Here is a 57,671-nt window from a genome sequence, read left to right on the forward strand (position 1 = left end):
TGTCTTCACAGCGATGTTTGGTGTTTGCGAACACAATCGCTCGCTCTGGCCACTCTTCTTCGATGAGTGTTTGTAGCAAACTCATCTTGTCCATGTTAGATGGGTAGAATAACTCTTCTTTTATGAGGTGGCCGGTTTTCTGGTTAGGTTCGACTTCAACACGCACAGGATTGATCATGTGTTCAAACGCTAATTCTTGCACACGGTAAGATAGAGTGGCAGAAAATAGCATATTTAGACGCGCCGATGGCTTAGGCATACGGCGTAATAAAAAACGGATGTCTTTAATAAAACCGAGGTCAAACATACGGTCAGCTTCATCAAGAACCACTGCTTGGATTGCACTTAAGTCAAAAACTTTGTGCTTGTAGAAATCGATGATACGACCACAGGTACCAATTAGAATATCAACACCTTCTTCTAGTAATTTTTGCTGTTGTTCATAAGCTTCACCACCATAGGCGAGAGCAGCTTTTATCGAGGTTGCATCTGATAATGGAGCTGCATCGTTATAAATTTGAATTGCAAGTTCACGTGTTGGTGCAATGATAATTGCGCGTGGGCAGTTTTTCTTACGGTTAGCAGATGTCTCCGTGGTTAATATGTGATGAAAAGTGGCAGTCAGGAAAGCTAGTGTTTTACCCGTACCCGTTTGAGCCTGCCCTGTAACGTCTTGGCCGGTGAGCAGGACCGGCAATGCCAAAGCTTGAATAGGGGTACAATATTTAAACCCTTTCTTATCCAAACCCTTAATTACATCGGTGTGAAGACCGAAATCGGCAAATTTCTGCTCTGTGAGATGTGTCATTTTCATTCGTATAGAATATCAGCTTAGGCTTGCAATACGATAGTGAATACATTCAAATAGTACGATGATTTATTGGTTATACCCAAACAACTTGAAAATTCAGGTTTCAGCGAGCTTTACTTCTGTCATGATGTAAGGTCTCATTTTATAGTTGTAGAGGCTTTAATGACATAGAGCAAGGTGTCAGCAAACTCGCCTTATGAAAGGGTATTGTTCTGCCAATTTTGTTGTTAAATCCTCGTGAAATAGTCTGATTATGCCTATCTGCATTTGCATTGGCCTGAACACACTTAAGACCTATGAAATCTAGTATATTTAAATTGTTTTAGTATAGTGTATGACTAGTAACAGGATACAATCATTGGAGTGGAAAATGAGCAACAAAATTTTACAATTGACTGACGACAGTTTCGAAGTAGATGTTATCAAGTCAGCAGTCCCTGTGTTGGTAGATTTCTGGGCAGAATGGTGTGGTCCTTGTAAAATGATTGCACCAATACTCGAAGAAATTGCTTTTGAATATGAAGAAAAAGTTACTATTGGTAAGCTGAATATCGATCAGAACTCGGGTACTCCACCTAAATTCGGTATTCGAGGTATTCCAACTTTGTTATTATTTAAAGACGGTAGCCTAGTCGCAACTAAGGTTGGTGTACTGTCTAAAACTCAACTGAAAGAGTTCCTAGATGTCAATTTATAATGTAATCTGGAAGCCATGTGCTACTTGAAAGACGACTTAATTTCGCCTATTAGCTAGACAGCTCCCTCATCAGGTGCTAGTTTATTGCACGTAAAGCGATCATATGTTCATTTCTCGATCACACTCTGTGATCTCTTAAACTCAAATTAAATCAGATCTCAACTTTGACTGACAAGACACCTACCACTATGAATTTAACTGAACTGAAGAATCAGACCGTATCAGAGCTGGTCGCCTTAGGCGAAAGTTTGGGCATTGAAAATCTTGCCCGCCTCCGTAAACAAGATGTTATCTTTGCAATTCTTAAGCAACACGCGAAAGGTGGCGAAGACATCTTTGGCAACGGTGTGCTAGAAATTCTTCAGGATGGTTTTGGCTTTCTGCGCAGCGCAGACAGTTCCTATCTTGCTGGCCCAGATGATATATATGTATCACCAAGTCAAGTTCGTCGATTCAATCTACGCACTGGCGACACGATTTCAGGTAAAATTCGTCCACCCAAAGACGGTGAACGTTACTTTGCTCTGCTAAAAGTAAACGAAGTTAACTATGACAAGCCTGATAATGCCCGTAACAAAATCCTGTTTGAAAACCTAACACCATTGCACGCTAATGAGCGTATGGTGATGGAACGTGGTAACGGTTCAACTGAAGATATTACATCTCGTATTCTAGATTTAGCATCACCAATTGGTAAAGGACAACGAGGTCTGATTGTTGCACCACCAAAAGCGGGTAAAACCTTGCTATTACAAAATATCGCTCAAAGTATTGCTCATAACCACTCAGAATGTGTCCTGATGGTTCTGCTGATTGACGAACGTCCAGAGGAAGTAACTGAAATGCAGCGTTTGGTCAACGGTGAAGTTATTGCTTCAACTTTTGATGAGCCAGCAAGCCGTCACGTTCAAGTCTCTGAAATGGTGATAGAGAAGGCCAAACGTTTGGTTGAACACAAGAAAGACGTAGTCATCCTTCTGGATTCTATTACGCGTCTGGCTCGTGCTTATAACACGGTAGTACCAAGCTCTGGTAAAGTTCTGACGGGTGGTGTGGATGCCAATGCCTTGCATCGCCCTAAACGTTTCTTTGGTGCAGCACGTAATGTGGAAGAAGGAGGTAGCCTGACAATTATTGCAACAGCACTAGTTGATACTGGTTCTAAGATGGATGAAGTTATCTACGAAGAATTTAAAGGTACTGGTAACATGGAACTCCATCTATCTCGAAAGATTGCAGATAAACGTGTATTCCCTGCTATTGACTTTACTCGTTCAGGTACCCGTCGTGAAGAACTATTGACTCGTTCAGATGAACTGCAGAAGATGTGGATACTACGGAAGATTGTTCATCCAATGGGTGAAATTGAAGGCATGGAATTCCTTATCGATAAGTTAGCAATGAGCAAGACTAACGAAGAGTTCTTTGAAGCCATGCGTCGTCAGAGATCGTAAGAAAACGTTACACTTTTAATAAAAACACCGCTATGCGGTGTTTTTATATCGGAAGATACATTGGTTAACACTATTATTAGTTGGTAATATTTAGGTCTATTTTTAGGAGACAACTGGCTAGGAACAGTTAATATGTGCTGTACAAAATTCGTTCAATAATGCATATGGAAGCTAAATGAACATAAATACAGGGATACCGTGCTGATGTGATTTATTTACAACTTGTAATATCTAGTTGAAACGGAAAGATCTTGTTTAATTAGCCTAAAAGCATTTTCTACCAAATGCCGATACTTATATAAAGATTGATTTATACCACTTTTATCTATATATCACCCATGCTTTTACTTATAAATCAGGGTATTTCCACTTTAATAAGCTCTACTTTAATAAGCTCTATATATCCTATGAATAACGTGCTGTCAAAACCTTTGTAATCAACTATCTTATTGACTGCAGTAAAAGATCCATTCGGCATTTGAAATGTACAGGTGCTATATCTCAAGTTCCCATCAAAAATTCTAAAAAACATAGTTAACCTCAGATCTGCATAAGTGCTTGTGTAGTCAATAGTTTATTTCAAGCAATCAGATCGTAACTTGGGCATTTAGTACATTTCTTATGTGCATCTCAGGTCAATTAACTTATTATACACGGATAATGTGAGTTTGCAGGGAGTTAAAAAGAAGGGAAAATTGGTATACAACTCATCTTATAATGGCTAGGAGCAATAGGGAGTTCTTATGTTAAAATTATGTAATTTGGATAAGTCTGTGAGTAACTAGTGCTAAGATACGGCTGTTCTGCCTGTAATTGTGCGATCAGTGTGCATAACTTCGGACTTATTCACTGAGAAAGGGATATTTTCGCTAGCGATCCTTGTTATAGAAGTATAAAATTAATTTCATTTTCATTATTATAGCGTGTGGGGTCGGACGTGTCATCTTCGCTTTGGTCGAGGTGCCTTCAGCGCCTTAAAGAGGATCTCTCTGCAACAGAATTTAGTATGTGGGTTCGACCGCTTCAGGCGGAGTTACATGATAATACCCTTACTCTATTTGCACCAAATCGTTTTGTTCTTTATTGGGTAAGAGATAAATATCTCAATAGTATCAATGTGTTGCTTAACGAATTTTGTGGCATTAATATGCCAATTTTGCGCTTTGAAGTGGGTAGTAAACCTGTTGTGCGCATAACATCCCAGAGTCAATCAGATGTTAAAACAGATCCAGTCGTAAAACCGAATTTCAATCGTACTTGGGAACCTGCACCATCACCAGTACAGTCTGACATTAATCACAGATCAAATGTTAACCCTAAGCATAAGTTTACTAATTTCGTTGAGGGAAAATCTAATCAATTGGCTTTAGCTGCAGCACGTCAGGTTGCAGACAACCCAGGCGCAGCATATAATCCGCTTTTTCTATACGGTGGTACAGGCTTAGGTAAAACGCACTTATTGCACGCTATCGGTAATGCTATCACAATCCGTAAATCTGATGCATGTGTCGTCTATATGCATTCCGAGCGTTTTGTACAAGATATGGTTAAAGCACTACAAAACAATCAAATTGAAGAATTTAAGCGCTACTATCGAAGTGTCGACGCGTTACTTATTGATGACATTCAGTTTTTTGCTAATAAAGAGAGATCTCAGGAGGAATTCTTTCACACATTTAACGCACTGCTTGAAGGCAACCAACAAATTATTTTGACGTCGGATCGCTACCCAAAAGAAATTCATGGGGTAGAGGATCGTCTGAAATCTAGATTTGGCTGGGGACTGACGGTAGCGATTGAACCACCTGAACTTGAAACGCGAGTTGCTATATTAATGAAGAAGGCGGAAGCGCACAATATTCGTTTGCCGGATGAAGTGGCATTTTTTATCGCAAAACGCTTACGATCAAATGTCCGTGAATTGGAAGGTGCGCTGAACCGAGTGATCGCGAATGCGAACTTTACTGGACGTGCTATTACTATTGATTTTGTACGCGACGCATTGCGTGATTTGCTTGCGTTGCAGGAGAAACTTGTCACTATCGACAATATTCAGAAGACGGTAGCGGAGTATTACAAAATTAAAATGTCAGATCTTTTGTCGAAGCGACGGAGTCGATCGGTTGCGCGTCCTCGTCAGGTGGCAATGGCATTGTCAAAAGAATTAACAAACCATAGCTTGCCGGAAATTGGTGATGCGTTTGGGGGGCGCGACCATACAACTGTGCTCCATGCGTGCCGCAAAATTGCACAGTTACGTGAAGAAAGTCACGATATTAAAGAAGATTATTCAAATCTAATCCGAACATTGTCGTCATAGAATGAAATTTTCTCTTACTCGAGAGCAATTACTGAAACCTTTGCAACAGGTATCAGGGGCGTTGGGAAAACGCCTCCTTTTGCCTATCCTAGGGAATATTCTTCTTAAGCTTAAGAAGGGTCAATTATCGATTACTTCTACGGATCTTGAAGTTGAAGTGACTGTGTCTCTGCCATTTCAGGGGGATGCTAAAGAGGGGGCGGTTACTGTCCCTTCTCGTAAGTTTCTCGATATTTGTCGTGGTTTACCTGATGGTGCACTGATTCACTTCGCAGTTGAAGGTGAGCGAGCAGTTATTCGCTCTGGTCGTAGCCATTTCACGCTGTCAACGTTACCTGCGTCAGATTTTCCAAATATTGAAGATTGGGCAAGTGCTGTGGAATTCACCTTGCCACAAAGTGTGTTGCGCCATTTAATCGAGAGTACTGCATTCTCAATGGCTAATAAGGACGTACGATACTTCCTTAACGGCATGTTACTTGAAATTGACGGATCAAAGCTCCGCTTTGTTGCGACAGACGGTCACCGTATGGCTGTCAGTATGACTGTTCTAGAGAAAACTCAGAATGTTCAGCAAGTAATTGTACCTCGTAAAGGTATAACAGAGTTAATTCGTTTATTGGATCAGCATGAATCACCTGTAATCATTCAAATTGGTAGCACGAATATTCGCGCACAGGTTAATCAATTTGTATTCACCTCTAAGTTGGTGGACGGGCGATTCCCTGATTATCGTCGTGTGTTACCTCAATCATCCAATAAAATTATGGAAGCAAATTGCCTTGAATTACGTCAATCCTTTTCTCGTGTTGCGATACTCTCAAACGAAAAGTTTCGGGGTGTCCGTTTAAATCTGAGTAACGACCAACTACGTATTTCTACGCATAATCCCGAGCAGGAATCAGCAGAGGAGTTTGTCAATGTTAATTATCAAGGTGAAGATCTAGAAATTGGCTTTAATGTCAGCTATGTACTGGACGTTCTAAATACACTTAAGTGCGATCAGGTGCGTTTTTCTATGACTGATGGTACCGCCAGTACTTTAGTTGAAAGTTGTAACAATACAAATACTATGTATGTAGTAATGCCTATCCGTCTATAACAGGACACTATCCAGATTTTCCGTATATGATTTATGTAATATTGAAGCCTATGACCTTACCTTAGTCATGAGCTTCATCTCGTAGCACACTTCTCGTACACGTGATCTGATATCAACAAAATAGATTGGTTATTCACGGTCGTATTTCGATGGGTTATCTAGTGTTGCTATTGGATTCACAAAAAAACAATGATGGTTCTAACGACGTTAAAAGGCGTCAATAAAAAGATCAAAATCTAATTTAACTGGCTAAAACATTACCGATTTAACTTATTATCCCTAAGGGAGTTAAACTGGTGACTGGTAGATTTAAGTTTCGTCTGACTTTATCGACTGGGGATATGTTCCATGTGGAACCTCAGTTTATCTAGGTTGTTTTTAAATAAGAAGACTAATAAAACAACGAAATACATTGATACAAATCACCAGAAGCTGTAGGAAATTAACTCATTGTGATAAAAAGTTAGTATCTCTAACCGACGTAGTTCCCCAAATATCTAAACTAATCATAATTTCTACGATCAGATCATCATGGAGTTAAAAAGGAGATGATGATGGAAAAGGGAAAGATCAGCAACTGGAAACAATATAATCAAGCATTATTACACCGAGGTTCAGTCACTTTTTAGATAGACGCTGCCTAAAGGTATACAGCAAAGGCGAATGAAAGACCCGTAAACACGATAAAGTGAAGCACCGGCAAATGTGAAAGCAATGAACAAGGTTCTAAGACTAGGTATGCCTGTTCGATAGCAGACAAATTAAAACTGTAACAAATTTTGGGATCAGTGCGTTATAGGCCTGATTTAATCAACAACACCTAGTCACGCGGTTGGGGGAGAAGCACGGATTATACCGAGTTACTAGAGAAGAATTATTTAACCTCAGATCTGCATAAGCGTTTGCTTATCAAACTGAGTCATCTTGATACTCGGCTTTTTTGGTTGAAATAAATACGCGATGAGTCCCGCCAGAAAGTTGACTATAAAGCTGAGACAACTACAGTGCCTAGAATGCTTGATTTAGGATATGTTTTTTAGTTGGTTAAGAACAGTTTTGTTAATAAATCGTTTCCGGACCATCAGACGGTCCCAAAGTTTCATCACTTTAGGTTTCATATTTTTTATACCCGTTATCAGTGTCACTCCCTTGTCTGCAAGTTCTCGATCTAATGGACTAGAGATATAACCTTTATCTCCGTATAAACACCAAAAAGCTCATCAGTCATTTCCGATATAGGCTTTCTATCATCCACATTATCCGTCATTACTTTAACTGAGATAATGCCACCTTGGTCGTTGATAATAAGGTGTAATTTGAAGCCGTAGAATCACCCCGTAATTCCTTTTCTTCGCTTTGAGGTACCTTTAAAAACCTAATGTCTGAAAATGCGGAGGTTGTGATAAACTTGTATCTTGGACGAATCAACGAAGGCAATCCCTATCAGCCTTACCTGATGGTGAATGAGGTAAGAGTAAAGCGAAACTAGAACACCTTGCATAAATCTGAGCATCCTCGTATAACTAACTCATTCAGGAAATTCATTGGTGAGGTAACGACAAACAAAGTGGATGTAATAAGTTTTGAAGTCTCGATATCCCGATTGATGGAAAGCTATCACTATCGTCATCACTTCGCTAACTGAGAAGCGAGAAATCTTGTTTCTTTATTTAATATCGGAAGAAATTAGGTATTTTTTCCATGCAGGAAGGAAAGTCTGGCAGAAGTCATCAACATCGACGAAAATAGCGTCTAAGTTATTCATACTTGAGTCCTTCTGCAGTCAATAGTTTATTTTAAACGATCAGATCACGACTTTAGCCGTTAGTTTATTTCTTATGCGAAGCTCAGGTTATTTACGGGATCAACAGCTTGTTTATACTGTCAAAGGGCTAGACAAAGTAGATTTATTTTTTCGTATTACTAATACAGCAGTAAAAGATGTACTCTATCGTGGACATCTAAAACAGATGATCTGTGCGTTACGTTTAGCACAAGGTTAACGAATATACTACGTATAGTAGGTAAGAAATGTATTTACTTGATTGATTTTTTTGTCTGAACGGGAGAGTCCATGCCGGCTGTTTTTAGTGTCGCAGTTAAAAGCTACAGGTATACAGATATTAGTTAGTGCTATTAGGACGGATTAAATCTCTGAAATGTGCGATCAAAATAGTAAGATGTTTCATGTTAGACACGGTAAAATAACTGCTTAATAAATTAAGCGAGAGCAACTCAATGTCCAATGATTATAATTCATCGAGTATCAAGGTACTCAAGGGTCTGGATGCAGTACGTAAGCGCCCTGGAATGTATATAGGTAATACCGATGACGGTACTGGTCTACATCACATGGTATTTGAAGTGGTAGATAATTCTATCGATGAAGCTTTAGCGGGGCACTGTACTGAAATTACTGTTACCATCTATACAGACGACTCGGTGTCAGTCAAAGATGATGGGCGTGGTATCCCTGTCGATCTTCATGAAGAAGAGGGAGTGTCTGCTGCTGAAGTTATCATGACGGTACTTCATGCTGGCGGAAAATTTGATGACAACTCGTATAAAGTATCAGGTGGACTACATGGTGTAGGTGTTTCCGTGGTTAATGCCTTGTCAGAAAAATTGGAGCTAACTATTTGGCGTCATGGTTATGTTCATCAGCAAATTTACAATCTTGGTGTGCCTGTCTCACCACTGGCTGTTGTGGGTGAGTCTGATGAAACGGGGACTCGCATCCGTTTTTGGCCAAGTGATCAAACGTTTACTGAAATTTTATTCCATTTCGAAATCCTAGCTAAACGTCTCCGTGAATTATCGTTCCTTAACTCAGGGGTTGCCATCAAATTGGTGGATGAACGTGAGGTAAATAAACAAGAATACTTTATGTATGACGGAGGTATTCGTGCTTTCATCAAGCATTTAAATCGCAATAAAACACCTATTCATCTTATGGTTTTTCACTTCGAATATCAACGGTTAGATGGTGTGGTCGTTGAAGTGGCAATGCAGTGGAATGATGGTTTCCAAGAAAACATATATTGTTTTACCAACAATATTCCTCAGCGGGATGGAGGTACTCACTTGGCGGGTTTTCGTGCGGCACTGACGCGGACCTTGAACACTTATATGGAAAAAGAAGGCTATACAAAAAAAGCTAATGCATCGACCTTGGGTGATGATACACGTGAAGGTCTAACGGCTGTGGTGTCAGTGAAGGTGCCAGACCCAAAATTCTCAAGCCAAACTAAAGATAAGCTAGTTTCTTCAGAAGTGAAGTCGGCGGTAGAGTCGGCAATGAATGAAAAACTTGGCGAGTTTCTGATAGAAAACCCTCAGGAATCTAAAATAATTTGTACCAAAATCATTGATGCTGCGCGTGCTCGTGAAGCTGCACGTAAGGCTCGAGAAATGACCCGTCGTAAAGGTGCGCTGGATCTAGGTGGCTTGCCGGGAAAATTGGCTGACTGTCAGGAAAAAGATCCTGCACTTTCAGAACTCTACATTGTAGAAGGGGATTCTGCCGGCGGTTCAGCCAAGCAGGGACGTAACCGGAAAAATCAAGCAATTCTACCACTGAAAGGTAAGATACTTAACGTTGAGAAAGCTCGTTTTGACAAGATGTTGTCTTCACAGGAAGTGGCGACGCTTATCACTGCTATGGGTTGTGGTATTGGCAGGGATGAATACAATCCAGACAAACTGCGTTACCACAACATCATCATCATGACCGATGCCGATGTCGATGGTTCACACATTCGTACATTGCTACTTACTTTCTTCTATCGTCAGATGCCAGAGTTAATCGAGCGTGGTTATATTTATATTGCCCAGCCACCATTGTATAAAGTTAAAAAAGGCAAGCAAGAGCAATACATTAAAGATGATGAATCGATGGAGCAATACCAGGTTGCTCTAGCATTGGAAAATGCATCGCTATTTGTAAACCAAGAAGCGCCAGCGTTGAGTGGTGTGGCTCTTGAAGAACTTATTAAACAATATAACAGTGTGATGAAACTTATTGCTCGTATGGGACGTCGTTATCCTTTAGCATTACTTAATGAACTTGTATACCAACCACGCTTGTCTATTGACAGAACTCGCGATAAAGCTAAGGTTCAAGGTTGGATTGATAGAATTGTTAAGGTTTTGAATGAAAATTCAACGGGTGCTAGCCAATACAGTTCGGATATAAGATTACACGAAGAACATGCTACTTATCAGCCTGAGTTGGTGGTTCGTACTCATGGTATGGATCAAAAACACTTGATCAGCCATGATCTGTTAAATTCGAAGGAATATGCGCGTATTGCTGATCTGGCTGAGGTATTAGATGATTTACTGGATGACACTGCATATATTCAACGTGGCGAGCGTAAACAACCTGTGAAGAGCTTTGCTGATGCACTAACGTGGATTATGAAGGAATCAAACCGTGGTTTATCTCGCCAGCGTTATAAAGGTCTGGGAGAAATGAACCCAAATCAATTGTGGGAAACTACTATGGATCCAGAGTCACGCCGTATGTTACGTGTTACCATTAATGATGCCGTTGCTGCCGATGAGTTGTTTGCTACATTAATGGGTGACCAAGTTGAACCCCGTCGAGCATTTATTGAAAATAATGCATTGAAAGTAGCAAATCTCGATGTGTAATCGTCACTGTTCCTAGCTTATTTTGCTTAAAAATCCTAAAAACATGAGTAATTAAGCAAAAAATTACCTAAAAATATCCGGGCTGTTTTTTTTCAATAAAAAATGTAAATTCGATAGTAAATACCTAATTTAATAATAGAAGGTTCGGAGAACCAATAATCCATATTATGGGTTATTGGCCTGCTTTTATCAACAACGCTGTATAGATAGCATGACAGGGGTAATGGCGTAACACTATACAAGCATCTTCCCCATAATGGTAAACCCTATAAAATCAAGATAAAAATCGTCGATAAGGTAAAGATGCAGAACCGTGTTGACATTGAAGATTACTAACGAGAAGATATCGTCTGGTCATTTTAGAAATTACACTGGCATTAGGCTTGTGTACAAATATTTTCTGCTTTTCGTGGTGGATAAAATCAATAAACTTTTCTGTATCAAAAAGATGCCAAATAAGCAGGAAGGTACAGTGGTAGAGAGGTTTATTGATATTGTAAATTTAACCTTCCATGACTGAGAAACCCTTACAGCAGACAACGCTACAGAGTTCGCCAATCATGAAGCGGTTACACAAATCCTGATTTCTATTTTACCAGACTTTATTAATCAAGTGATCGGGAGCCAAATGAACAGATAAATGGTCTGATAAGGAGATTTTTACCCAAGGTAACTGACTTCAATGATATTAGTAATAAGGGACTTACCAAGATAAAATACATCCCTCAATACACGTGGAAGAGCAAGTCTTCTGTCTTACTCTACTAACGATATTTTTAGAGTATTTAATGGCAGATTAAGACATAACACCTGCGCATTTCAGATAACGGGGGTGTAATCAATGAGTGTAGAATCCGAGATTTTAATCCATTTTTTACAGCTAAATTATATATTTTTTCCTACATAAAGATAAAGATTCGTATTATAAGTAATTATGGTATTTATCATACTGATAATGACCATTGAGCATCAAATACACCTACAAAACACCCTGCAAATAAGCCAAACAAATAAACCAAAATAGCAATAACCATACCAAATGGTTTAAAAAAGCCGAGAGCTAAACACAACAATATAAAGATGAAATATGCAGAGTCGATTGACAAGCCACGCTATGGCGCCAATCTGCCCATAAACCATAGATAACCCAGTAACGTATACACCATACCAGACATATCACTGAACCTTGACCCATCAAACATATATTGCCAAAAACCAAAAAATAAAAAAGTATAAATAAAAAACCGTACTAATTTAGCACTACTATAGTGTTTCTCAAGTCAACCCCCAAATACCCACCACCACGATCAGTGTAACCGATCCCGTATTTTGACGCAGAGCATCGATAAACCCTATTCGTGGATAATAGAAGTTGGCCGTATGGTTCTCAACCCTATCCCACGATGCAGATAAATATTTTTTGGCAGTCGGATTCTTCAAGAATCTTTGTAATTCCATTTTAACCTACACTTGATCACAATCCTCGAAGAGCCCTAAAATAAAGCCTCCTTCATCTTCAGGCGTCATTTTTATTTCAATATCATGAGATGACATGTAATCGATAAACGCCTGATCAGCACGAGAATTAGAAATCAAGATCAGCTAAATCATAGCTCTCCTCGGTTATCTTTTACTGTTTTTAGTTATACTATTCTTAACTTAAAGGTACAGCATAGTTGACTACGTCATATCACCGATGAGCATAGTCCTTTTATGCTCATGGCGTTATTAACTTCTAACCTAGTTGGAATTCCAGTTACTTTGGATCTATTGTCAATAGACATAATTGGCATTACGAACAGCCAATACTATTGGTACTAGATACCACTGGTAGTTGTTGTCGATGCCATGCCACAAAGCCTACATCCACATTATGGACAGATTGAAACCCTTGGTTAATAAGATATTGTACAACGCCTTTACTGCTAACACCGTGATAACACATCACCAATATTGGCTGTTTATAATCCACCTCTCGTTTAAACTGGACAATGGAGTCATATGTAAGGTGAAAAGCACCAAGTGGATGAGAAAGCTGAAAAGATTTAGGATCTCTAATATCAACAATTACAGCCTGAAGATCCCTAGATTGAAGCATGTTCCAAGCATTTAAAACTGATATATACGCAAATTGTCCCATTAGTTATTCCATTTTTGCTAACAATTCTTATCGTTATTTTATAGAAGGTAACCACCAGAGATGGCCATCAAAGCAACATTGTATCCGCCTCTTCACACAACCCTATCATAGAGAGAGATAGCATCTGTATAATTTATAATCACCTGTGGAAAAATCTGTGGATTGCGTTGATAAGCCAGAATATTTCATTTGGATCCACAACATATAGTTGTTGAACATTATAAACAAGTGGATAACTGATCTAACATTAACCTTAGATCTGCATAAGCGCTTGCTTATCAAGCATAGTCATCTTGATACTTGGCTTCTTTGGTTGAAATGAAGACGCGATGAGCCCCTCCAGCAAGTTAACCATAAAACTGACACAACTACGGTGCCAAGAATGCTCGTTTGAGATATGTTTTTTAGTTGGTTAAAAACGGTTTCAATAATAAATAGTTGTCGGCACATCAGGCGATCCAAAAATTTCATCACTTTGAGTTTAATATTCTTTTTTATACCAGTTATAAGCATCACTCCCTTGTTTGCTAATTATCCCTTCAATAGACCAGAGATATAACCTTTATTTCCGTATAAACACCTAAAAAGCTTGTTAGCCATTTCCGACACAGGCTTTCTATCATCCACATTATCTGTCGTTACTTTGTCTGAGATAATGCCACTTTGGTTGTTGATAATAAGGTGTAATTTGAAGCCGTAGAACCACCCTATCATCCCTTTTCCTCGCTTTGAGGTACCTTTAGAAAACTGATGTCTAAGAATGCGTAGGTTATGACAAACCTGTAGCTTGGACGAATCAACGAAAGCAATCCCTGTCGGCCTTGCCTGATGGAGTGTGAGGTAAGAGAAAAGTGGAACCAAAACACTTTGCATGCGTTTGAACATTCGCCTGTAGCTGACTAATTCAGAAAATTCGTTGGTGAGGTAGCGGCAAACAAAGTAGATGTAATAGGTGTTGAAGTCTCTATACCTCGATTGATGGAAAGCTATCACTATCGTCATTACTTCGCTAAATAAGAGACGAGAAGGCTTATTTCTTTATTTGATACTAGAAGAAATAAGGTATTTTTCCATGAGGGAAGAAAAGTCTGGCAGAAGTAGTCGACATCGACGAAGACAGAATCTAGGTTTTTCATACTCAAGTCCTTATGCCGTCAATAGTTTTTCTTTAACTATCAGATCGAGACTTGAGCATTTAGTTCATTTCTTATGCACATTTCAGGTTAAGATTAGTTATCTTAAGGGATTAATAGGCACAAGACAATTGGCATTCGCCCATTTTTACAATCTTCGGGAGTAGTAATCAAAGTACACGCCCATAGCGTCTCTCAGTTTATACATGGCATTTTTTTCTAACTGACGAATACGTTCTGCGGATACTTGATAATAATCGGCTAGCTCTTGCAAAGTTCTTTTATTATCATCCAACCACCGTGAACGAACAATATGCTGGCTACGTTCATCCAACCCAGACATGGCTTGTTCCAGTCGCTGGTTCGCATAATTTTCCCAGTCTTCCAACTCTATATTTATCGCAACATCTGAACTTTTATCTTCCAAATAATAGACTGGAGCCACAGAGCCTTCGCGTTCGTCTTCATCCGTACCCACATCAAATCCTGCATCTTGTGCTGCTAAACGAGATTCCATCTCTCGTACTTCCTCGGGGTCAACACCTAAATGCTCTGCAACCATGTTAACTTCTTCTGAATTGAACCAACCAAGGCGTTTTTTCGCTTTGCGTAAATTAAAAAACAATTTACGTTGCGCTTTAGTGGTCGCTACTTTCACAATACGCCAGTTACGCAACACGTATTCATGGATTTCTGCTTTGATCCAGTGCACTGCAAAAGAGACCAAACGAACACCCACTTCAGGATTAAAGCGTTTTACCGCTTTCATTAGTCCAATATTACCTTCTTGAACTAAATCAGATACAGGTAAACCGTAGCCAGAATAACCACGAGCAATATGAACAACAAATCGGAGATGAGACAAGATCAAACGCCTTGCTGCATCCAACTCCCCCTTATAGTGCAGACGTTCTGCAAGAATTCGTTCCTCCTCAACAGTCAACATTGGATGGCTGTTTACCTGTTGCAGATAACTATCCATGCTATCTTTAAAGATCGGGGCTATTACATATATCTCTGCTGTCATTTTTACCTCTTTTGGACTATTACAAACATATGTGAACCAATTTCAACTCTCGCCATACTCTGCTTATGTTTAAGAGACTGCAACTTTCTGTCACCTACATCTGAGTTACTCAGAAGACAATAAGTTTAATTATGTTGACATTGTGACCCCAAAATTTCACACAGGTTCAATCTCTCGTAAATGCTTACCTGCTACCAAACGTGCCGCAAGAAAGCCAATTAGACCTGCAACCATTAATAAAATTAGGGTCTCATCAACCCTAAGACCTAAGAGACGAAAACCACTATTGTATAAAATAGCTAAGTTTTCTACTGCAGTGTTTAAAATCAGCCCATTAATTAACGTCACAAACCAAGCCACAACGGCACCTGCTAACGCGAACCACACACCTGTGTATAAATATGGACGTAGAATATAGCTGTCTGTTGCTCCCACCAACTTTAATACCTGTATTTCTGCTTTATGGTTAAACAGGTGTAAACGCAGGGTATTACCTATGATGAGAAACACTGCCATAAGGATTAAACCAGAAAAAACCAACGTAAGCATCATCATCAGCCATTCAATCGCCGATAAGCGTTGCAGCCATTCACTGTCTAACCGTACTTCTTCTACCTCAGATTCCGCACGCAGCTTAGCCGCAAGTGCAGTGGCTGATACCATATCCTCATTGACAAGCATCACCACAATCACCGAGGGTAACGGGTTATCGTCAAGCAAACTGATGGCCTCATCAAATCCTTGGCTTTGATGAAACTGAACAAGTCCTTGTTCAGGCGAAATAAAGCTAGTACTTTTCACATTTTCCCACAACTCAACTACTTCAAGGAGTGACTGTGCCTGTGCCCCAGAAACATCCTGATTTAAATATGCAGTCAATTGGTTTGGGATTTGCCACGATTCAGTAACGGCCATGACGTTTTTTACCAGCATGAATAGGGTAGCAGGTAAAGCAAGTGAAAATGCAAGTGCTAACATTGTTAACATATTACCCAGTGGATGCACCATTAAATCATGTAGTGCCTGAGTACCTTGTTGTTTATGCAGTGTTAAAAACTTAACCACGACGACCCACCTCAGAAAAATGACCACGATTTAAATCAAAATGACGCATATCATAGTTATTTAACAACGACGTATCATGTGTTGCCATTAACACTGTAACCCCTACTTGGTTAAACTGGCGAAATAACTTCATGATTTGCTGTGATAATTCTGCATCCAAATTTCCTGTTGGTTCATCGGCAAGAAGGACTTGAGGACGGTTAACAACTGCCCGCGCAATGCCAACACGTTGCTGTTCACCACCGGAAAGTTGAATGGGGAGACAATTGAGTTTATCTAGTAAGCCAACCTTATCAAGAGCAGCAGGTACCCGTTTTTTAATGTCAATTTTACTCGCCTGTCCTATGCACAGTGGCAACGCCACATTGTCAAACACACTTCGATCCATCAAAAGCTTATGATCTTGAAAAATCGCTCCAATGTTGCGGCGTAAGAATGGAACGTCTTTACTATTAATTTTGGCGATATCATGGCCATTAAATAAGATTTGCCCATCTGTTGGTCTCTCAATTGCACAGAGTAACTTCAACAGCGTACTTTTACCCGCACCAGAGTGGCCGGTTAGAAATGCCATATCCCCCTTCAGTAAGTGGAAATTAACTTTCTGTAATGCTTGATGACCACCTCGGTAGGCCTTGCTTACTTGATGAAATCGGATCATACTATTTAATCCTCCTGACTGAATAAAGCCTCAATAAAGTCTTCCGCGACGAATGGTTCTAAATCGTCAATCCCTTCACCCATACTAAGATAACGAAGCGGAATGTTAAATTTATCGGCCACTGCGAAGATCACACCACCTTTAGCAGTACCATCTAGCTTGGTCAAGGTGATACCTGACAACGGTACAATGTCATTGAATAAACGAGCTTGGCTCATTGCGTTTTGGCCAGTGCCAGCATCAATGATTAGCATCATTTCATGTGGTGCATTTGGGTCAATCTTTTTCATTACGCGAATAATTTTTCGAAGCTCTTCCATTAGATAAGTTTTATTCTGAAGACGACCTGCAGTATCTGCGATTACAATATCGACCTTACGCGCTTTTGCTGACTCAATAGCATCGTAGATGACAGATGCACTGTCTGCACCCGTATGTTGTGCAATAACCTGAACATTATTTCGTTTTCCCCACACCTCTAACTGTTCGACGGCGGCTGAACGGAAGGTATCACCCGCTGCTAAGATAACCGACTTTCCTTGTTGTTGGAACTGTTTCGCCAGCTTGCCGATTGTGGTAGTTTTACCCACGCCATTCACACCAACCACGAGGATCACAAATGGACCATTTTTACAGTAGGCGTCTAACGGTTTCTCAACCTTGCGTAGAATTCCCACCAATTCCTGCTTAAGTAAACCATACAACACTTCTCCGTCTTTGAGTTCATGTCGATTAGCTTTGTCCATCAAACGATTGACTATTTTGGTGGTTGTATCCATACCAACATCAGCGATTAGTAACTGCTCTACTAACTCTTCAAACAAGTCATTATCAATTTTCTTGCCACTGAACAAGCTAAAAAAGCCTAACCTAATGTTTGATCTTGTTTTTTGAAGACCACGTTTAAGACGTGTGAAAAAACTTTTACGCTTTATTTCTTTTTGCTCTTTCTGTCCTGCTTTGGTTACCTCTTTTGCCTTTAAACGTGTTTGTTTACCTCTAGGGTTTTTCTCGCCTGCGTGTATCTTAAGGCAGGTAGTTTCTTCTAAGTTCGATTGCGTTCCAATCTGTGACTGTTCTAATTCTTCATCTTTATTCCAGTCAAAATACGGCAAAGATATAAATTCATATTTCTTTTTTTCTGCCATTGGTAAATCCTCAAGAATGATTCGTATAATCCTCTCGATAACAGTGTTCAGATTAAAAACCTTGAACACTGTTTCTATAAATACAGTACGGTAACAGTGGTTCAATACATGACTTGTAGCTTAGCTACAATGGCTAAAACCCTTCTATCACTAACCTCGTAATAAATGGAAAACGCTGACGATAGTCATCGAACCGATATATACTAACATCTTATTGGCGGTCAAAAGAATTTATGGTAAAATAGACCACGGAAATATTTATGACATAAATATGAACAGAAACTCAGCGATAAAAGTAGGCAGTAAGTCTAATTTTATTCGTATAAATAGTGGAAAATGGCGTGGTAAAAAACTTCCTGTTAAAAATGTAAAAGGTTTACGTCCCACTACTAATAGAATTAAAGAAACTGTATTTAACTGGCTGGCTAAAGACTTGTATCAGGCTAAGTGCTTAGATGTATTTGCTGGCAGTGGTGCCCTTGGACTCGAGGCCTTGTCTCGGCAAGCAGGGCATGTCACCCTACTGGAACTGGATAAAGGTGCAGCTTCACAAATCCAACTTAATCTCAATACGTTGAAAATAAACAATGCAATTGTACTGAACATCGATGCCTTTTCCTATTTATCTCAATCTGGCCAACCGTTTGATGTGGTATTTATCGACCCACCGTTTAGAAATAACCTTCTAAGCAATATCATTGATCGATTGGATAAAAACTATTGGCTTAGCCCCTCTGCACTAATTTATATTGAAGCTGAAAAAGAACTCGGCGCACCCAATGTTCCACTAAAATGGAACATGATGAAAGAAAAGAAGGCCGGCCAAGTAAGTTTCAGATTGTATCAGAGAGGGTAAAAATGACAGTGTTTATCTTGCTAGATAAAGCCAAAATTAGCTTTATTTGGTTGATATTGATAACAAATATGGTTATTTCATTCCCTAGCATCACAGTAAACCTACTTTACATAATGACCGCTTTTCTGTCATACATACTCGGTCTGCAACCGAAGATTTTCCTCAGTGCCTTTGGTGACAAAATCAAAATAACTCGTTGGGAAAAATGGTCAATCTTAATATTCGGTATCTTTGCGCTACTGGACAGTCGTCGTAACCATATGATAGATAACTGAACCTATAAATTACTTTATTTCTTCTACAACTAAATACACAGTTCAAAGGAGAATAAACAGGACATCAAGATCGATATATTGATACCTTTTCTCTATATTCTATCTTAGATACACTGAACACTATTACTTTCCCAGTATTGAGGTATCCATGTACAAAATAGTTGCATCCGATCTCGATGGAACCCTACTGATGCCTGACCATAAGATCGCGACTTATACCCGTGATGTATTGCATCGCTTGCACAACAAAGGTGAGCATTTTGTATTTGCCACAGGTCGCCATCACATTGATGTCGCCAGTATACGCAAAAATATTGGTATTCCTGCTTTCAGGATTACATCGAATGGCGCACGCATCCATGATGAAGAAGACAACCTCGTATTCAGCCGTAATGTCAAACCTGAAGTAGTAGCTCAACTAATAAAAATGGTGAAAGATGATGAAACTGTAACCATTCATATTTATCGTGAAAATGATTGGTTATTAAACCGACCTGATGAGGATTTAGCAAAATACCACAAAGAATCTGGCTTTTCATTTTCAATTTTTGACACAGAAAATCCACCACTACAGAACGCAATCAAAGTCTTTTTTATTCATCATGACCACGACTATCTCACTGGTTACGAGCAAAAATTCATCGAAACCTTTGCTAACAATGTTAGTGTTGCATTTTCTACACCATTTTGTTTGGAAGTAATGGCCGAAGGTGTATCAAAAGGCGAAGCACTAAGAACCGTAGTGAAGCTGAAAGGTCTAAGCCTAAATGACTGCATCGCGTTTGGTGATGGTATGAATGATGTGGAAATGCTGATTGTAGCTAAGAAAGGACTGATTATGGCTACCGCCCACGAACGCGTAAAAGCCACCTTACCGAACCATGAAGTTATAGGAAGCCACGTCGATGAGGCAGTTGCGAACTACCTTGATCATCACATGTTATAAGTGATTTGTTATAAACCTTAAAACAGTGTTTAACCTCAATAGTAGCGATTAGATCTCGCTGCCGTTTTTTACGTAGACTCGATTTTCAGGTTCAGATTTCAGCTTCAAATTTAGGATAGGATCCAACTTAAGCATCAACTACTATTCAGTCACTATGCAGGACTCAGACACGCGCTTTTTGATCATGTATTCGATAAGTTTATTTCCGTCTAGAAAATGGATTTTTTCATAATTACAAATCCTATTAAGAAACATGATATTTGCAGTAATAGACAACTAGTTTACAAGTCATACTAAACGAACAATTCAACTTATGGAGAAACCTAATCTGCGCACAAGAAATGAACTAAATGTCAAAATCGCGATCTGATCGTTTGAAGAAAAACTATTGACTGCATAAGGACTTTGGCATGAATAACTTAGAAGTTATTTTCGGCGATGTCGACGACTTCTGCAAAACTTCCCTCCCTGCATGGGAAAAATATCTCATTTCTTCCGGTATCAAATAAAGATACAAGCCTTATCACCTCTCCGTTAGCGAAGTAATGATGATAGTGATAGCTTTCCATCAATCAGGGTATCAAAACTTCAAAACCTATTACATCCACTTTGTTTGTCGCTACCTCACCAACGAATTTTCTGAATTAATTATCTACACGCGAATGCTCAAGCTCATACAAGGTGCTATGGTTCCGCTTTACTCTTACCTCACTCACCGTCAGGCAAGGCTAACAGGGATTGCCTTAGTTGATTCATCCACGCTGCAGGTTTGTCACAACCTACGCATTCTAAGATATCAGGTTTGTAAATGTACCGAGAAGCGAGGAAAAGGAACGATAGGGTCGTTCTACGGCTTCAAATTACACCTTATTATCAATGACCAAGGTGGCATCATCTCAATCAAAGTGACGATGGCTAACGTGGATGATAAAAAGCCTGTGTCAGAAATGGTTAATGAGCTTTGGGCGTGTTTATACGGAGATAAATATTATATCTCTAGTCCATTGGAGCGGGAACTTGCAGACAATGGAGTGACACTAATAACTGGTGTGAAACGGAATAAGAAACCAAAAATGATGGAACTGTGGAACCCCCTAATGCTCCGGAAAAGATTTATTATTGAAATCGTTTTTGACCGACTAAAAAACATATCCCAAATCAAGCATTCTAGGCACCATAATTGTATCAGCTCTATGGTCAACTTGCTGGCTGGGATCATCGCGTATTCACTCAAAAAAAGAAGCCGAATATCAAGATGACTCAGATGTATAAGCAAGCTCTTATGCAGATCTTAGGTTGAGTACATGACCCGCTTTTTTAAAGTAATATTCCGCCTAACATTAAAGTTAGCTTAAAATCGTATCGACGTCACATTATTAATGTGAGCTAAGATTAAACTATTAATCAAAAATCTTTGCTTTCTTAAAGAGAGTGTACGTAATTTATCTCCCGTGACCTAGAATTAAATTTTATTATTTGGTAGGTTTATAGATGTATCTTTAAGTTAACCATCAGTTAAGCTTATTACGATATCTAAAATACGCGACCCTGTTCAGAGATAAGCAGAGAAAAAAACCGTTTAACAACATTATTAACTTGTTATAAGCTTCTGGGTTACGAGTATATTATGAAACACCTTTCATTTGTCACCATTCTCTGGGCATTTTCTTTTAGTTTGATTGGTGTTTATCTCGCTGGACAGGTAGATAGTTATTTCTCAGTAGTCAGCCGTGTAACTCTTGCCGCATTAGTCTTCCTACCCTTCCTTCGCCTGAAAGGAATCCCTAACACACTAATATTACAATTAATGGCAATCGGTGCTATCCAGTTAGGATTGATGTATTGCTTCTACTATCAATCATTCTTATACTTGTCAATACCAGAAGTATTACTGTTTACCGTATTCACACCTATTTATGTTACTCTGACTTACGATGTACTCCACCGATGTTTTTCTCCTTGGTACTTGATGACCGCGCTGATTGCTGTATTGGGGGCAGTGATGATCAAATTTTCTTCGGTAAACCAGAATTTCATGCTGGGATTTATAATCGTTCAGTGTGCAAATCTCTGTTTTGCTATTGGACAAGTTAGTTATAAAGTGGTGATGGAAAGATCAAATCTTAACATCTCTCAGCATACGACATTTGGACTTTTTTATCTCGGAGCCCTGTGTGTTGCAATCCCTGCCTTCTTAATATTGGGTAATCCAGATAAATTACCTACTAATCTCCACCAATGGTTGATCTTAACATATCTTGGTACCGTCGCTTCTGGTTTAGGTTACTTCTTATGGAATAAAGGTACCACATTGGTTAATTCTGGCGCACTGGCTATAATGAATAATGCATTAATTCCTGCTGGAATTATAGTCAATCTAGTAATTTGGAATCACAACGCAGACATAGTGACCTTGTCGATAGGTGGCGCAGTCATTTTACTATCACTGTGGTTCAATGAAACTTGGGTAAAAAGAAAAATCACTACATCAGGTACCCCCTAAATATCCCAATTACAACCTTATTAAAGCGTTGTTTCCAAAATATCTGAACTAATCACAATTCCTACGATCAGATCATCAAGGAGTTAAGCCGGATGTGCTGATGGGAAAGGCAAATGCCAAATACAAGATTAATAACTGGAAACAATATAATCAAGTATTAGTAAACCGTGATTCAGTGACTTTTTTAGGAGACGTCGCTGCTATTAAGGCATGGTCTTGTCCAAAGCATCACGGTTATAGTGGCCGTGGGTTTATATTTTCGGATGCAGCGATGAAAATGGCACTGATGGTGAAAGATATTTTTAAACTCCCACTTCGTGGATTAGTAGGCTTTCTCAATTCAATTTTTACGTTAATGAATGTCCCTCTGAAATTACCTACATACACCCACATTAGTAATGTGTTCGAAAACCGTAAAAGTTAAGTATCGTTTGCCGAGTCTTGGAGCTGTTATCTACGTCATTATTTATGCCACAGGCCTAAAAGTATACGACGAAGGTGAATGGAAAATGCGTAAACACGGTAAGTGGAAGCAGCGGATCTGGCTCAAACTTAATCTTGACATTGATGTGTCTACTGCATGAGGTTATTGCTACAGAAGTTAGCCTCGTTTCTGTGGGTGACAATGAGGTTTTATATCTATAATGGCTTAACCCATTCCGACGAAAAGTACAGCAAGTTAGTGCTGATGGAGCCTATGACACAAGAGTATGTCACCACATACTGAAGAACAAAGGAATAACGCCACGCATTCCACCTCAAAGCAACGCGGGGTACTGGGAGGATGGGCATCCTAGAAATGAAGCGGTAAAGATATTAAAAGAAGATAAATTGACGGAGTAAAAAAGGACAGGGGTTATCACAAACGCTCAGTAACAGAAACAGCAATCTTTCGCTATAAAGAGTTGCTCAATCCTAAACTTACTCTTCGTAATTAACCTGAGCTGCGCATATAAAACAAACTAAATGCCAAAGTTACGATCTGATCGTTTAAAAAAACTATTTCCTGTATAAGGACGTGTGCATGAATAACTTAGACGCTGTTTTCGTTGATGTCGACGACTTCTACCAGACTTTCCTCCCTGCATGGGAAATATCTCATTTCTTCCGGTATCAAACAAAGATACAAGCATTTTCGCCTCTCCGTTAGCAAAGTGATGACGATAGTGATAGCTTTCCATCAATCGGGATATCGAAACTTCAAAACCTATTACATCCACTTTGTTTGTCGCCACCTCACCAACGAATTTCCTGAATTAATTAGCTACACGCGAATGCTCAAGCTCATACAAGGTGCTATGGTTCCGCTTTACTCTTACCTCACTCACCGTCAGGCAAGGCCGACAGGGATTGCCTTAGTTGATTCATCCACGCTACAGGTTTGTCACAACCTACGCATTCTAAGATATCAGGTTTGTAAATGTACCGAGAAGCGAGGAAAAGGAACGATAGGGTCGTTCTACGACTTCAAATTACACCTTATTATCAATGACCAAGGTGGCATCATCTCAATCAAAGTGACGATGGCTAACGTGGATGATAAAAAGCCTGTGTCAGAAATGGTTAATGAGCTTTGGGCGTGTTTATACGGAGATAAATATTATATCTCTAGTCCATTGGAGCGGGAACTTACAGACAATGGAGTGACACTAATAACTGGTGTGAAACGGAATAAGAAACCAAAAATGATGGAACTGTGGGACCCCCCTAATGCTCCGGAAAAGATTTATTATTGAAATCGTTTTTGACCAACTAAAAAACATATCCCAAATCAAGGATTTTAGGCACCTTAATTGTATCAGCTTATGGTCAACTTGCTGGCTTGGCTCATCGCGTATTCATTTCGACCAAAGAAGCCGAGTATCAAGATGACTCGGATTTATAAACAATCTCTTATGCAGATCTGAGGTTAATTACAATGCTCAAGTTAGTGAAGCGCTGGCAAATATGAAAACAATGAACAAAGTTATAAGACTCGGTATGCCTATTCGCCATCAGACTAATTAAGACTGTAACAAATATTGAGATCAGTGCGTTATAGACCTGATTTAATCAATAATACCGGAGAGAATCTTTCTTTCTTATTTTAACATCTGAAATCCTAGCTGTTTCCAGAGAAGAAAAAACCTGATAGAACTCATCGATATCGGTGAAAACATCGGTTATCGATATCGGTGAAAACATCGGTTAATTTATTCAGACCAAAGTCCTTTCACGACTGATGGTTTAATTCAAACAATCAGATTAAATAAGAAATTAGATACTATCTACGGCAGAATGAATATTTAGCGAATTATCACCACAACTTTTTCCTATTATCTCATGATTTGGAATCACTCCAACACGATTGTGTTGGAGTGCTCGAATGCTGGAACCGTAAATAAAGATCCATTCAAAATCAGCTATTTTAGATAACTCTTTGAGAAGTTTTCTTGAAATACCTTTTCTAAACAAAAGATTAAATCTTCGATATACGTTACACTTTTTTCAAAACCAACATGGTAAATCTCGCTATAGTATACCAGTTCAAATCCGATAGAGAATACTTTCAAAAGTCATTCTATGTTCTGGCTTGTCATAAATATGACAGTACTCTTCATTAGTTCGAGTAATAGTTCCTAGAGATTATCAGTTAATATAGTTTTAGGCAGGGTATTATACGTTAGGTTATTTTTGGCGAAATGATTATAATTTTTCACTACACTGTTTAAAAAAAACTCATCAAAGATAAACACCCCATTGCCAATAATGATACTGAATATATTTACTGTTAAATTTACACCTTTGCTGCATATTTTTCTCTGTAAACATGGATTCAAGATAATTGCAAGATTACTCTTAAATAACTATATCAACACACTGAACAGACCATTATCTATGTAAGATAATACACTTTGCACAAAGTGCACCTAGTAATAAAGGCAAGTGTTCATGTTCAGGTACTCTGTTCACAACAGACGTGATTTAGATACTTAATTTTTCCCACATTTCGTCGATCTTTGTAACCATCTCTGGATCTTTTATAATCGGTGTTCCCCACCCTCTAGTCGATTCAGTCGGTAATTTATTGGTAGCATCTAATCCCATTTTGGATCCGTGATCAATAACCAGCGACATAGAATCAAGATCATCAATTGGCGTACTTTCTATCATTAAGGTATCTCGTGAGGGATCCATACGAGTTGTAATCGCCCAAATGACATCATTCCAATCACGAATATTGATGTCTTCATCAAAAATCATCACGAATTTTGTGTACATATGCGGGTCTAATATCGACCAAACACCATCCATCACACGCTTAGCTTGGCCTACCACGCTTTTTTTAATGTTAACCAATGCCATCTCTCTCGAATTTGCTTCTGGAGGTAAGTAGAAATCTATAACCTCTGGGAATTGTCTCTTCAAAATATCCGTCAGCACTTTTATATCCACTGCCTCCTTAATGCTACTGTTTCCTAAATCAACCTTGACCGAATTGACGATTTCAACGTCCCATTTACTCGTTGCATCTAGCCCCATTTTTGAGCCTAACCCCACGACAGGGGAAGCGAAATCGAGTGAGTCGATCGGAGTGTTTTCGATCACTACCGTATCACGAACCGGATCCATTCGAGTGATCATCGCCTGAATGACACTGTTCCAATCACGTGCGTTTACACCATCATCACAGACAATTATATACTTTGTGTACATGAATTGGGGCAAAAATGACCATATTCCCATCATCACGCGCTTAGCATGTCCCGGATACTGCTTTCTCATGATAACTACCGCCATGCGATATGAGCACCCTTCTGGTGGTAAATAGAAATCCACAATTTCTGGAAACTGCTTTTGTAGAATTGGAACGAAAATTTCGTTTAACGCAACGCCTAACACGGCTGGTTCATCCGGTGGACGTCCTGTATAGGTGCTGTGGTATATCGGATTTTTACGCATAGTGATATGTGTAATTGTGAACACATGATGAGGTTCAATTTCATTGTAGTAGCCAGTATGATCTCCATACGGACCCTCATCAGCATACTCATTGGGATCAATATACCCTTCCATCACAATTTCAGAACTTGCTGGGATGTCTAAGTTATTGCTAATGCTCTTGATCACTTGTGTCCGACTACCTCGCAGTAAACCCGCAAAAGCATATTCAGATAAGGCATCAGGAACAGGCATTACAGCACCCAAAATAGTAGCCGGATCGGCGCCATACGCCACGGAAACAGGGAACAGTAGACTAGGATATTTTTTTATCCATTCACGTAAATCTAACGCACCACCGCGGTGTGCAAGCCAACGCATTATGACCTTGTTTTTTCCTATTTTCTGCTGGCGGTAAATACCCAAATTTTGACGATGTTTATTCGGTGCTTTCGTGATAGTCAAACCCCAAGTCAGTAACGGAGCGACATCAGCCGACCAACACTTCATCACTGGAATCTTATCGAGATCGACTTCATTACCTTTCCACACAATATCCTGACAAGGAGCCTTACGTACCCTTTTTGCTGACATGTTAAACACGTGCCTAAATACTCGCAATTTATCAATAGCATCTTTAAAACCGTTTGGTAGTTCTGGCTCTTTGAGATAGGCCAGCAGTTTGCCTATTTCATGCAACTGAGTTACATCCTCACGCCCTAGGCCCATAGCCACGCGTTTGGGTGTACCAAATAAATTGGCCAATACTGGCATATTATAGCCAACAGGATTTTCGAATAGTAAAGCCATGCCACGCGTCCGCAAGACACGGTCGGCAATTTCCACCATTTCCTGATCTGGACTTACCAGATGAGTGATGCGTTTTAGCTCACCGACTGATTCCAAATAGGTGATAAATTCACGTAAATTAGTAAATTTCATAACTTTCTCTAGTGAAGTATGTCTGGTCGATTAAACTAAATCATCAATCGCCAAATGATTTTGGCATGAATAACTCAGATGCTGTGTTCAGCAATATTACCGATTTCTGTCAAGTTTTGCTTCCTGTTTGGGAAACACATCGGATTTCAGACACAAAAACAAGGAATAACGCCTGCCGTTAGGTGAAATGCACAGGCGTTATATTTTAACTGGCCATCAAATACTCTAAAGAATCATCGTTAAGTGAACGATATCAAAGAGTCACTTTAGCACGGATCTTAAGTATATGTTCTATCTTGGCAATTCCCTCGTTTTCGTGTTGTTAGAGCAGATTTGTTGCCTATTTTTATGGACGTTGTTTCCTAAATATCTGAACTAATCGCAATTCATACGATCAAATCATCATGGAGTTAAGCGGAGACAACGATGGGGAAAGATCAAGCACAAGATCAGCAACTGGAAACAATCTAATCAACCATTAGTAAACCGTGGCTCAGTGACTTTTTGGATATTGCTTCCATTTCGGTATGCTCTTGTATAAAGCATCCTGGTCATCGTGGCTGGGGGTTTATATTTTCGGATAGCTCAATTGAAACGGCACTAGATGATGAAAGGTATTTTTAAGCTCTCACTTCATGGATTAAAAGGCTTTTTCAATTCAGTTTTGACGTTGATGAATGTCCCGTTAAAATCCATTTCAGATACCTGCATTAGTAACGTGTTTAAAGAACGTAAAAGTTAATTAACCTCAGATCTGCATAAGCTAGTGCTTATGCAGATCTGAGGTTAATTAAAATTGGATCAGCAGCTTTAACATACTGACTTAACTATCTGTATAATTACACGGCGAAGGGATCTTGCTTCTGGATAGTAACCATTTCTGGTTTTAACATTGACTATTACTAAGCCAGTGATTACAATTTGTCCTTCTTCGCTGGTATGCCTGTTGAACATAGCTCGCATCCACCACATCAGGTCAACAAACCTGAAACTTGTAATTAAAGGTAGAAACCATGAAACGCACTTTCCAACCTTCTGTTCTAAAGCGTAAGCGCACTCACGGTTTCCGTGCACGCATGGCAACTAAGGGTGGCCGCAGGGTTATTGCCGCCCGCCGAGCAAAAGGCCGTAAGCAGCTTTCTAAGTAATGACTAATAATTTGTGAATAAGTTTGCTTTTTCTCGAGAGTTCAGACTGTTAACTCCAAAACATTTTGACTCAATTTTCCAGCAACCACATACACATCGCGCTGGCTCTCAGCACTTAACTATTCTTGTCGGTAACAACACTGTCAATAATCCACGTTTGGGGCAAACTGTACCAAAAAAACAAATCAAACTTGCCGTAGATCGAAACCGTTTTAAACGTCTCGTTCGTGAAAGTTTTCGCTTACATCAACATTCACTACCTGCGAAAGATTTTGTTGTTATTGCAAGGAAAAGTGCAAAAGATCTGAGTAACGAAGAACTAAGGGCGCTGCTCCATAAATTATGGCAACGTTTATCTCAACTACCTCAAAAAAAATAGTCATTGGCGTGTTTCACACATACCAACTCTTCATCAGCCCGTTGCTAGGACCTCATTGTCGGTTTACACCGTCGTGCTCTCAATACGCCATAGAAGCTGTCAACCGTCACGGTATGATAAAAGGATGTTGGATCACTAGCAAACGTTTATTGAAATGCCACCCTCTTAATCATGGTGGGTATGATCCTGTACCCCCACATCATCCTAATAATCGAGACAACTAACAATGGATTCTCAACGTAATATTCTGTTGATTGCCCTCATGTTTGTTTCGTTCATGTTGTATATCAACTGGAATGAAACAACCCCCCCTCAACAAGAAGATCTTAGCGTAACACAGCAAGGACAATACAGTGGTGATATACCTTCCAGTTTAGAAGGCTCCCAACTTCTAATGCAGAATTCAATATCTAGCAAGCACATTAGTATCCATACCGATGTGCTGACTTTGATCGTTGATATACAAGGCGGTGATGTTATTCGTGCCGAGTTAGAGAATTATGCCGCGGCATTAGATTCCGAAAATAAATTTGTCCTACTGAAAAAAGATCCGGATCACGAATTTATAGCCCAAAGTGGATTAATTGGTTCTAACGGTATTGACACACTGAATGGCCGAGCACAATTTGCCACTACTACAAGCAGTTTCTTCCTTGAAGATAACCAAGAAGAACTGCGTGTTCCTCTGATATTGGTAAAAGATGGCATTACTTACACAAAAGTTTTCACTCTTAAGCGTGGTAGCTATGCAGTTGATGTATCTTACATTATCGACAACAAAAGCGACAAACCTACATCTGTCCAAATGTATACACAATTAAAACAAAATCTGATGGATGACGGTGGTAGTTTAACAATGCCTACTTACCGAGGAGGTGTATACTCTGTAGATGATACTCGATACAAAAAATACAGCTTTGATGATATGCAGGATAATAATCTTAATCTGACTATGACTCATAGTGGTTGGGCAGCCATGATGCAACACTATTTTATTGCTGCTTGGATTCCACATGCATCAGGTGAAGCAAATCTGTATACTAGAACCCATAAGGGTCAAGGATTTATCGGTGTTCGCTACCCTACAACCATCGTTGTTCCCGGTACTGAGACAACTTTAAATACGACTCTTTGGGTTGGTCCAAAACTGCAAGATCAGATGACAGAAACCGCCCTTTATTTGAATCTAACAGTGGATTATGGTTGGTTGTCAGTTATTGCAACTCCACTACACTGGTTGTTATCTCAGATCCACGAAATCGTCGGTAACTGGGGGGTCGCAATCATTATCCTTACCTTCATCGTTCGTGGCGCCATGTATCCGTTGACAAAAGCACAATACACCTCTATGGCAAAAATGCGGATGCTACAGCCTAAACTGGTAGAAATGCGTGAACGTATTGGTGATGACCGTCAACGTATGAGCCAAGAAATGATGACGTTATACAAAAAAGAGAAAGTGAACCCATTGGGTGGCTGCCTCCCTCTGGTCCTGCAAATGCCTATTTTTATTGCACTTTACTGGGCATTGATGGAATCGGTAGAATTGAGGCACGCACCGTTCATACTCTGGATACGCGATTTGTCTGCACCAGACCCATATTATGTACTGCCACTGTTAATGGGTGCTTCTATGTTCATCATTCAAAAGATGAGTCCAAGCACAGTCACTGACCCTATACAGCAAAAAATCATGAATTTCATGCCGATAATGTTCACCTTGTTTTTCCTGTGGTTCCCTGCTGGTCTGGTTCTGTACTGGTTGATATCCAATATAGTGACACTTCTACAGCAAACCTTAATTTACCATTCACTCGAGAAAAAAGGCCTTCATAGCCGAAAATGACATTAATAAACAATAGAAAGGTGGTCAAAAACTGCCTTTCTTCTTTCCTGTCTTATACACAACGTAGAATAGCACTGATATAGACTAGCAACAATTTTACAGAAAGGTCTAGTTCCTATGATTCAAACAGACACTATCGTCGCACAAGCGACGCCACTAGGGCGGAGTGGAATCGGTATTATTCGAGTCTCCGGTCCGAAAGCAAAAGATGTCACAAGAGCAATTACTGGCCAAGATCTGCCTGTTCGTCACGCTACCTATCTCACGTTTAAAGACGAGGAAGGAACTCCACTGGATCAAGGGATTGCTCTCTTCTTCCAAGCACCAAATTCTTTTACAGGAGAAGATGTCCTTGAACTCCAAGGGCATGGAGGTCCAGTGATTATGGACATGCTTATCAAACGCATCATCGCCATTGACAGCGTACGCACAGCACGACCTGGTGAATTTTCAGAACGCGCCTTTCTTAATGAAAAGCTTGATTTAACACAAGCGGAAGCCATTGCCGACCTAATTGATGCCAGCTCCGAACAGGCGGCAAGAAACGCACTTCGAAGCTTACAAGGAACCTTTTCTAAAAAGGTTAAACAACTGGTAGAATCCCTGATCTCTATAAGAATTTATGTTGAAGCATCGATTGATTTCCCTGACGAAGAAATTGATTACCTATCGGATGCTAAAGTAGCCACAGATCTAGATGACATTATAAATACCCTCAATGAGGTTCGTAAGGAAGCCAATCAGGGCACAATCATGCGTGAAGGTATGAAAATCGTGATTGTAGGCCGTCCTAATGCAGGAAAATCAAGTTTACTCAATGCCCTTTCAGGTAAAGAGAGTGCCATAGTAACCCATATTGCCGGTACCACACGTGATATACTTCGTGAACAGATCCACATTGACGGAATGCCATTACATCTAATTGATACTGCTGGTCTTCGAGTAGCATCAAATGACATTGAAATCATTGGTATAGAACGCGCTTGGAACGAAATTTCACAGGCAGATCGTATGCTATTGGTGGTAGATGGCACTACCACCGATGCTACCTTACCCGAAGAAATTTGGCCTGAATTCATTGACCGTTTTCCTACAAGGATTGGCATGACAGTCATCCGAAATAAAGCTGATGTGACGGGGGAAACTCTTGGTATTTCTAAGACGAACCAAATGACATTGATCCGTCTTAGTGCAAAAACAGGCAATGGCATTAATACCCTGCGCGAACACTTAAAAGCCTGTATGGGCTTCTCTGGTTCAACTGAAGGAAGCTTTATGGCTCGTCGTCGTCATCTGGAAGCGATCGATGACGCAGCCTACCATCTTAAGATAGGGAAAGAACAGTTTGAAGACAATGCAGCGAGGGAAATTTTAGCTGAGGAGCTTAGGATCGCTCAACAACATTTAAGTCAAATCATCGGAAAATTTACATCAGATGATCTTCTAGGCCGGATCTTCAGCTCATTTTGCATTGGAAAATGACGCAATAAAACAATAAAAACCAAAATTACATTTAACTATATGTCAATAAGGCATTTATTCTATTTCCCCATTTTCTTTCTTTGTGTACTAATTGTATATCTATATTTTCCCTTCCGATAACCCTTTACCATAGGTAATTTTAACTCAGGAGAAATAAGATCGAATACATCCGAATAGGACTGCCTTCGTGTCACAGACGACACAATATCATTGATAGCAGATGGCACCGACAAACCAAAGTTTTTACAGGTCGCCACCACTGACAGTACGCGTGAACTGAACAATGTTTCTCTGTGTAAGTTACTCCCAAAATAGATTTTTCGCATGATGACACTACCAAGGAAGTTACGCTCAACTTCATTATTAGTCAGCGCTACACCATAATCAATTTCCGATCTGCATAAGTGCTTGCTTATCAAGCCAAATCATCTTGATACTAGGCTTCTTTGGTTAAAATAAATACGCGATAAACCCCACCAGCAAGTTGACCATAAAGCTGACACAACTACCGTGCCTACGATCAGCCTATCATGGAGTTAAGCTAGAGGTAATGATGGGAAAGGTAAAGGCCAAGATCAGCAACTGGAAACAATATAATCAAGCATTAGTAAACCGAGACTCAGTAATTTTTTGGATAGACCTCGCTGCTATTAAGGCATGGCCTTATCTAATGCATAACGCTCATCATGGCCGTTAGTTTATATTTTTGGATACCTCGATTGAAACGTTACTAATTGTGAAAGTTATTTTTTAAACTCCCACTTCACGGATTAAAAGGCTTTCTCAATTCGGTTTTTACGTTGATGAATATCCCGACGAAATCCCCTATATACACCTAAATGAGTAAGTGTTCGAAGAACGTAAAAGTTAAGTACTTTTTTCTGAGTTAAGGAGCTGTAGCCCACGTCGTTATTGATGATACAGGTCTAAAAGTATACGACGCAGGCAAATGGAAAACGCGTAAACACGGTAAGGAGAAGTGGTGTATCTGGCGCAAACTTCATCTTGCCGTTGATGTATTTATTCATGGGGTTATTGCTGCAGCAGGTAACCTATTTTCTGTAGGTGACAATGAGGTTTTACCTATATTGCTGCACCCATTACGATGAGAGATACAGCAAATTAGTACTGATGGAGCCTATGGTACAAGAGCATGTCACCACGTACTGAAAAAGAAAGGAATAACGTCAAGTATTCCACCTCGAAGTAACGCAGGGTACAGGGAGGAAAGACATCCTAGAAATGAAGCTGTAAAGGCTTTGAAAGAAGACAAACTGGCGGACTAGAAAAAGGACAAGGGTTATCACAAATTATCATTAGCAGAGACAGCAATGTTTCGCTATAAACAATTGCTCAGCCCTAAACTTACTCTTCGTAATTACACTGCTCAAGTTAGTGAGGCGCTGGCAAATATGAAAAAATGAACAAAGTTATAAGACTCAGTATGCCCTTTCGCCTTCAGACAAATTAAAGACTGTAAAAAGATTGGGATCAGTGCATTATCAGCCTGATTTAATCAACAAATCCTCTTTGAGATATCGGAGATTAGAATTTCACAGTCCAAAAAAGTTGAAACTTTATATCTTATTTCCGCTAGAAAATCTTGATAATTCATGCTGGTACTATTTATTTCCTTAGAGATAAAAACCTCCCACTTTCGGTAGCTGGCTTCCTGTTTTACACTAGACCACAAGTGTCTCCATTATTATCTAAATTCAAGATCTATCATTGCCTAATCTAGTTAATCCTAATACAAACCCTATTTTAAGAACTAATAAGATGCGTTAAACATACCATATAAATACTCAACCTCTCTGAGATGATTTTGAGTAATTAACCATAAATGAGGCCATATTAACGCTTTGGTTTAAGATTACTGTTCGTGCTTCATAGGGTAACTTTGAGAAGTATTCTAACAATCTATTAACATCCTGCTTATATTGTACATCCTTCAGTTCAACATCAGCATCGCCGTAAACGAACCAACCAAATGGACGTTCTGTGATTTCTGCAATCTCAGACAACATTCTAACACGAGGTTCTGTTTTTCCAGTTTCAATATCTAAATATGTTTGACGTGCTACAGCAAGTAATTTCGCCATTTTTACCTGAGTGATACCTTTCCACTCACGTGCATCTTTAATACGCTTCGCTACTTGTGATTTTGAGTCGATCATATTTCATTCCCTACGACATTCATATATTTGTTATTCTTTTACTGCTTTATCTATAACCTGCACAATACGCGCCAATTATTTGTACATGCCTTAAATCATTCATCATCAAGTAATTATATTAACTTGAGGATGAAGTGTTTATATTTTAAATATGAAACGCCTTGTTTTTACTGCGGAATGAGTTGCATTTTGTAAAAAAAATGATGTATTTTAAGCTTGTAAATATTAGATAGAATAAAGAGTATAGTAGTAATGAGATGCCATGAAGGATTATTTATTCAATAAGTAAGTTTTCGTATAAACGACCTTTTCATTCCATGTTGATAAGTATCATTTAAAAAATATAGTAATAGTATCTGTAATATTGAATACAAATGTTTCCCTATTACCAGACAGGCTGTATCCAATTCTGTAGATTACTCAACGGTAACAGATTTTGCCAAATTTCGAGGCTGGTCAACATCAGTTCCCTTAATCAAGGCCACGTGATATGATAGCAGTTGCAAAGGAATAATAAAAAACATAGGTGCACAAACTTCCTCAACAGGAGGCATTTGAACAATCGTTATACCTTCAGATTCTTTAAAACCTGCGTTTTTATCAGCAAACACATATAATTGTGCACCGCGCGCTCGCACTTCTTCAATATTGGATTTTAACTTTTCTAACAAATCATTGTTTGGAGCAATTACGATAACTGGCATATTAGCATCAACTAGTGCTAATGGACCGTGTTTCAACTCCCCCGCAGCATAAGCTTCAGCATGAATATAAGAGATTTCTTTTAACTTCAACGAAGCTTCCATCGCTATAGGAAAGAACTCACCACGTCCTAAAAACAGTGCATGCTGTTTATCAACAAACCCCTTAGCGAGAGATTCAATTTGCTTATCAAACGTTAACGCTATCTCAAGATAAACTGGCAAATGCTGTAGTGCTTTCACAATATTCGCTTCTTTTTTTTCACTAACGGTACCCCGTAGCTTACCAAGCGACGTTACTATCATAAGTAGAACCGCAAGCTGCGTGGTAAACGCCTTAGTGGACGCCACACTAATTTCGGTGCCTGCTCGTGTCATAATAGCGATATCTGACTCTCTCACCAGAGACGAACTCGCAACATTACACACCGTAATGGTAGCCATAAATCCTCTGTCTTTAGCCAAACGTTGAGCAGCTAGAGTGTCAGCCGTTTCTCCAGATTGTGAAAGGGTTATCAACACACTGTTTTGACGAGTAACAAACTTTCGATAGCGAAATTCAGAGGCAATTTCAACATCACATCGGATCCCTGCAATCGATTCAAACCAGTATCCTGCAACCAATCCTGCATTGTAGGACGTACCACAGGCGACGATTTGAATATGATCAGCCTTTTGCAGGATATCTTTTGTTCCATGAGCAAGTTTATCTACAAGAACAGTATTTGCATCCATTCGCCCTTCTAATGTCTTGATAATAGCGAATGGTTGCTCAAATATTTCTTTTTGCATATAGTGTTTATATGACCCTTTATCAGCCGTACACGTCTCAAACCTCAATTCATGGATCTCACGCTCAACAGCGTTTCCATCAATATCATAGATATCAACATTACAATGAGTAATTTCTACAATGTCACCTTCTTCAAGAAAAATAAAACGTCGTGTTACACTCAAAAGAGCCAACGGATCAGATGCAAGAAAATTTTCGCCAACCCCCAAACCAATAACTAAAGGACTTCCGGAACACGCAGAAATCAACCGATCAGGATCTAGCCTATTCATTACTACCGTGCTATATGCACCTTTAAGCTGAGCTGTGGTTCGCTGAAAAGCGTCTAACAGTACACCACCTTGTGCCAATTCCCAATGTACTAGGTGTGCTATTACTTCAGTATCCGTACAGGATGTAAAAACGTATCCTCTGTGGATCAACATATCACGAAGCAGCTCGTGGTTTTCGATGATGCCGTTGTGAACAACGGCAATAGTATCGCCGGACATATGTGGATGTGCATTGCATTCACTCGGTTTACCATGTGTGGCCCATCGAGTATGGGCAATGCCTACACCGCCAGAGAGAACTTGTACATCAAGTGCATTGATCAACACTTTCACTTTACCCAATCGTCGAAGACGGTTAAGTTGCTTTTTACTATTAATCACCGCCAATCCCGAAGAATCATAACCACGATATTCCAAACGGCGCAACCCTTCAACCAAGATTTCTGACACGTCCCTCTGCGCAACCGCACCGACAATTCCACACATAGCATTCTCCGTTCAGAACTCAAGGGAGGGCACAGATCACCTCTGTACTTCTTTTTTAATGGCAAGTTTATACTGAAAAGACTTAAAAATTTTCGATTTAATAACTCATTAGAACGTTCAGTTCTAAATAAATGCCCATAGGAATAATCAGTCTATATCATGAGGATTCAATGACGAAATTAACGCACCTATACCCTCATATTCTCCCGTATGGCGGTTTACTGACTCCTTGCTCGGTATTATCCCTTAATTAATATAGTTAACTACACCTACAAAGGGATGCCTTAATCGTCACATCAGTAAAGCTCACTTAAACCGGCATCTTCAAGTTATTTTAGTATAGTGGTCTTATCCATATGACTGGACGTGATTACGGTATTAATGTCATTCTAGGGCAACCCAAGATTAGGAATCTTACAACCAATCTTATTGGACTTCATCACTACCTTGATCTCTCGTAAGATTTACACAATCTCCTTACTAACATTAAACGTCGTTATCCCTCGATTGACGTTAATTTTAGACCATCAACATTCTAAGCACGTTATCTAACTCTTTAAATTACTTGTCCACCACACTTTATTTTGTGCCATCAAATACAACTTGCTGCCATCTTTCCTATTAATAACTTTCGCTTCGTAACTTTCATCACAAGACCAAAAACTATTTAGTTAACTATATGCACTGCCATACTATCGCAGTAAAATCTTTTTTTAAGTGCTGTTAGTTCTTTACAGATCGTCACTTCTGATATTTTAAATAAGTTAAACAGCTCATCAACACTGACTTGGCCTTCACAGCCAACCTTCCAACTATCTCATAGTGTTACTGTTAAGGGTTACACTTAAACATAGTAATAAACTATCTTTCGTTCCGAAAGATAGTCTTTAAATTATAGACGAAATCAATAATTCGATATAAAAATATCACATTGAAATCAAAAGCATGCCTATATCTGATAAGATATACGGAATTAGACATATGGCGTGTAAGGAATGTCAGAGTAAAGATGAACTATACAGGGAAATAATCCAAAAGACTCCTTCTTGCATAGTAAAACAGAATGTGCCAAGAAATGTACACCTTTCAATACTTACATCTAGAGAGGCTGTGCTCCCTGTAAACTCCGACAATTATTCCTTGTTCAAGGAGTATTTAATTTGGTGCGGAGGAAGGGAGTTGAACCCTCACGTCCGTTAGGACACTAACACCTGAAGCTAGCGCGTCTACCAATTCCGCCACCCCCGCAACTTACTTCAAATGATAAAATGTGCATTCCAATACTGATTGGTGTCTTGTCTGTTTGTACAAAACCTATTTAAAACCTTCTGAATGTATGGTGGCTACGACAGGATTCGAACCTGTGACCCCATCATTATGAGTGATGTGCTCTAACCAACTGAGCTACGTAGCCAACCTTTTAAACACAGCTGCAATGCCATATATAATGTGGCTGATATACTGAGATTTTAACTAGAGTGTAGAGGAACAAAAAACGCTTTACCATTTTTATGGTATAGCAAACAATGACTAAGTTCGTAACCATAACACTGCAAATAAATGGTGCGGAAGGAGAGACTTGAACTCTCATACCTTACGGCGCCAGAACCTAAATCTGGTGCGTCTACCAATTTCGCCACTTCCGCATACACAGACATTAATCAAAGTCCCTAGAAGGGGAGGAATGGCGCGTCCGGGAGGATTCGAACCTCCGACCGCCTAGTTCGTAGCCAGGTACTCTATCCAGCTGAGCTACGGACGCGTCGTTGGCTGGGATACCTGGATTCGAACCAGGGTATGGCGGCATCAAAAGCCGCTGCCTTACCGCTTGGCGATATCCCAACTGAGGCGCGTATGATAGGGTGGAATAATAAAAGCGTCAAGTACCTATTTTTAATTTGCTATACTTTTGACAAAAACCACGAATCGTAGCAAGTATAATATTCTTCTCCAATCTAGTATTTTATTTCTTTTTTGGACGTCGCCAATTTTCGATTTTACGGGCTTTTACACGAGTAACAACCAGTACATTATCCTCCACATCATCCGTCACGGTTGTCCCCGCACCAATCGTTGCCCCTTTACCGACAGTCACAGCTGCCACCAATTGACTGTCCGAGCCGATAAATACATCATCTTGAATTATGGTCTTGTGCTTGTTGGCACCATCGTAATTACATGTAATGGTACCAGCACCAATATTTACACGATCTCCAATTTCAGCATCACCTAGATAAGTTAAATGATTGGCTTTAGACCCTTTACCAATACGTACATTTTTCACTTCAACAAAGTTTCCCACGTGTGAATCACCCACCAACACTGTACTAGGACGCAGACGTGCAAATGGACCAACTGAACAATCTTCACCAATAGATGTCCCGTCAATCATACTATAAGGACGAATAATGGTATTATCCCCAACTTCGCAATCTTTTAATATACTACCTGCCCCGATAAGCACATTATTACCAACAGAAACTCTACCTTCAATAATAACATTGACGTCAATTTCAACGTCTATGCCACATTGCAACTGCCCGCGAAGATCAAAGCGTGCTGGGTCACGAAGCATTACACCACTTTCCAGCAGTTTTTCCGCCTGTGCTGCCTGATAGGAACGCTCAAGGCGAGCTAATTGAAAGCGGTTATTGACACCTGATACTTCAATTATACTCTCTGTCTGTACAGCTTCAACCATTCGACCCTCATCGTACGCTATGGAAATAACATCTGTCAGATAATATTCACCCTGAGCATTTTCCTTTTTGAGTTCCGATAACCAACGCCGTAAATCACGACCTGTTGCGACCATTACACCCGTATTAATTTCATTGGTCAGATCTTGAGACTGTATCGCATCTTTTTCTTCAACTATAGCAACTACAGAGTTGTTACGACGCACAATACGACCGTAGCCAGATGCATCTTCTAATTCGACAGTTAGCAACGCTATTCCACCATCAGGCTGGGCATTTAATAAATTTTCGATGGTCTTTTTACCTATGAGAGGTACATCCCCATAAAGGATCAGAATTTGCTCATCATCTTGAAACTCACCCGCAGCTTGACTAACCGCATGTCCAGTTCCAAGTTGTTCTCTTTGCAATACCCAGCTCACAGGTTCATCAGCCAATATCGATTGCATCACATCAGCACCATATCCAAAAATTAAATAAATATTTTTCACACCCAGAGAACTGCAGCTATCGATAACATGCTTAACCATAGGTTTACCCGCAATGGTATGAAGAACCTTTGGTAAGTTTGAATACATCCGAGCGCCTTTACCTGCAGCTAAAATAACAGCACTAAAATTCATCGTGGTGAGCTATCCTTCATTAATCAGAATAAACTTTCAAAAGTTAACTTATATTGTAAAGACAAGATATTGCAAATAAAGATTTGGTAAATAACAAATAAATAGGATAATAACCAGTGTACTGACATATTATATCTTTTTATACTTGAATTCAGGGTATTCATTCAATAAGTTAATCATGCCTTAAAGGGAATACTCCCGTTCGGTCATGTATTTAATAAGTTAAATTATTCGTTTAGTATGACTTGTAAACCAGTTGTCTATTACTGCAAATATCATTTTTTCTAACAGAATGAATAACTTTGAGGAAATTAATTTATTGAACACATCACCACCGATTTTTATAACTTTGTTCATTGCTTTCACATTTACCAACGCTTCACCAACTTGAGCATTGTAATCACAAGAGTGAGTCTAGGGCTCAGAAACTGTTTACAGCTAAACATTACTGTCTCTGTTCATGAGTGTTTGTGATAACCCTTGTCCTTTTTCCACTCCGCCAATTTATCTTCTTCTAACGCCTTTACAGCTTCATTCCTAGGATGCCTTTCCTCCCAGTACCCCGCGTTGCTTCGAGGTGGAATGCGTGACGTTATTCCTTTGTTCTTCAGTACGTGATGACATACTCTTATATCATAGGCTCCATCAGTACTGATTTGCTGTATCTCCCATCGTAATGAGTTCAGCAATATAGGTAAAACCTCATTGTCACCCACAGAAACTAGGCTACCTGCTGCAGCAATAACCCTATGCGTAAACACATCAACAGCAAGATGAAGTTTTCGCCAGATACACCATTTCACCTTCACCGCATACCTTTAGGCCTGTGGCATCAATAACGACGTGGGTGATATATCCTAAATTCGGCAAAAAGTACTTAACTTATACGGTCTTCGAACGCTTACTAATGCAAGTGTATGTAAGGGATTCCAGCGGAATATTTATCAAAATAAAAACCAAATTAAGAAAGCCTTTTAATCCACGAAGTGGATGCTTAAAAATACCTTTAACCATCAGTGCTGTTTCAAGCTTGATATCCGAAAATATAAACCCAAGACCAAGAAAAATCTACGGGTAACGCGTGCTTCAGGGGATGGCTAAACGATGGGATGGTTATATGGCTTTAAACTTCACCTTTTCATCACTAACAAGTGAGGTATAATTCCAGTAAAGATAACAACAGTCAATGTTGATAACAGAAAATCCATGCCGAATAAAGCCGATAATCTCTAGAGATTACTTTATGTAAGATAAGGGTATACATTTGGCTCCCTTGAATAAACCTCACCGCGGAATGGGTTAGTTTCATCACGAATACACGGAAGCGCATAAAACCAAAGGTAATGAAACTTTAGAATTATTTTATGTTGAGAAAATAATTTATTATCGATGACAGTCTTTGATCAACAAAAAAACTAGCCTTAATATTACTCAGTTTAAAAAAGTTCTGCTTATACAGATCTTAGGTTAGTTATAAGAGGATGTAAATATGGTATGTGAATGTAGATCTATCCCTATATATTTTATGCCATATTCGGTTGGTGTTTACCACGTTTATGAGAGGGTTAACGTTAAAGAATTAATTAGCCAAGCAACGTTATAGTCACGGATATTGCGGGTTTAAATGCCAGAACCAGAGATGAGTACGACTAAAATTTACATATCGCGCAATTATCAGACAATTTCTGAGTAAAGAAAGAAATCATGATAGCATAACCAACGGTCAAAAGGAAAAAATCATAGGAGAATAACCAACAAGCCTAGTATTAAGACTATAGAGACACAACATCCCAATTCTTTACCGTCAAATCATTAACGTGCCTTTTTCGTTAACTCTATAACACGAAGCTGGGCAATTGCTTTCGCTAGTTCACTAGCCACCTGAGCAAAGTCCATATCACCGTGGTTATTAAGAATACATGCTTCAGCACGGCGCTTCGCTTCTTCTGCTTTAGCCTGATCCAAATCAACACCACGAATTGCGGTATCAGCAAGCACAGTTACTGTCCTAGGTTGTACTTCCAACATGCCACCAGAAAGGTAAATAACTTCCTCGTGACCAAATTTTTTAGTGATACGGATCATGCCTGGCGTAATACGGGTCAACAGAGGAGTATGACTGGGGAAAATACCAAGTTCACCTTCACTACCCGTTACCTGAATAGATTCTGCAAGACCAGAAAACAATTGTCTCTCTGCACTTACTACATCCAGATGAAAAGTCCTTGCTACCATATCTCCTCCTCTGTAAACCTTTATAGGTTTTTTGCTTTTATGAACACGTCTTCGATCTTACCACAGTAGAGAAAGGCTTGCTCTGGGATGTCATCAAATTCACCGTTTAACAATCCTTTAAATCCCGCAATGGTATCTTTAAGAGAAACGTAAACACCCAAGTTCCCCGTAAATACTTCTGCTACATGGTAAGGCTGAGTAAGGAAACGTTCAATCTTACGTGCACGTGAAACGGTTAGCTTGTCTTTTTCAGATAGTTCATCCATACCCAAAATAGCAATGATGTCTTTCAGTTCTTTATAGCGCTGAAGTACAGTCTGAACACCATGTGCCACATCATAGTGCTCTTGACCGATAACTAACGGATCAAGCTGACGAGACGTAGAATCCAAGGGATCAATTGCAGGATACAAACCCAACGAAGCAATGTAACGTGACAGAACTACGGTCGCATCCAAATGGGCAAATGTGGTTGCAGGAGAGGGGTCAGTTAAATCATCTGCAGGGACATATACAGCCTGCACCGATGTAATAGAACCGCTTTTCGTTGAAGTAATTCGCTCTTGAAGCATTCCCATTTCTTCTGCAAGCGTCGGTTGATAGCCGACTGCAGAAGGCATACGACCCAATAAGGCAGACACTTCCGTTCCAGCTAGAGTATAACGGTATATATTATCTATGAATAATAAAACATCACGCCCGTCATCACGAAACTTTTCTGCAATGGTTAAACCAGTTAGCGCAACTCGTAAACGGTTACCTGGAGGTTCATTCATCTGTCCATAAACCATTGCCACTTTTGATTCACTTAGGTTGTCAACGTTTACAACACCAGCTTCTTGCATTTCGAAATAGAAATCGTTCCCCTCACGGGTACGCTCACCCACACCTGCAAAAACTGATAAACCTGAGTGTTGTAGAGCAATGTTATTGATAAGTTCCATCATGTTGACAGTCTTACCTACACCCGCACCGCCGAACAAACCAATTTTCCCGCCTTTGGAAAATGGGCAAATTAGATCGATTACTTTAACACCTGTTTCTAACAATTCTATTGAAGTGGATTGTTCAGCGTAACTTGGTGCTTCACGGTGAATTGAATAACGCACCTGCTCACCAATATCGCCACGTTCGTCGATTGGATCACCAAGAACATTCATAATACGCCCCAAGGTTTCAATACCAACTGGTACTTCAATCGATTTTCCAGTATTTTCTACTTCAAGTCCACGACGTAGACCATCAGACGAACCCATCGCTATAGTACGGACTACACCACCCCCCAACTGTTGTTGAACTTCCAGAACCAGATACGCGCCTTCACGTTTCACATTCAGAGCATCATATACTTTAGGTACGGACTCAGGTGGAAACTCTATGTCAATAACCGCACCGATGATCTGAACGATCTTACCTGTAGCCATTGTTATTCCTCTAAATATAGTTTCTTGTCCCTTATTTTATACTTCATACCGCAGAGGCACCTGATACTATCTCCGATAATTCTTGGGTAATGGCAGCCTGACGAGCTTTGTTATATACTAACTTAAGTTCGTCAATAAGATCCCCTGCATTATCTGTTGCAGACTTCATTGCAACCCTTCGCGCCGCTTGTTCTGATGCGAGGTTTTCGACTACACCTTGATATACTTGTGACTCCACATAACGAATCAATAATGTATCCAGCAAAGGTTGTGCCTCTGGTTCATAGATATAGTCCCAAGAATGGCAGTGTTTCATCTTTTCGTCTTTTGATTTTGGCAAAGGAATCAATTGGTCGATTACTGGTTCCTGCATCAGGGTATTTATAAATTTATTATATACTAAATACAGGCGATCCAGTTGCCCTTCATCGTATTTTTCCAACATCACACTAACCGTACCTATAAGGTCTTCCAACAATGGAAAATCGCCTAAACCAGAAACTTGTGCTGAAACTTTCCCGCCATAGTTATTGAAGAATGCTGTAGCTTTTGAACCGATCAGTGCAGTTTCAATTTCTGCATATTTTTGACTCCAAGCTTGCATGTGATCTACTGCACGTTTAAATAAATTAATGTTCAAACCGCCACACAGTCCACGATCAGAAAACACCATTATATAACCAACACGCTTAGCTTCTCGCTCTTCCAAGTAAGTATGGCGATATTCAAGACTACCAAGAGCAACACGACCGATCACTTTACGCATAGTAGTTGCATATGGACGGGAAGCTTCCATCGCATCTTGAGAACGACGCATTTTTGAAGTTGCTACCATTTCCATCGCTTTAGTGATTTTCTGTGTACTTTTAACACTTCCGATCTTATTACGAATTTCTTTTTCGCTGACCATCATAACTCTCCGTTGTTAAGAGACCGCAAAAACTGAATTCTACCCACTACCAAGTTTGCGTTGCCTTGAAACATTCAACCAGCTTAAACATCTGAGTTTCAATTTCACCATTGTAATCACCTGTTTCTTCTATTAAAGATACTAACTCAACATATTCCATCTTAGAATATGTAATCAGAGCAGTTTCGAAATCAACCAATTTGCTTAGTTCAACATCTATCAAAAAGCCTTTTTCTGCTGCAAATATTACAATTCCCTGCTCAAAGACAGACTTTGGTTCATATTGCTTCTGCTTCATCAATTCGGTTACTTTTTGACCATGATCCAGCTGTTTTTTAGTCGCTTCATCAAGATCAGAAGAAAACTGTGCAAATGCTGCAAGTTCACGATACTGAGCCAGTGCAGTACGAATACCTCCAGACAGTTTTTTCATGATTTTAGTCTGTGCCGCTCCTCCTACACGAGATACTGAAATACCAGGATCAACCGCAGGACGAATACCCGCGTTAAACAGTTCCGTTTGCAGAAATATTTGGCCATCAGTGATCGAAATAACGTTAGTTGGCACGAATGCAGAGACGTCACCAGCTTGCGTTTCAATAATGGGCAGTGCAGTTAAAGAGCCTGTTTTACCTTTCACTTTACCTGCGGTAAATCTGTCTACATAATGAGCATTTACGCGCGCTGCCCGTTCTAGTAAACGTGAGTGAAGATAAAAAATATCGCCTGGGTACGCTTCACGACCAGGTGGACGCCGCAGCAAGAGTGAAATCTGACGGTAGGCAACAGCCTGCTTAGACAGATCATCGTATACAATAAGCGCATCTTCACCGCGATCACGGAAGTATTCACCCATCGTACAACCTGCATACGGTGCTAAAAATTGCAGTGCCGCAGCTTCCGATGCAGTTGCGATCACAACGATCGTATTTTTCAGCGCATCATGTTCTTCCAGTTTATGCACAACATTAGCAATGGTTGACGCTTTTTGGCCAATAGCAACATAGATAGAGTAGATCCCAGAATTCTTTTGATTGATGATCGTATCGATTGCCAATGCTGTTTTACCCGTCTGACGGTCACCGATGATCAGCTCACGCTGACCACGTCCAATGGGAATCATAGCATCAACCGCTTTATAACCTGTTTGTACTGGCTGGTCGACAGATTTACGAGCAATTACACCCGGTGCAATGACTTCTACAGGTGATGTTAGTTTCGCATAAATAGGTCCTTTACCATCAACAGGTTCACCCAAGGTATTAACTACACGACCCAGTAGCTCCGGACCTACGGGTACTTCTAAAATGTGACCGGTTCCTATTACTTTCATACCTTCTTTGAGGTCGGTATAAGGGCCCATAACAACCGCACCTACAGAATCCCGCTCAAGGTTAAGGGCTAAAGCAAAACTGGTACTCGGCAGTTTAATCATTTCACCTTGCATTACGTCAGCCAGGCCATGAATACGAACAATACCATCACCGACTGACACAATGGTACCTTCGTTACGAACTTCACTTACAACATTGAATTTTTCAATACGCTGTTTGATCAGATCGGCAATTTCGGTGGAATTAAGTTGCATTCTCCAATTCCCTAAATCAAGACTGCAAGGTATCTTTCAATCGACGGATACTACCGCTCACTGAATTGTCGATAACTAAGTCTCCAACTCGAATAACAACCCCAGCAATCAGGGTCTCGTCTACACTACAATCGAGCCTTATATTACGCGCAAGGCGTACTTCCAGCTTCCTAGCAATAGCATCTAATTGCGCTGAATCAAGCACAATTGCAGAAAAAACATAAACATCCACCTGTTTTTCATAGTTATGGCGCAGTGCCATAAACTGGATATACATTTCTGGTATCATCTTCAGGCGGTTATTTTCAGCCATTATCCTAACTAGATTCTGACCAAACTCATTGAGCTGTTCACCACACACACAGATAAAAAGATCTGCCAACTTTGAAATTGAATGCATACCGCCGATATAATCGGAAATGACTTCATTACAAGACACCTCAGCAGCAAAATACAGCATCTCAGACCACTGATCTAATTCACCTTTTTCAATTGCCAGATCGAAAACTGCTTTAGCATATGGGCGTACAATAGTAGTCAGTTCAGACATGTTTCCCACCCCTTCTTAGAGTTCTGATGCGATTTTATCGAGAATATCTTTATGGGTGTTTTTATCGATTGACCGCTTTATAATTTTCTCAGCACCGATAACAGCTAGAGCTGCAACTTGTTTACGAAGTTCATCACGGGCACGCCTATTCTCAGCTTCTAACTCGGCCTGTCCAAGATTCAAGATGCTATCACGTTCAGCATTAGCTTCATTTCGAGCTTGATCCATAATCTGTGCTTTACGTTTATATGCCTGATCAATAATTTTAGTTGCAGTACGTTTTGCTTCTTTCAATTTATCAGAAACCTTTACTTGGGCAAAATTTAGATCCTTTACGGCACGATCAGCTGCCGATAGACCGTCAGCAATTTTATTTTGACGTGCTTCAATCGCTTGCATGATTGGTGGCCACACATATTTCATGCAAAACCTGACAAAAATAAAAAATGCAATAGCTTGTCCAAACAGAGTTGCGTTTATATTCATAACAGCGACTCCTTACTAATTTCAAATTTCTACACAACTAAATCAACTGGCAGTCATTAGTCCTACAAATGGATTCGCAAAAATTAACAGCAATGCGATTACTATACCAATCATTGGAATAGCATCCAGCAGCCCAGCAATGATAAACATTTTAACTTGCAGCATTGGAGCCATTTCTGGTTGACGTGCAGCACCCTCAAGGAATTTACCACCAAGCAATGCGAAACCAATCGCTGTACCTATGGAAGCAAGACCTACAATTATACCTACTGCAATTGCTGAAAAGCTCAATAAAGTTTCCATCACTATCTCCAGTATCTTGTTATCGGCCTAAATGCCGATAAAGTCTAATAAATCACTTACTAAAAACGTATCAATGACTTGAATCGTTATGTGCCTGAGACAGATAAACAATAGTCAACATCATGAAAACGAATGCTTGGATCGTAATGACCAGTATGTGGAAAATTGCCCACGGTACTGCACCTAGCCATTGCGCCCACCACGGCAACAAAGCGGCGATAAGAATAAACACCACTTCACCGGCAAACATATTACCAAATAAACGCATGCCAAGGGATACAGGTTTCGCCAGCAACGATACAATTTCCAACAGCAGGTTAAACGGAATCATAATCGGATGATTGAACGGATGAAGAGCCAGTTCTTTAGCAAAACCGCCAATACCTTTAATCTTGATACTGTAATAAATGACCAAGAAAAAGACACCAAGTGCCATCGATAAGGTAATATTTACATCTGCAGTCGGTACCACCTTAAGATAAGGAATGCCTGCTAATTTTGCTGAATACGGAATAAAATCAACAGGAATTAAATCCATCATATTCATCAAAAATATCCAAATAAAAATGGTCAGAGCCAGAGGTGCAATCAGAGCGTTATTTCCTTGGAAGGTATCACGAACATTGCCATCAACAAACTCTACTACCATTTCCACAGCACATTGCAGCCTACCGGGAACCCCAGTAGTTGCTTTTTTTGCTACTGAGTGTAACAGCCATAAAAAACTGTAACCAATCAAAACAGAGAAAAACAAGCTATCAATGTGAACTGTCCAAAATCCCTCACCACCTGACAAATTTGTCAGGTGGTGCGTGATATAACTGGACGGTGTTAGCACTTCACCGAGCACATTCATAACTCATCCTATTTATCGTTAATGAATAAAACTGGTGCAAGTATATTAGACCCAAGTACCAGCAAGTAGGCTAGTTTAAGGGGAATAAGTTCCGCCTCGGCATACAGGTAAACAACGGAAAACAAGACGACGATTAACAGAATTTTGAGTACTTCACCACTGAAAAAACATACAACGATGAGTTTAGCTGATCTCGCTCCACTAAATAGAAATGAACATGACGCAAATACACCGTTGGCTATTATAAATATGCCCCCGCCAATCAATGCAGAAATTCCCCAGTGAACATTGATTATGGTAACCATCAAGATTGCCGTTACTAACACGACACAGACCTGTAACTGCAGTAATCTTTTCGCAAGTCTTCGACCTGGAGTCGTGAGCGACACCACCATGTGTTAGTTCCTCAATGTTTTCCCTTTTCCTGTATTTTAGCTCGTCGGGGAGAACTGCTAAGTTTATACGGATCACTGTTCTGAATGCAATATCATCAGTTTGATAATGGTCATTATATTGTACAACAGGCTAACCAGATCACAACAAGTAAAAATATGTAACTAAAGAACAACCTTAATTAGTTAACTAACCTCAGATCTGCATAAGTGCTTGCTTATCAAGCAATCCATATTGATAATCGGCTTCTTTGGTTGAAATGAATACGCGATGAGCCTCGCCCGCAAATTAACCATAAAACTGATACAACTACAGTGCCGAGAATGCTTGATTTGGGTTTTATATTCTTTTTCACACCCGTTATCAGTATCACTCCTTTGTCTACAAGCTTCCGACCTAATGGGCTAGAGATATAACCTTTTTCTCCGTATAAGCACCCCAAAAAACTCGTCAGCCATTTCCGATATAGGCTTTCTATCATCCACGTTAGATATGGTTACTTTGACTGAGATAATACCAGTTTGGTCATTGATAATCAGGTGTGATTTGAAGCCGTAGAATCACCCCATCGTTCCTTTTCCTCGCTTCTCGGTACCTTTAAAAACCTGATGTCTAAGAATGCATAGGTTGTGATAAAGCTATAACGTGGACGAATCAACGAAGGCAATCCCTGTTAGCCTTGACTGATAGTGAGTGAGGTAAGAGCAAAGCGGAACTAGAAAATCTTGCATGAGCTTGGTATCCTCGTGTAGCTAACTAATTCAGGAAATTCGTTGATGAGGTAGCGACAACAAAAGTGGATGTAATAGATTTTGAAGTCCCAATACCCAGATTGATGGAAAGCTATCACTATCGTTATTACTTCGCGAACTAAAAGGCGAGAAGGTTTCTTTGTTTGATACCGGAAGAAATTAGGTGTTTTTCGATGCAGGGAGGAAAGTCTGGCAGAAGTTCGTCGACATCAACAAAAACAGCGTCTAAATTATTCATGCTAAAGTGCTTATGTAGTCAATAGTTTTTCTTAAATGAATCAGATCTCGACTTTGGTATTTAGTTCATTTCTTATGCGCAGCTCAGGTTTAACTAGAAAAAATGCTGACGAAAATATACGTAGCATTAGAAGTCGAGGAAAGAGATAAATCAGGAGGGGTTTATTTATGCGATGATCCTAAAAGGATATGTAAATGTATATGTATTACATATCTATATAGTACACAAGTTAGTTGGTGTTTACCACGATCATGAAAGGGGTACGCTAAAATAATTTATCGTCTAATGTAACGCTCCAATTACGGATCTTTCTGGTGTAAATACCAGATTTCTAGGAAGGCACGCCTGAAATTTATATATAGATCACAGTATCAAATCTATGAGGATATTACATTCAAGTTTTTTACCGTCAAGAAGCTTGCTTTGAGCTGCTACAAGAACACCACTAGATTAATACAAGTCGGAATTTTGAATTTCCTCTTTTTTAATTCACAATGGCTATATTTTTCTTCACGAGTAGACCCTGTCTAACAATTTTATTTAACCAAAATTACTAGATGACGTTCTCCTTCCAATCCTGGAACAATCAAAGGTTTGATATCAGTCACAGAACATTCCGCCGGTAAGTCATCAATCTCCTTTTGATCTATTCGTCCTTTGAGGGCAAGAAAACGACCATTCTGAGATGGTAAATGATGACATATTTTTACCATATTTTTCATTGAAGCAAACCCTCGGCTCAACACCCCATCAAAACCTTCTTCAGGTTGAAACTCTTCAACTCGGCTTTTCACAGTGGTGATATTGTTGATCTTAAGCTCATAAATGACTTGCCTGATAAAGTTGATACGTTTACCTAAGCAATCCAGCAAGGTAAGCGATTTAGTGGGATTAATGATAGCTAACGGAATACCTGGCAATCCTGGACCAGTTCCCACATCGATAAATGTCTTACCTTTTAAATATGGGCTTACTACGAGGCTATCCATGATGTGCTTAATTACCATGTCATGAGGATCACGAACCGACGTAAGATTATAGGTGCTATTCCACTTATGGAGAAGTTCAACATAGCGAATCAATTGGTATTCTTGGTAAGAAGAAATATCCATACGTCCTTGCTTAATCAGTTCTGTTAAACGTTTTTTCACAGTCTGTTAGGCTCCCTTTTGGGAATATTTTTTTAAATAAACCAAAAGAATAGAAATAGCCACGGGCGTAATACCAGAAACACGAGAAGCTTTACCTATTGTTTCTGGACGGGTATTTTGAAGCTTAGCAACTACTTCATTCGACAATCCGTTAATTTTTTTGTAATCTAACGTCTTAGGTATAAGGGTATTTTCATGACGGATCGATTTTTCTATTTCATCTTTCTGTCGATTAATATAGCCAGCATATTTTATCTGAATTTCAACTTGTTCCCGTGCTTGTTTATCATCATGAGGTGGTGAAAATACTGGGTGTGTAACGAGTTGATCGTACGATATTTCAGGACGCCTTAGTAGATCCTCGCCGTTTGCTTCTCTCGTCAATGCAGTTTTTAACATGGTATTAAGGGCATCTAAGTGCTCTGAGGTAGGATTGATCCATATCGAACGAAGACGTTGAGCTTCTTGCTCGATATTTTCCAGTTTTTGGTTAAAACGTCTCCAACGTGCATCATCTACTAAACCCAACTTCCAACCAGTTTCAGTTAAACGAAGATCTGCATTATCCTCACGCAGCAACAACCTATATTCGGCACGCGACGTGAACATTCGATACGGTTCTTTAGTACCGAGGGTCGTCAAATCATCTATCAACACTCCAATGTAAGCTTCATCACGACGTGGGCACCAACCCTCATTATCTTGTGAAAACAAAGCAGCGTTAGCACCTGCCAGCAAACCTTGAGCTGCTGCTTCTTCATAACCAGTAGTACCGTTAATTTGTCCAGCGAAAAACAAACCACTAATAAACTTAGTTTCAAAAGTTTGTTTGAGATCGCGAGGATCGAAAAAGTCATATTCGATCGCATATCCAGGGCTAATCACTTTAGCCTTTTCGAAACCTTTGATAGAGTGGATAATTGCCATTTGTAGATCAAATGGTAGGCTGGTGGAAATCCCGTTAGGATAAAGAGTATGGGTGGTAAGTCCTTCAGGTTCGACGAAAATCTGGTGTTTGTTCTTGTCTGTAAAGCGGATCACCTTATCTTCAATTGAAGGGCAATAACGAGGACCAATACCTTCAATAAGGCCGGAATACATAGGACTTCGATCCAAGTTATTACGTATTAAATCATGTGTTTTTTCATTAGTATAGGTAATGTAGCAGAGTAATTGACGAGGGTGGTCGTAGATATTTCCCATAAATGAGAAGACTGGACATGGTTTATCACCTTGTTGTTTTTCCATTACACTAAAATCAACGGTTCGTGCATCAATACGAGGCGGTGTTCCTGTTTTTAGGCGTTCTGCGCGAAATGGTAATTCACGAAGTCGATCAGCCAGAACGCTCGACGATGGATCGCCCGCCCGTCCTCCTGAATAATTTTCTAAACCAATATATATTTTACCACCAAGAAATGTTCCTACTGTCAGGACTACAGCTTTCGCACGAAATTTTAAACCCATTTCAGTGACAACACCAATTATAGAATTCTGTTCTACAATCAGATCAGTAACAGCTTGTTGGAACAACATTAAATTTTGTTGATTTTCAAGAGATTGGCGTATTAAAGATTTATATAACAAGCGATCCGCCTGAGCGCGTGTTGCACGCACCGCTGGACCTTTAGATGCATTTAGAATGCGGAATTGAATTCCAGATTTATCGATAGCCTGTGCCATTAAACCACCCAATGCATCAATTTCTTTCACCAAATGCCCCTTTCCAATCCCACCAATAGCTGGATTACATGACATTTGCCCTAGCGTTTCAATGTTGTGGGTTAGTAAGAGTGTTCGTTGACCCATACGTGCAGCTGCCAATGATGCTTCTGTTCCTGAATGACCTCCACCTACAACGATGACGTCAAAGTTATCTTGATAAAACATTATTTGACCTTAAAAAGGTTGATCCATATGTTGATCTCTAGAGGATCATTCTACCGAATTTTAAACACATATAATACTCAAAGTGTTTTATCTGTAAGAGAGCAAGGTAGCTTTATAAAGATAAAGATCTTTTATTAGATCTTTTATTAGATCTTTTATTATGTTAGGTGATCTTTGTGTGTAACTGATAAATCATAAATACGATCATATAGTTATGAATGATGAGTTACTGTGTATTTGCTTGGATCAATATAGGTACAATCTGGGAGTAAAGTTGATGGTTATCCACAACAATCGAATTAGGAGGAAGTTATTATATAGATAACTCTAGTTTAATCACCGTTTATATGTCTAGTTATGCACAGGTTAGAGGTCGTAAAATTATTTTTTGAAGGTAATGCCTTCCAATGTTTTTGTTCTGGGAAATATTCTGATTTAGATCATGACCGTTTCTTATTCAATTAGTTTTATTTCCCCAAATATCTGAACTAATCGCAATTCCTACGATTAGATCATTATGGAGTTAAGTGGGAGGTAAGGATGGGAAAGGTATTTTCAAGCTCCTACTTTGTAGATTAGAAGGCTTTCTCAATTCAGTTTTTACGTTGATGAATGTCCTGCTGAGATCCCCTACATACACTTTCATTAGTAAGTGTTCGAAGATCGTAAGAAGTTAAGTGCCGTGTATAGAAACTATCGACTACATCGTTATTGATGCCATAGCCCTAAAGGTATACGGCGAAGGTGAATGGGAAACGCATAAACACGACAAGGCGAAGCCGAGTATCAGGTGCAAACTTCATCTTTCTGTTGAAGCCTCTACTCATGAGGCTATTGTTGTAGAAGTTAGCTTAGTTTCTGTGGGTGATAATGAGATTTTACCTACTATTGATTAACCACTTATGGTGAAAGATAGAGCAAGTCAGTTATGATGCAGTCAATAGTTTTTTTCAAACAATCAGATCTCGCTTTTTGTATTTAGTTCATTTCTCAAGCGCAGCTTAGGTTAAAAATAGTCACGGATGAAGAGATTACCTTCGCTCAAGCAAGGATCAATTATCAACCTAAGTAACCTCAGATCTGCATAAGTTCTTATGCAGATCTGAGGTTACTTAATATCAACGATAGTGGTAAGAATTACCATGTAAAAGTAGGCATATTGAATAAAGAACAAGATATTAAATGCATGACTCATACTTTTTAGAAATGTACTTTAATTACTGGATCAGTAGGAATTGCACCAACGAAACATAATCGGCGGGGGTTGTTATGGTTTTTGGGGTTAAGTGATATCGGCCGTTAACTATAACCGCAGGAACACTTTGCAGACCTGAATCTTGAAATTCTTTGTCAAAACGGTTTGCCATGGAGTTAACTATAAAACTGTTGTAGGTGGCATCAAATTTTTCGGCCTGTATACCTTTATCTATGTACATTTTACGTAATTCTTCTAGGTTCATCGGAGGCTTTTGTAATAAGTGAATTCGGTGGAAAATTACTGGGATCATGGTATCTTCAACGTTTAGAATGACTGCTGTCGCATAGGCTTTATTCAGTTCTTTACCCATGTTACCTCCCATAAAAGAAACGTGGTTCTTTTGAAACTGTGTGTTTTCTGGGATCTGTTTTTTGAGTTCTTTCATTAAATCTTCACTTTTGTAGCAATGTAGGCAGAAGAAAGAGAAAAAATGGGTAATGGTTGGTGAGTGAGTTTTCGGTAAATCTAGTACTTGATAATCTTCACCGGCGTTAAAGCGACCTGACTGTGCTGAGAAGGAAAGTATGGTTACGGCGACTATGATGCACAATTTTTTCAACATAATTGACTTTATCCTTGGTAATTATAAAATAGTACACGTATGGTATACGTGTCCGTTTGTTCAGAGAAGATAATTGTTATTTAAAAAAGGCAACAATCTAATTTTTCAGTATTCTCTCTCAGAGAACCAAGATAATTGACGGAAAATACAGGCCTTTTCCGAGGACTTATTGATTAAATCAGGCCTATAATGCACTAATCCAGATTTTTTATAGTCTTAATTTGTCTGCAAGCGAACAGGCATACCGAGTCTTATAACTTGGTCCATTGCTTTCACATTGATCAGCTCTTCACTAACTTGAGCATTGTAATCCCGAAGAGTGAGTTTAGGGCTCAGAAAGTGTTTATAGCGAAACAGGACTGTCTCTGCTAATGAGCGTTTATGATAACCCATATCCTTTGATCACTCCGCTAATTTATCTTTTTCTAACGCCTTTATAGCTTCCATCCTAGAAAGCCTTTCCTCCCAATACCCTGTATTTCGTCGTAAGTGGTTAATCAATAGTAGGTAAAATCTCATTATCACCCACAGAAACTAAGCTAACTTCTACAACAATAGCCTCATGAGTAGAGGCTTCAACAGAAAGATGAAGTTTGCACCTGATACTCGGCTTCGCCTTGTCGTGTTTATGCGTTTTCCATTCACCTTTGCCGTATACCTTTAGGCCTATGGCATCAATAACGATGTAGTCGATAGTTTCTATACACAGCACTTAACTTCTTACGGTCTTCGAACACTTACTAATGAAAGTGTATGTAGGGGATCTCAGCGGGACATTCATCAACGTAAAAACTGAATTGAGAAAGCCTTCTAATCTACAAAGTAGGAGCTTGAAAATACCTTTCACCATCCGTGTCGTTTCAAACGAGGTATTAGAAAATATAAACCCACGTCAACGATGACCGTGATATTTTAGATAATGGTGTGGTTCTCTATCCAAAAAGTAACTGATCTGCGGTTAATCAGGTGTAATTTTACACTGTAGAACCACCCCATCGTTCCTTTTTCACGTTTCACAGTACTCTAAAAAGCTGATGTCTAAAAATGCGTAGGTTGTGACAAACCTGTAGCTTAGACGAATCAACAAAGGCAATCCCTGTCGATCTTTCCTGACGATGAGTGAAGTAAGATTAAAGCGGAACTAGGACACCTTGCATGAGTTTGAGCATTCTCGTGTAACTAACTAAAGTGATGGAAAGCTATCACTATTGTCATCACTTTGCGAACTGAGAGGCGAGAAGGTTTCTTTGTTTGATACCGGAAGAAATTAGGTGTTTTCCGATGCAGGGAGGAAAGTCTGGTAGAAGTCGACAAAAACGGCGTCTAACGTTATTTATGCCCAAGTTATAGTGAAGTCAATAGTTTATTTCAAACGAGTCAGATCGCGACTTTGGCATTTAGTTCATTTCTTATGCGTAGCTTAGGTTTATTATATTGTTTCCAGTTGCTAATTTTGTGCTGGGTCTTTCCCATTATAACCTCCCTCTTAACTCCATGATAATCTAATCGTAGGAATTGCGATTAGTTCAGATATTTGGTAAATAACGCCTACGTGCATTAAAAACACTTGGCATATATTGAGGTTTAGTGAGTCCTAGTACTTCGTAAAGAAGTGCGATCAGAATATTGTACAAGTAATTTACATTGATTTGTGTATTGATTTTTGTGATTGGTGAGTAATGACTAATTCTCCAGTTTACTCCTATCACGAACGGCACCTCTGTCAGCACTGGTGGCCAAGCTAGCGTATGCTTTTAGTGCTAACGATACTGATCGTTCACGAGAAATTGGTGTCCAACCTCGTGCATCAGCGTCTGTTCTTCGTGTGGCAAGTTCAGTATTATCTACTTCTAATATGATAGAACGGTTTGGGATATTAATGCTAATTATATCACTTTTCTTTATCAAACCAATGGTACCTCCGCTTGCCGCTTCTGGTGATACATGACCGATAGATAGGCCACTGGTGCCTCCAGAAAATCGGCCATCAGTAATAAGTGCACAGGTTTTATCTAACCCCATTGATTTCAGGTAAGTGGTAGGGTATAACATTTCTTGCATTCCAGGACCACCCTTCGGGCCTTCATAGCGGATTACCACGACTTCTCCAGGTTTCACGTCACCAGCCAAAATACCGCTGACAGCTTCTTCTTGGGCTTCGAACACGTGTGCAGGCCCACGGAAAACGAAATTTTCTTTGTCGACCCCTGAAGTTTTAACAATACAACCATCCACTGCGATGTTACCGCTAAGCACGGCAAGGCTCCCTTCTTGGCTAAAAGCATGTTCTCGGGTGCGAATACAACCGTTTACTCGGTTATCATCAAGTGTGTCCCAACGGCAATTTTGGGAAAAAGCTTTAGTGGTTCGGATACCAGCAGGCCCCGCACGGAAGAAGGTTTTAACATCTTCATCATGAGTGACCATTATATCGTATTTGGCAAGAGTATCTGCCATGTTTTTACCCAAGATATTGGGAACATTAGTGTCCAGCAAACCAGCACGATCGAGTTCACCTAAAATCCCCATGACGCCTCCTGCACGGTGTACATCTTCCATGTGATATTTTTGGGACGAAGGGGAAACTTTGCATAGATGAGGAACTCGCTGAGAAATGCGCTCAATATCCACCATATTAAAGTTAACCTTACCTTCTTGTGCAGCGGCCAATAAATGTAGCACAGTGTTACTTGAACCTCCCATGGCGATATCTAAAGTCATAGCATTCTCGAAGGCGGCTTTATTGGCAATGTTGCGTGGCAAAACAGTCGAGTCGTCTTGTTCATAGTAGCGTTTGGTTAATTCAACAATG

General features: G+C 39.6%; 40 protein-coding genes, 5 tRNA genes and 14 pseudogenes (2 of these 59 only partly in view). 22 read left to right on the forward strand and 37 right to left on the reverse strand.

Annotation, left to right across the window (positions count from 1 at the left end; translation table 11 throughout):
- A protein-coding gene (gene rhlB, locus BTN49_RS04900; protein ID WP_097356248.1) for an ATP-dependent RNA helicase RhlB crosses the window boundary here: on the reverse strand, nucleotides 1–814 show its 5' portion. Its footprint begins 440 nt before the window's first position; the window shows 814 of its 1,254 coding nt (coding positions 1–814); the start codon lies at nucleotides 812–814; its stop codon lies beyond the left edge, outside the window.
- A gap of 367 nt (nucleotides 815–1,181) precedes the next feature.
- Between rhlB and trxA the strand changes: the two genes are divergently transcribed.
- The 4 genes from trxA (at nucleotide 1,182) to dnaN (ending at nucleotide 6,384) form a co-directional block, all read left to right on the forward strand.
- A complete protein-coding gene (gene trxA / locus BTN49_RS04905; protein WP_097356249.1) occupies nucleotides 1,182–1,508 on the forward strand; it encodes a thioredoxin TrxA in 327 nt (108 codons plus the stop codon).
- 188 nt (nucleotides 1,509–1,696) lie between these two features.
- Nucleotides 1,697–2,962, forward strand: coding sequence for a transcription termination factor Rho (gene rho, locus BTN49_RS04910; RefSeq protein WP_199399388.1), 1,266 nt, complete (start codon nucleotides 1,697–1,699; stop codon nucleotides 2,960–2,962).
- Nucleotides 2,963–3,899: 937 nt separating this feature from the next.
- Nucleotides 3,900–5,282, forward strand: a complete 1,383-nt coding sequence (dnaA, locus tag BTN49_RS04915) for a chromosomal replication initiator protein DnaA (protein ID WP_097356251.1) — start codon at nucleotides 3,900–3,902, stop codon at nucleotides 5,280–5,282.
- 1 nt (nucleotide 5,283) lies between these two features.
- Nucleotides 5,284–6,384: a DNA polymerase III subunit beta gene (gene dnaN / locus BTN49_RS04920; RefSeq protein ID WP_097356252.1), complete on the forward strand. Its 1,101-nt coding sequence runs from the start codon at nucleotides 5,284–5,286 to the stop codon at nucleotides 6,382–6,384.
- 884 nt (nucleotides 6,385–7,268) lie between these two features.
- Here dnaN and BTN49_RS22020 read toward each other — a convergent pair.
- Nucleotides 7,269–8,149, reverse strand: a pseudogene (locus BTN49_RS22020) (IS982 family transposase).
- Between the two features lie 473 nt (nucleotides 8,150–8,622).
- Between BTN49_RS22020 and gyrB the strand changes: the two are divergent.
- Nucleotides 8,623–11,040 (forward strand): DNA topoisomerase (ATP-hydrolyzing) subunit B, encoded by a 2,418-nt coding sequence (gyrB, locus tag BTN49_RS04930; protein ID WP_097356253.1) that lies wholly within the window; start codon nucleotides 8,623–8,625, stop codon nucleotides 11,038–11,040.
- Between the two features lie 1,275 nt (nucleotides 11,041–12,315).
- On the opposite strand, the pseudogene BTN49_RS17485 reads toward gyrB, so the two are convergent.
- From BTN49_RS17485 to ftsY, 7 genes and pseudogenes are all read right to left on the reverse strand, one after another.
- Nucleotides 12,316–12,636: pseudogene (locus BTN49_RS17485) on the reverse strand (hypothetical protein).
- Nucleotides 12,637–12,832: 196 nt separating this feature from the next.
- On the reverse strand, nucleotides 12,833–13,180 hold the full coding sequence (glpE, locus tag BTN49_RS04945) for a thiosulfate sulfurtransferase GlpE (protein ID WP_097356255.1): 348 nt from the start codon (nucleotides 13,178–13,180) through the stop codon (nucleotides 12,833–12,835).
- Between the two features lie 253 nt (nucleotides 13,181–13,433).
- Nucleotides 13,434–14,316: pseudogene (locus BTN49_RS15270) on the reverse strand (IS982 family transposase).
- Nucleotides 14,317–14,461: 145 nt separating this feature from the next.
- Nucleotides 14,462–15,340, reverse strand: a complete 879-nt coding sequence (rpoH, locus tag BTN49_RS04955; protein ID WP_097356256.1) for an RNA polymerase sigma factor RpoH — start codon at nucleotides 15,338–15,340, stop codon at nucleotides 14,462–14,464.
- Between the two features lie 156 nt (nucleotides 15,341–15,496).
- Nucleotides 15,497–16,405 carry a permease-like cell division protein FtsX gene (gene ftsX, locus BTN49_RS04960; RefSeq protein ID WP_097356257.1) on the reverse strand — a complete coding sequence of 303 codons (909 nt, stop codon included), beginning with the start codon at nucleotides 16,403–16,405 and terminating at the stop codon, nucleotides 15,497–15,499.
- Nucleotides 16,398–17,066 (reverse strand): cell division ATP-binding protein FtsE, encoded by a 669-nt coding sequence (ftsE, locus tag BTN49_RS04965; RefSeq protein ID WP_097356258.1) that lies wholly within the window; start codon nucleotides 17,064–17,066, stop codon nucleotides 16,398–16,400. The genes ftsX and ftsE overlap by 8 nt, the downstream gene beginning before the upstream one ends.
- 5 nt (nucleotides 17,067–17,071) lie before the next feature.
- Complete coding sequence (ftsY, locus tag BTN49_RS04970; protein ID WP_097356259.1) at nucleotides 17,072–18,214, reverse strand: signal recognition particle-docking protein FtsY; 1,143 nt, start codon at nucleotides 18,212–18,214, stop codon at nucleotides 17,072–17,074.
- Between the two features lie 271 nt (nucleotides 18,215–18,485).
- On the opposite strand from ftsY, the gene rsmD reads away from it, so the two are divergent.
- The 8 genes and pseudogenes from rsmD to BTN49_RS17495 form a co-directional block, all read left to right on the forward strand.
- Nucleotides 18,486–19,070 (forward strand): 16S rRNA (guanine(966)-N(2))-methyltransferase RsmD, encoded by a 585-nt coding sequence (gene rsmD / locus BTN49_RS04975; RefSeq protein WP_097356260.1) that lies wholly within the window; start codon nucleotides 18,486–18,488, stop codon nucleotides 19,068–19,070.
- A gap of 2 nt (nucleotides 19,071–19,072) precedes the next feature.
- Nucleotides 19,073–19,345, forward strand: a complete 273-nt coding sequence (locus BTN49_RS04980) for a DUF1145 domain-containing protein (protein ID WP_097356261.1) — start codon at nucleotides 19,073–19,075, stop codon at nucleotides 19,343–19,345.
- Nucleotides 19,346–19,493: 148 nt separating this feature from the next.
- Nucleotides 19,494–20,291: a Cof-type HAD-IIB family hydrolase gene (locus tag BTN49_RS04985; protein WP_097356262.1), complete on the forward strand. Its 798-nt coding sequence runs from the start codon at nucleotides 19,494–19,496 to the stop codon at nucleotides 20,289–20,291.
- Nucleotides 20,292–20,701: 410 nt separating this feature from the next.
- Nucleotides 20,702–21,591: pseudogene (locus BTN49_RS04990) on the forward strand (IS982 family transposase).
- Nucleotides 21,592–21,918: 327 nt separating this feature from the next.
- On the forward strand, nucleotides 21,919–22,794 hold the full coding sequence (locus BTN49_RS04995; protein WP_097356263.1) for a DMT family transporter: 876 nt from the start codon (nucleotides 21,919–21,921) through the stop codon (nucleotides 22,792–22,794).
- A 100-nt stretch (nucleotides 22,795–22,894) separates the two neighbouring features.
- A pseudogene (locus tag BTN49_RS17490) lies at nucleotides 22,895–23,729 on the forward strand (IS5 family transposase); the annotation flags it as partial.
- An 89-nt stretch (nucleotides 23,730–23,818) separates the two neighbouring features.
- Nucleotides 23,819–24,701: pseudogene (locus BTN49_RS05005) on the forward strand (IS982 family transposase).
- Nucleotides 24,702–24,705: 4 nt separating this feature from the next.
- A pseudogene (locus BTN49_RS17495) lies at nucleotides 24,706–24,801 on the forward strand (IS5/IS1182 family transposase); the annotation flags it as partial.
- Nucleotides 24,802–25,758: 957 nt separating this feature from the next.
- Here BTN49_RS17495 and ubiD read toward each other — a convergent pair.
- On the reverse strand, nucleotides 25,759–27,657 hold the full coding sequence (gene ubiD, locus BTN49_RS05010; RefSeq protein ID WP_097356264.1) for a 4-hydroxy-3-polyprenylbenzoate decarboxylase: 1,899 nt from the start codon (nucleotides 27,655–27,657) through the stop codon (nucleotides 25,759–25,761).
- Between the two features lie 388 nt (nucleotides 27,658–28,045).
- Between ubiD and BTN49_RS17500 the strand changes: the two are divergent.
- The 6 genes and pseudogenes from BTN49_RS17500 to mnmE form a co-directional block, all read left to right on the forward strand.
- Nucleotides 28,046–28,372, forward strand: a pseudogene (locus BTN49_RS17500) (transposase); the annotation flags it as partial.
- 298 nt (nucleotides 28,373–28,670) lie between these two features.
- Nucleotides 28,671–28,805 (forward strand): 50S ribosomal protein L34, encoded by a 135-nt coding sequence (gene rpmH, locus BTN49_RS05015; protein ID WP_097356265.1) that lies wholly within the window; start codon nucleotides 28,671–28,673, stop codon nucleotides 28,803–28,805.
- A 13-nt stretch (nucleotides 28,806–28,818) separates the two neighbouring features.
- Nucleotides 28,819–29,184 carry a ribonuclease P protein component gene (gene rnpA / locus BTN49_RS05020; protein ID WP_097356266.1) on the forward strand — a complete coding sequence of 122 codons (366 nt, stop codon included), beginning with the start codon at nucleotides 28,819–28,821 and terminating at the stop codon, nucleotides 29,182–29,184.
- Nucleotides 29,148–29,408 (forward strand): membrane protein insertion efficiency factor YidD, encoded by a 261-nt coding sequence (yidD, locus tag BTN49_RS05025; protein WP_097356267.1) that lies wholly within the window; start codon nucleotides 29,148–29,150, stop codon nucleotides 29,406–29,408. Before rnpA ends, yidD begins: the two co-directional genes overlap by 37 nt.
- A 2-nt stretch (nucleotides 29,409–29,410) precedes the next feature.
- Nucleotides 29,411–31,030, forward strand: a complete 1,620-nt coding sequence (gene yidC, locus BTN49_RS05030; protein WP_097356268.1) for a membrane protein insertase YidC — start codon at nucleotides 29,411–29,413, stop codon at nucleotides 31,028–31,030.
- A gap of 117 nt (nucleotides 31,031–31,147) precedes the next feature.
- Nucleotides 31,148–32,512 (forward strand): tRNA uridine-5-carboxymethylaminomethyl(34) synthesis GTPase MnmE, encoded by a 1,365-nt coding sequence (gene mnmE, locus BTN49_RS05035; RefSeq protein WP_097356269.1) that lies wholly within the window; start codon nucleotides 31,148–31,150, stop codon nucleotides 32,510–32,512.
- 59 nt (nucleotides 32,513–32,571) lie between these two features.
- Here the strand turns inward: mnmE and BTN49_RS05040 are convergent, their stop codons facing one another.
- On the reverse strand, nucleotides 32,572–32,931 hold the full coding sequence (locus tag BTN49_RS05040; protein WP_097356270.1) for a hypothetical protein: 360 nt from the start codon (nucleotides 32,929–32,931) through the stop codon (nucleotides 32,572–32,574).
- Between the two features lie 134 nt (nucleotides 32,932–33,065).
- Between BTN49_RS05040 and BTN49_RS05045 the strand changes: the two are divergent.
- Nucleotides 33,066–33,983 (forward strand): annotated as a pseudogene (locus BTN49_RS05045) (IS5 family transposase).
- 334 nt (nucleotides 33,984–34,317) lie between these two features.
- Here BTN49_RS05045 and BTN49_RS05050 read toward each other — a convergent pair.
- From BTN49_RS05050 to mnmG, 22 genes and pseudogenes are all read right to left on the reverse strand, one after another.
- Nucleotides 34,318–34,689 carry a helix-turn-helix transcriptional regulator gene (locus BTN49_RS05050; RefSeq protein WP_097356271.1) on the reverse strand — a complete coding sequence of 124 codons (372 nt, stop codon included), beginning with the start codon at nucleotides 34,687–34,689 and terminating at the stop codon, nucleotides 34,318–34,320.
- Nucleotides 34,690–35,105: 416 nt separating this feature from the next.
- Nucleotides 35,106–36,941, reverse strand: a complete 1,836-nt coding sequence (glmS, locus tag BTN49_RS05055) for a glutamine--fructose-6-phosphate transaminase (isomerizing) (RefSeq protein WP_097356272.1) — start codon at nucleotides 36,939–36,941, stop codon at nucleotides 35,106–35,108.
- Between the two features lie 667 nt (nucleotides 36,942–37,608).
- Nucleotides 37,609–37,725: pseudogene (locus BTN49_RS20465) on the reverse strand (hypothetical protein); the annotation flags it as partial.
- Nucleotides 37,726–38,102: 377 nt separating this feature from the next.
- Nucleotides 38,103–38,189: transfer RNA gene (locus BTN49_RS05060), tRNA-Leu, on the reverse strand.
- An 89-nt stretch (nucleotides 38,190–38,278) separates the two neighbouring features.
- A tRNA-Met gene (locus tag BTN49_RS05065) sits at nucleotides 38,279–38,355 on the reverse strand.
- 147 nt (nucleotides 38,356–38,502) lie between these two features.
- A tRNA-Leu gene (locus BTN49_RS05070) sits at nucleotides 38,503–38,587 on the reverse strand.
- Nucleotides 38,588–38,626: 39 nt separating this feature from the next.
- Nucleotides 38,627–38,703, reverse strand: a tRNA-Arg gene (locus tag BTN49_RS05075).
- A 5-nt stretch (nucleotides 38,704–38,708) separates the two neighbouring features.
- Nucleotides 38,709–38,783, reverse strand: a tRNA-Gln gene (locus BTN49_RS05080).
- A 121-nt stretch (nucleotides 38,784–38,904) separates the two neighbouring features.
- On the reverse strand, nucleotides 38,905–40,263 hold the full coding sequence (gene glmU / locus BTN49_RS05085; RefSeq protein WP_097356273.1) for a bifunctional UDP-N-acetylglucosamine diphosphorylase/glucosamine-1-phosphate N-acetyltransferase GlmU: 1,359 nt from the start codon (nucleotides 40,261–40,263) through the stop codon (nucleotides 38,905–38,907).
- A 222-nt stretch (nucleotides 40,264–40,485) separates the two neighbouring features.
- Nucleotides 40,486–41,322: pseudogene (locus BTN49_RS17505) on the reverse strand (IS5 family transposase); the annotation flags it as partial.
- Between the two features lie 753 nt (nucleotides 41,323–42,075).
- Nucleotides 42,076–42,498 (reverse strand): F0F1 ATP synthase subunit epsilon, encoded by a 423-nt coding sequence (locus tag BTN49_RS05095; RefSeq protein WP_097356274.1) that lies wholly within the window; start codon nucleotides 42,496–42,498, stop codon nucleotides 42,076–42,078.
- Nucleotides 42,499–42,518: 20 nt separating this feature from the next.
- Complete coding sequence (gene atpD, locus BTN49_RS05100; RefSeq protein WP_097356275.1) at nucleotides 42,519–43,922, reverse strand: F0F1 ATP synthase subunit beta; 1,404 nt, start codon at nucleotides 43,920–43,922, stop codon at nucleotides 42,519–42,521.
- A gap of 43 nt (nucleotides 43,923–43,965) precedes the next feature.
- The gene (atpG, locus tag BTN49_RS05105; RefSeq protein WP_097356276.1) at nucleotides 43,966–44,832 is read right to left on the reverse strand and encodes a F0F1 ATP synthase subunit gamma; all 867 of its coding nucleotides are present in this window, start codon (nucleotides 44,830–44,832) and stop codon (nucleotides 43,966–43,968) included.
- A gap of 46 nt (nucleotides 44,833–44,878) precedes the next feature.
- Nucleotides 44,879–46,420 (reverse strand): F0F1 ATP synthase subunit alpha, encoded by a 1,542-nt coding sequence (gene atpA, locus BTN49_RS05110; protein ID WP_097356277.1) that lies wholly within the window; start codon nucleotides 46,418–46,420, stop codon nucleotides 44,879–44,881.
- A 16-nt stretch (nucleotides 46,421–46,436) separates the two neighbouring features.
- Complete coding sequence (atpH, locus tag BTN49_RS05115; RefSeq protein ID WP_097356278.1) at nucleotides 46,437–46,970, reverse strand: F0F1 ATP synthase subunit delta; 534 nt, start codon at nucleotides 46,968–46,970, stop codon at nucleotides 46,437–46,439.
- 15 nt (nucleotides 46,971–46,985) lie between these two features.
- On the reverse strand, nucleotides 46,986–47,456 hold the full coding sequence (atpF, locus tag BTN49_RS05120; RefSeq protein ID WP_097356279.1) for a F0F1 ATP synthase subunit B: 471 nt from the start codon (nucleotides 47,454–47,456) through the stop codon (nucleotides 46,986–46,988).
- Nucleotides 47,457–47,498: 42 nt separating this feature from the next.
- Nucleotides 47,499–47,759: a F0F1 ATP synthase subunit C gene (atpE, locus tag BTN49_RS05125; RefSeq protein ID WP_097356280.1), complete on the reverse strand. Its 261-nt coding sequence runs from the start codon at nucleotides 47,757–47,759 to the stop codon at nucleotides 47,499–47,501.
- A gap of 70 nt (nucleotides 47,760–47,829) precedes the next feature.
- Entirely contained in the window at nucleotides 47,830–48,615 is a 786-nt protein-coding gene (gene atpB, locus BTN49_RS05130) for a F0F1 ATP synthase subunit A (protein ID WP_097356281.1), read from the reverse strand.
- A gap of 8 nt (nucleotides 48,616–48,623) precedes the next feature.
- The gene (locus tag BTN49_RS05135) at nucleotides 48,624–49,010 is read right to left on the reverse strand and encodes a F0F1 ATP synthase subunit I (RefSeq protein ID WP_097356282.1); all 387 of its coding nucleotides are present in this window, start codon (nucleotides 49,008–49,010) and stop codon (nucleotides 48,624–48,626) included.
- Between the two features lie 193 nt (nucleotides 49,011–49,203).
- Nucleotides 49,204–49,998, reverse strand: a pseudogene (locus BTN49_RS22025) (IS982 family transposase).
- A gap of 536 nt (nucleotides 49,999–50,534) precedes the next feature.
- On the reverse strand, nucleotides 50,535–51,149 hold the full coding sequence (gene rsmG, locus BTN49_RS05145; protein ID WP_097356283.1) for a 16S rRNA (guanine(527)-N(7))-methyltransferase RsmG: 615 nt from the start codon (nucleotides 51,147–51,149) through the stop codon (nucleotides 50,535–50,537).
- Nucleotides 51,150–51,155: 6 nt separating this feature from the next.
- Nucleotides 51,156–53,039, reverse strand: coding sequence for a tRNA uridine-5-carboxymethylaminomethyl(34) synthesis enzyme MnmG (gene mnmG / locus BTN49_RS05150; protein WP_097356284.1), 1,884 nt, complete (start codon nucleotides 53,037–53,039; stop codon nucleotides 51,156–51,158).
- A gap of 527 nt (nucleotides 53,040–53,566) precedes the next feature.
- Here mnmG and BTN49_RS13890 point away from each other — a divergent pair.
- On the forward strand, nucleotides 53,567–53,716 hold the full coding sequence (locus BTN49_RS13890) for a hypothetical protein (protein ID WP_158523628.1): 150 nt from the start codon (nucleotides 53,567–53,569) through the stop codon (nucleotides 53,714–53,716).
- Entirely contained in the window at nucleotides 53,717–53,935 is a 219-nt protein-coding gene (locus BTN49_RS05155) for a hypothetical protein (protein WP_097356285.1), read from the forward strand. It begins immediately after the preceding gene.
- Nucleotides 53,936–54,256: 321 nt separating this feature from the next.
- On the opposite strand, the gene BTN49_RS05160 is transcribed toward BTN49_RS05155, so the two are convergent.
- The 4 genes and pseudogenes from BTN49_RS05160 to ilvD all read right to left on the reverse strand — a co-directional run.
- On the reverse strand, nucleotides 54,257–54,856 hold the full coding sequence (locus tag BTN49_RS05160) for a thiol:disulfide interchange protein DsbA/DsbL (RefSeq protein ID WP_190319206.1): 600 nt from the start codon (nucleotides 54,854–54,856) through the stop codon (nucleotides 54,257–54,259).
- A 219-nt stretch (nucleotides 54,857–55,075) separates the two neighbouring features.
- A pseudogene (locus BTN49_RS05165) lies at nucleotides 55,076–55,825 on the reverse strand (transposase).
- A pseudogene (locus BTN49_RS22030) lies at nucleotides 55,820–56,192 on the reverse strand (transposase); the annotation flags it as partial. The pseudogenes BTN49_RS22030 and BTN49_RS05165, both read right to left, overlap by 6 nt.
- Nucleotides 56,193–56,542: 350 nt before the next feature.
- On the reverse strand, nucleotides 56,543–57,671 hold the 3' portion of the coding sequence (gene ilvD / locus BTN49_RS05175) for a dihydroxy-acid dehydratase (RefSeq protein WP_097356287.1). The gene runs 713 nt beyond the window's last position; 1,129 of the gene's 1,842 nt are visible here — the last part of the coding sequence; its start codon lies beyond the right edge, outside the window; the stop codon is at nucleotides 56,543–56,545.

The sequence above is a fragment of the Candidatus Enterovibrio escicola genome, assembly GCF_002464935.1.
GTDB classification, from domain to species: Bacteria; Pseudomonadota; Gammaproteobacteria; order Enterobacterales; family Vibrionaceae; genus Enterovibrio; species Enterovibrio escicola.

Bases quoted from the DNA above. Each gene is read 5' to 3' on its own strand.
- trxA (WP_097356249.1), top strand. From the start codon at position 1,182: ATGAGCAACAAAATTTTACAATTGACTGACGACAGTTTCGAAGTAGAT.
- rho (WP_199399388.1), top strand. From the start codon at position 1,697: ATGAATTTAACTGAACTGAAGAATCAGACCGTATCAGAGCTGGTCGCC.
- dnaN (WP_097356252.1), top strand. From the start codon at position 5,284: ATGAAATTTTCTCTTACTCGAGAGCAATTACTGAAACCTTTGCAACAG.
- gyrB (WP_097356253.1), top strand. From the start codon at position 8,623: ATGTCCAATGATTATAATTCATCGAGTATCAAGGTACTCAAGGGTCTG.
- glpE (WP_097356255.1), bottom strand. From the start codon at position 13,180: ATGGGACAATTTGCGTATATATCAGTTTTAAATGCTTGGAACATGCTT.
- rpoH (WP_097356256.1), bottom strand. From the start codon at position 15,340: ATGACAGCAGAGATATATGTAATAGCCCCGATCTTTAAAGATAGCATG.
- ftsE (WP_097356258.1), bottom strand. From the start codon at position 17,066: ATGATCCGATTTCATCAAGTAAGCAAGGCCTACCGAGGTGGTCATCAA.
- ftsY (WP_097356259.1), bottom strand. From the start codon at position 18,214: ATGGCAGAAAAAAAGAAATATGAATTTATATCTTTGCCGTATTTTGAC.
- rsmD (WP_097356260.1), top strand. From the start codon at position 18,486: ATGAACAGAAACTCAGCGATAAAAGTAGGCAGTAAGTCTAATTTTATT.
- BTN49_RS04980 (WP_097356261.1), top strand. From the start codon at position 19,073: ATGACAGTGTTTATCTTGCTAGATAAAGCCAAAATTAGCTTTATTTGG.
- BTN49_RS04985 (WP_097356262.1), top strand. From the start codon at position 19,494: ATGTACAAAATAGTTGCATCCGATCTCGATGGAACCCTACTGATGCCT.
- BTN49_RS04995 (WP_097356263.1), top strand. From the start codon at position 21,919: ATGAAACACCTTTCATTTGTCACCATTCTCTGGGCATTTTCTTTTAGT.
- ubiD (WP_097356264.1), bottom strand. From the start codon at position 27,657: ATGAAATTTACTAATTTACGTGAATTTATCACCTATTTGGAATCAGTC.
- rpmH (WP_097356265.1), top strand. From the start codon at position 28,671: ATGAAACGCACTTTCCAACCTTCTGTTCTAAAGCGTAAGCGCACTCAC.
- yidD (WP_097356267.1), top strand. From the start codon at position 29,148: ATGGCAACGTTTATCTCAACTACCTCAAAAAAAATAGTCATTGGCGTG.
- yidC (WP_097356268.1), top strand. From the start codon at position 29,411: ATGGATTCTCAACGTAATATTCTGTTGATTGCCCTCATGTTTGTTTCG.
- mnmE (WP_097356269.1), top strand. From the start codon at position 31,148: ATGATTCAAACAGACACTATCGTCGCACAAGCGACGCCACTAGGGCGG.
- BTN49_RS05050 (WP_097356271.1), bottom strand. From the start codon at position 34,689: ATGATCGACTCAAAATCACAAGTAGCGAAGCGTATTAAAGATGCACGT.
- glmS (WP_097356272.1), bottom strand. From the start codon at position 36,941: ATGTGTGGAATTGTCGGTGCGGTTGCGCAGAGGGACGTGTCAGAAATC.
- glmU (WP_097356273.1), bottom strand. From the start codon at position 40,263: ATGAATTTTAGTGCTGTTATTTTAGCTGCAGGTAAAGGCGCTCGGATG.
- BTN49_RS05095 (WP_097356274.1), bottom strand. From the start codon at position 42,498: ATGGTAGCAAGGACTTTTCATCTGGATGTAGTAAGTGCAGAGAGACAA.
- atpD (WP_097356275.1), bottom strand. From the start codon at position 43,922: ATGGCTACAGGTAAGATCGTTCAGATCATCGGTGCGGTTATTGACATA.
- atpG (WP_097356276.1), bottom strand. From the start codon at position 44,832: ATGGTCAGCGAAAAAGAAATTCGTAATAAGATCGGAAGTGTTAAAAGT.
- atpA (WP_097356277.1), bottom strand. From the start codon at position 46,420: ATGCAACTTAATTCCACCGAAATTGCCGATCTGATCAAACAGCGTATT.
- atpH (WP_097356278.1), bottom strand. From the start codon at position 46,970: ATGTCTGAACTGACTACTATTGTACGCCCATATGCTAAAGCAGTTTTC.
- atpF (WP_097356279.1), bottom strand. From the start codon at position 47,456: ATGAATATAAACGCAACTCTGTTTGGACAAGCTATTGCATTTTTTATT.
- atpE (WP_097356280.1), bottom strand. From the start codon at position 47,759: ATGGAAACTTTATTGAGCTTTTCAGCAATTGCAGTAGGTATAATTGTA.
- atpB (WP_097356281.1), bottom strand. From the start codon at position 48,615: ATGAATGTGCTCGGTGAAGTGCTAACACCGTCCAGTTATATCACGCAC.
- BTN49_RS05135 (WP_097356282.1), bottom strand. From the start codon at position 49,010: ATGGTGGTGTCGCTCACGACTCCAGGTCGAAGACTTGCGAAAAGATTA.
- mnmG (WP_097356284.1), bottom strand. From the start codon at position 53,039: ATGTTTTATCAAGATAACTTTGACGTCATCGTTGTAGGTGGAGGTCAT.